Annotated in this window: 56 protein-coding genes and 1 pseudogene (2 of these 57 running past the window's edge); 16 read left to right on the forward strand and 41 right to left on the reverse strand. The window is 65.1% G+C overall.

Annotation, left to right across the window (positions count from 1 at the left end; translation table 11 throughout):
* Positions 1-73, forward strand: the 3' end of a protein-coding gene (locus tag ACQPXH_RS21045; protein ID WP_433598250.1) for a CaiB/BaiF CoA transferase family protein. 1,148 nt of this gene lie to the left of the window's left edge; 73 of the gene's 1,221 nt are visible here — the last part of the coding sequence; its start codon lies off the left edge, out of view; the stop codon is at positions 71-73.
* Positions 74-89: 16 nt separating this feature from the next.
* Here ACQPXH_RS21045 and ACQPXH_RS21050 read toward each other — a convergent pair whose 3' ends face one another.
* From ACQPXH_RS21050 to ACQPXH_RS21060, 3 genes are all read right to left on the reverse strand, one after another.
* Positions 90-1,586 carry an AMP-binding protein gene (locus ACQPXH_RS21050; RefSeq protein ID WP_433598251.1) on the reverse strand — a complete coding sequence of 499 codons (1,497 nt, stop codon included), beginning with the start codon at positions 1,584-1,586 and terminating at the stop codon, positions 90-92.
* Positions 1,587-1,699: 113 nt separating this feature from the next.
* Complete coding sequence (locus ACQPXH_RS21055; protein WP_433598252.1) at positions 1,700-2,824, reverse strand: nitronate monooxygenase; 1,125 nt, start codon at positions 2,822-2,824, stop codon at positions 1,700-1,702.
* Positions 2,825-2,914: 90 nt separating this feature from the next.
* A complete protein-coding gene (locus tag ACQPXH_RS21060; protein ID WP_433598253.1) occupies positions 2,915-5,041 on the reverse strand; it encodes an acyl-CoA dehydrogenase family protein in 2,127 nt (708 codons plus the stop codon).
* Between the two features lie 146 nt (positions 5,042-5,187).
* Between ACQPXH_RS21060 and ACQPXH_RS21065 the strand changes: the two genes are divergently transcribed.
* The 3 genes from ACQPXH_RS21065 to ACQPXH_RS21075 all read left to right on the forward strand — a co-directional run bounded on the left by ACQPXH_RS21065 (position 5,188) and on the right by ACQPXH_RS21075 (position 7,433).
* Entirely contained in the window at positions 5,188-5,826 is a 639-nt protein-coding gene (locus ACQPXH_RS21065; RefSeq protein WP_433598255.1) for a TetR/AcrR family transcriptional regulator, read from the forward strand.
* 408 nt (positions 5,827-6,234) lie between these two features.
* Positions 6,235-6,855, forward strand: coding sequence for a TetR/AcrR family transcriptional regulator (locus ACQPXH_RS21070; protein WP_433598256.1), 621 nt, complete (start codon positions 6,235-6,237; stop codon positions 6,853-6,855).
* Between the two features lie 131 nt (positions 6,856-6,986).
* A complete protein-coding gene (locus tag ACQPXH_RS21075) occupies positions 6,987-7,433 on the forward strand; it encodes a hypothetical protein (RefSeq protein ID WP_433598257.1) in 447 nt (148 codons plus the stop codon).
* On the opposite strand, the gene ACQPXH_RS21080 is transcribed toward ACQPXH_RS21075, so the two are convergent.
* Positions 7,428-7,595, reverse strand: coding sequence for a hypothetical protein (locus tag ACQPXH_RS21080; protein WP_433598258.1), 168 nt, complete (start codon positions 7,593-7,595; stop codon positions 7,428-7,430). The two genes, ACQPXH_RS21075 and ACQPXH_RS21080, sit on opposite strands and share 6 nt — an antisense overlap.
* A gap of 425 nt (positions 7,596-8,020) precedes the next feature.
* Between ACQPXH_RS21080 and ACQPXH_RS21085 the strand changes: the two genes are divergently transcribed.
* The 4 genes and pseudogenes from ACQPXH_RS21085 to ACQPXH_RS21100 all read left to right on the forward strand — a co-directional run bounded on the left by ACQPXH_RS21085 (position 8,021) and on the right by ACQPXH_RS21100 (position 11,721).
* Positions 8,021-8,800, forward strand: a complete 780-nt coding sequence (locus ACQPXH_RS21085; protein ID WP_433598259.1) for a FadR/GntR family transcriptional regulator — start codon at positions 8,021-8,023, stop codon at positions 8,798-8,800.
* 516 nt (positions 8,801-9,316) lie between these two features.
* The gene (locus ACQPXH_RS21090; RefSeq protein ID WP_433598260.1) at positions 9,317-10,102 is read left to right on the forward strand and encodes a FadR/GntR family transcriptional regulator; all 786 of its coding nucleotides are present in this window, start codon (positions 9,317-9,319) and stop codon (positions 10,100-10,102) included.
* Between the two features lie 516 nt (positions 10,103-10,618).
* Positions 10,619-10,765 (forward strand): annotated as a pseudogene (locus ACQPXH_RS21095) (pyruvate, phosphate dikinase); the annotation flags it as partial.
* Between the two features lie 104 nt (positions 10,766-10,869).
* The gene (locus ACQPXH_RS21100; RefSeq protein ID WP_433598261.1) at positions 10,870-11,721 is read left to right on the forward strand and encodes a mycofactocin-coupled SDR family oxidoreductase; all 852 of its coding nucleotides are present in this window, start codon (positions 10,870-10,872) and stop codon (positions 11,719-11,721) included.
* Positions 11,722-12,252: 531 nt separating this feature from the next.
* Here the strand turns inward: ACQPXH_RS21100 and ACQPXH_RS21105 are convergent.
* The 11 genes from ACQPXH_RS21105 to ACQPXH_RS21155 form a co-directional block, all read right to left on the reverse strand.
* The gene (locus ACQPXH_RS21105; protein ID WP_433598262.1) at positions 12,253-13,044 is read right to left on the reverse strand and encodes an SDR family NAD(P)-dependent oxidoreductase; all 792 of its coding nucleotides are present in this window, start codon (positions 13,042-13,044) and stop codon (positions 12,253-12,255) included.
* A gap of 23 nt (positions 13,045-13,067) precedes the next feature.
* On the reverse strand, positions 13,068-14,576 hold the full coding sequence (locus ACQPXH_RS21110) for an aldehyde dehydrogenase family protein (protein ID WP_433598263.1): 1,509 nt from the start codon (positions 14,574-14,576) through the stop codon (positions 13,068-13,070).
* 437 nt (positions 14,577-15,013) lie between these two features.
* Positions 15,014-15,739, reverse strand: a complete 726-nt coding sequence (locus ACQPXH_RS21115) for a hypothetical protein (RefSeq protein ID WP_433598264.1) — start codon at positions 15,737-15,739, stop codon at positions 15,014-15,016.
* 69 nt (positions 15,740-15,808) lie between these two features.
* A complete protein-coding gene (locus ACQPXH_RS21120; protein ID WP_433598265.1) occupies positions 15,809-16,768 on the reverse strand; it encodes an MlaD family protein in 960 nt (319 codons plus the stop codon).
* The gene (locus tag ACQPXH_RS21125) at positions 16,765-17,766 is read right to left on the reverse strand and encodes an MlaD family protein (RefSeq protein WP_433598266.1); all 1,002 of its coding nucleotides are present in this window, start codon (positions 17,764-17,766) and stop codon (positions 16,765-16,767) included. Before ACQPXH_RS21125 ends, ACQPXH_RS21120 begins: the two co-directional genes overlap by 4 nt.
* Positions 17,763-18,809 carry an MlaD family protein gene (locus ACQPXH_RS21130; protein ID WP_433598267.1) on the reverse strand — a complete coding sequence of 349 codons (1,047 nt, stop codon included), beginning with the start codon at positions 18,807-18,809 and terminating at the stop codon, positions 17,763-17,765. The genes ACQPXH_RS21125 and ACQPXH_RS21130 overlap by 4 nt, the downstream gene beginning before the upstream one ends.
* Position 18,810: 1 nt before the next feature.
* Entirely contained in the window at positions 18,811-19,842 is a 1,032-nt protein-coding gene (locus ACQPXH_RS21135) for an MCE family protein (RefSeq protein ID WP_433598268.1), read from the reverse strand.
* On the reverse strand, positions 19,827-20,843 hold the full coding sequence (locus ACQPXH_RS21140) for an MlaD family protein (protein WP_433598269.1): 1,017 nt from the start codon (positions 20,841-20,843) through the stop codon (positions 19,827-19,829). The genes ACQPXH_RS21135 and ACQPXH_RS21140 overlap by 16 nt, the downstream gene beginning before the upstream one ends.
* Positions 20,840-21,931, reverse strand: coding sequence for an Mce family protein (locus tag ACQPXH_RS21145; protein WP_433598270.1), 1,092 nt, complete (start codon positions 21,929-21,931; stop codon positions 20,840-20,842). The genes ACQPXH_RS21140 and ACQPXH_RS21145 overlap by 4 nt, the downstream gene beginning before the upstream one ends.
* A gap of 2 nt (positions 21,932-21,933) precedes the next feature.
* Positions 21,934-22,767: an MlaE family ABC transporter permease gene (locus ACQPXH_RS21150; protein WP_433603525.1), complete on the reverse strand. Its 834-nt coding sequence runs from the start codon at positions 22,765-22,767 to the stop codon at positions 21,934-21,936.
* 44 nt (positions 22,768-22,811) lie between these two features.
* Complete coding sequence (locus ACQPXH_RS21155; RefSeq protein WP_433598271.1) at positions 22,812-23,711, reverse strand: ABC transporter permease; 900 nt, start codon at positions 23,709-23,711, stop codon at positions 22,812-22,814.
* Positions 23,712-24,493: 782 nt separating this feature from the next.
* On the opposite strand from ACQPXH_RS21155, the gene ACQPXH_RS21160 reads away from it, so the two are divergent.
* The 3 genes from ACQPXH_RS21160 (at position 24,494) to ACQPXH_RS21170 (ending at position 26,493) form a co-directional block, all read left to right on the forward strand.
* Positions 24,494-25,243, forward strand: a complete 750-nt coding sequence (locus ACQPXH_RS21160; RefSeq protein WP_433598272.1) for a GntR family transcriptional regulator — start codon at positions 24,494-24,496, stop codon at positions 25,241-25,243.
* 16 nt (positions 25,244-25,259) lie between these two features.
* Complete coding sequence (gene meaB / locus ACQPXH_RS21165; RefSeq protein WP_433598273.1) at positions 25,260-26,207, forward strand: methylmalonyl Co-A mutase-associated GTPase MeaB; 948 nt, start codon at positions 25,260-25,262, stop codon at positions 26,205-26,207.
* A 97-nt stretch (positions 26,208-26,304) separates the two neighbouring features.
* Entirely contained in the window at positions 26,305-26,493 is a 189-nt protein-coding gene (locus tag ACQPXH_RS21170) for a limonene-1,2-epoxide hydrolase family protein (protein ID WP_433598274.1), read from the forward strand.
* 50 nt (positions 26,494-26,543) lie between these two features.
* Here the strand turns inward: ACQPXH_RS21170 and ACQPXH_RS21175 are convergent, their stop codons facing one another.
* From ACQPXH_RS21175 to ACQPXH_RS21185, 3 genes are read right to left on the reverse strand one after another with little or no spacing between them, the layout of a single operon-like run.
* Positions 26,544-26,969 carry a nuclear transport factor 2 family protein gene (locus ACQPXH_RS21175; RefSeq protein WP_433598275.1) on the reverse strand — a complete coding sequence of 142 codons (426 nt, stop codon included), beginning with the start codon at positions 26,967-26,969 and terminating at the stop codon, positions 26,544-26,546.
* Positions 26,969-27,268, reverse strand: a complete 300-nt coding sequence (locus ACQPXH_RS21180) for an AtuA-related protein (RefSeq protein WP_433598276.1) — start codon at positions 27,266-27,268, stop codon at positions 26,969-26,971. Before ACQPXH_RS21180 ends, ACQPXH_RS21175 begins: the two co-directional genes overlap by 1 nt.
* Positions 27,265-28,626, reverse strand: a complete 1,362-nt coding sequence (locus tag ACQPXH_RS21185) for an acyclic terpene utilization AtuA family protein (protein WP_433598277.1) — start codon at positions 28,624-28,626, stop codon at positions 27,265-27,267. The genes ACQPXH_RS21180 and ACQPXH_RS21185 overlap by 4 nt, the downstream gene beginning before the upstream one ends.
* Positions 28,627-28,906: 280 nt before the next feature.
* On the opposite strand from ACQPXH_RS21185, the gene ACQPXH_RS21190 reads away from it, so the two are divergent.
* Together ACQPXH_RS21190 and ACQPXH_RS21195 are read left to right on the forward strand one after the other, a co-directional pair.
* Positions 28,907-29,125, forward strand: a complete 219-nt coding sequence (locus ACQPXH_RS21190) for a ferredoxin (RefSeq protein WP_433598278.1) — start codon at positions 28,907-28,909, stop codon at positions 29,123-29,125.
* Positions 29,126-30,337, forward strand: a complete 1,212-nt coding sequence (locus ACQPXH_RS21195; RefSeq protein WP_433598279.1) for a cytochrome P450 — start codon at positions 29,126-29,128, stop codon at positions 30,335-30,337.
* A gap of 102 nt (positions 30,338-30,439) precedes the next feature.
* Here ACQPXH_RS21195 and ACQPXH_RS21200 read toward each other — a convergent pair whose 3' ends face one another.
* The 19 genes from ACQPXH_RS21200 to ACQPXH_RS21290 form a co-directional block, all read right to left on the reverse strand.
* The gene (locus tag ACQPXH_RS21200) at positions 30,440-30,643 is read right to left on the reverse strand and encodes a hypothetical protein (RefSeq protein ID WP_433598280.1); all 204 of its coding nucleotides are present in this window, start codon (positions 30,641-30,643) and stop codon (positions 30,440-30,442) included.
* Positions 30,644-30,754: 111 nt separating this feature from the next.
* A complete protein-coding gene (locus tag ACQPXH_RS21205) occupies positions 30,755-31,516 on the reverse strand; it encodes an SDR family NAD(P)-dependent oxidoreductase (protein WP_433598281.1) in 762 nt (253 codons plus the stop codon).
* Positions 31,517-31,685: 169 nt separating this feature from the next.
* Positions 31,686-32,417 (reverse strand): nitroreductase family protein, encoded by a 732-nt coding sequence (locus ACQPXH_RS21210; RefSeq protein ID WP_433598282.1) that lies wholly within the window; start codon positions 32,415-32,417, stop codon positions 31,686-31,688.
* Entirely contained in the window at positions 32,417-33,472 is a 1,056-nt protein-coding gene (locus ACQPXH_RS21215) for a phosphotransferase family protein (protein WP_433598283.1), read from the reverse strand. The genes ACQPXH_RS21210 and ACQPXH_RS21215 overlap by 1 nt, the downstream gene beginning before the upstream one ends.
* A gap of 139 nt (positions 33,473-33,611) precedes the next feature.
* Positions 33,612-34,430, reverse strand: coding sequence for an SDR family NAD(P)-dependent oxidoreductase (locus ACQPXH_RS21220; protein ID WP_433598284.1), 819 nt, complete (start codon positions 34,428-34,430; stop codon positions 33,612-33,614).
* Positions 34,427-35,701, reverse strand: a complete 1,275-nt coding sequence (locus ACQPXH_RS21225) for an acyl-CoA dehydrogenase family protein (RefSeq protein ID WP_433603526.1) — start codon at positions 35,699-35,701, stop codon at positions 34,427-34,429. Before ACQPXH_RS21225 ends, ACQPXH_RS21220 begins: the two co-directional genes overlap by 4 nt.
* A 216-nt stretch (positions 35,702-35,917) precedes the next feature.
* On the reverse strand, positions 35,918-36,691 hold the full coding sequence (locus ACQPXH_RS21230) for an SDR family oxidoreductase (RefSeq protein ID WP_433598285.1): 774 nt from the start codon (positions 36,689-36,691) through the stop codon (positions 35,918-35,920).
* 174 nt (positions 36,692-36,865) lie between these two features.
* Positions 36,866-38,683 (reverse strand): flavin-containing monooxygenase, encoded by a 1,818-nt coding sequence (locus ACQPXH_RS21235; protein WP_433598286.1) that lies wholly within the window; start codon positions 38,681-38,683, stop codon positions 36,866-36,868.
* Positions 38,684-39,032: 349 nt separating this feature from the next.
* Positions 39,033-39,575 (reverse strand): VOC family protein, encoded by a 543-nt coding sequence (locus ACQPXH_RS21240; protein WP_433598287.1) that lies wholly within the window; start codon positions 39,573-39,575, stop codon positions 39,033-39,035.
* A 94-nt stretch (positions 39,576-39,669) separates the two neighbouring features.
* Positions 39,670-40,926 carry an amidohydrolase family protein gene (locus ACQPXH_RS21245; protein ID WP_433598288.1) on the reverse strand — a complete coding sequence of 419 codons (1,257 nt, stop codon included), beginning with the start codon at positions 40,924-40,926 and terminating at the stop codon, positions 39,670-39,672.
* Between the two features lie 69 nt (positions 40,927-40,995).
* Positions 40,996-41,391, reverse strand: a complete 396-nt coding sequence (locus ACQPXH_RS21250) for a carboxymuconolactone decarboxylase family protein (protein WP_433598289.1) — start codon at positions 41,389-41,391, stop codon at positions 40,996-40,998.
* A 171-nt stretch (positions 41,392-41,562) separates the two neighbouring features.
* Positions 41,563-42,027 carry a limonene-1,2-epoxide hydrolase family protein gene (locus tag ACQPXH_RS21255; protein ID WP_433598290.1) on the reverse strand — a complete coding sequence of 155 codons (465 nt, stop codon included), beginning with the start codon at positions 42,025-42,027 and terminating at the stop codon, positions 41,563-41,565.
* 41 nt (positions 42,028-42,068) lie between these two features.
* Positions 42,069-42,659 (reverse strand): hypothetical protein, encoded by a 591-nt coding sequence (locus ACQPXH_RS21260; RefSeq protein ID WP_433598291.1) that lies wholly within the window; start codon positions 42,657-42,659, stop codon positions 42,069-42,071.
* 338 nt (positions 42,660-42,997) lie between these two features.
* A complete protein-coding gene (locus ACQPXH_RS21265) occupies positions 42,998-43,498 on the reverse strand; it encodes a DoxX family protein (protein ID WP_433598292.1) in 501 nt (166 codons plus the stop codon).
* A 93-nt stretch (positions 43,499-43,591) separates the two neighbouring features.
* The gene (locus tag ACQPXH_RS21270; protein ID WP_433598293.1) at positions 43,592-44,356 is read right to left on the reverse strand and encodes an enoyl-CoA hydratase/isomerase family protein; all 765 of its coding nucleotides are present in this window, start codon (positions 44,354-44,356) and stop codon (positions 43,592-43,594) included.
* Positions 44,357-44,434: 78 nt separating this feature from the next.
* On the reverse strand, positions 44,435-46,009 hold the full coding sequence (locus tag ACQPXH_RS21275; protein WP_433598294.1) for an acyl-CoA synthetase: 1,575 nt from the start codon (positions 46,007-46,009) through the stop codon (positions 44,435-44,437).
* Between the two features lie 90 nt (positions 46,010-46,099).
* Positions 46,100-47,083: an aldo/keto reductase gene (locus tag ACQPXH_RS21280; RefSeq protein ID WP_433598295.1), complete on the reverse strand. Its 984-nt coding sequence runs from the start codon at positions 47,081-47,083 to the stop codon at positions 46,100-46,102.
* A complete protein-coding gene (locus tag ACQPXH_RS21285; RefSeq protein ID WP_433598296.1) occupies positions 47,080-47,958 on the reverse strand; it encodes a sugar phosphate isomerase/epimerase family protein in 879 nt (292 codons plus the stop codon). Before ACQPXH_RS21285 ends, ACQPXH_RS21280 begins: the two co-directional genes overlap by 4 nt.
* Positions 47,955-48,935, reverse strand: coding sequence for a TIGR03621 family F420-dependent LLM class oxidoreductase (locus ACQPXH_RS21290; RefSeq protein ID WP_433598297.1), 981 nt, complete (start codon positions 48,933-48,935; stop codon positions 47,955-47,957). Before ACQPXH_RS21290 ends, ACQPXH_RS21285 begins: the two co-directional genes overlap by 4 nt.
* Positions 48,936-49,137: 202 nt before the next feature.
* Here ACQPXH_RS21290 and ACQPXH_RS21295 point away from each other — a divergent pair, with 202 nt between their 5' ends.
* Together ACQPXH_RS21295 and ACQPXH_RS21300 are read left to right on the forward strand one after the other, a co-directional pair.
* Entirely contained in the window at positions 49,138-50,643 is a 1,506-nt protein-coding gene (locus tag ACQPXH_RS21295) for an aldehyde dehydrogenase family protein (RefSeq protein ID WP_433598298.1), read from the forward strand.
* Positions 50,644-50,758: 115 nt separating this feature from the next.
* Positions 50,759-51,541: an SDR family oxidoreductase gene (locus ACQPXH_RS21300; RefSeq protein ID WP_433598299.1), complete on the forward strand. Its 783-nt coding sequence runs from the start codon at positions 50,759-50,761 to the stop codon at positions 51,539-51,541.
* Between the two features lie 63 nt (positions 51,542-51,604).
* Here ACQPXH_RS21300 and ACQPXH_RS21305 read toward each other — a convergent pair whose 3' ends face one another.
* The 4 genes from ACQPXH_RS21305 to ACQPXH_RS21320 all read right to left on the reverse strand — a co-directional run bounded on the left by ACQPXH_RS21305 (position 51,605) and on the right by ACQPXH_RS21320 (position 57,530).
* Positions 51,605-53,278 (reverse strand): GMC family oxidoreductase, encoded by a 1,674-nt coding sequence (locus ACQPXH_RS21305; protein ID WP_433598300.1) that lies wholly within the window; start codon positions 53,276-53,278, stop codon positions 51,605-51,607.
* A gap of 22 nt (positions 53,279-53,300) precedes the next feature.
* Complete coding sequence (locus ACQPXH_RS21310; RefSeq protein WP_433598301.1) at positions 53,301-54,509, reverse strand: cytochrome P450; 1,209 nt, start codon at positions 54,507-54,509, stop codon at positions 53,301-53,303.
* 134 nt (positions 54,510-54,643) lie between these two features.
* The gene (locus ACQPXH_RS21315; RefSeq protein WP_433598302.1) at positions 54,644-56,209 is read right to left on the reverse strand and encodes a class I adenylate-forming enzyme family protein; all 1,566 of its coding nucleotides are present in this window, start codon (positions 56,207-56,209) and stop codon (positions 54,644-54,646) included.
* Between the two features lie 100 nt (positions 56,210-56,309).
* Positions 56,310-57,530: an amidohydrolase family protein gene (locus tag ACQPXH_RS21320; RefSeq protein WP_433598303.1), complete on the reverse strand. Its 1,221-nt coding sequence runs from the start codon at positions 57,528-57,530 to the stop codon at positions 56,310-56,312.
* Between the two features lie 127 nt (positions 57,531-57,657).
* Between ACQPXH_RS21320 and ACQPXH_RS21325 the strand changes: the two genes are divergently transcribed.
* Positions 57,658-57,671, forward strand: partial view of a Zn-ribbon domain-containing OB-fold protein gene (locus ACQPXH_RS21325; RefSeq protein ID WP_433598304.1) — the 5' portion only. 367 nt of this gene lie beyond the right edge of the window; 14 of the gene's 381 nt are visible here — the first part of the coding sequence; its start codon is at positions 57,658-57,660; its stop codon lies beyond the right edge, outside the window.

Here is a 57,671-nt window from a genome sequence, read left to right on the forward strand (position 1 = left end):
CCGCCTCCTACAAGAGGTTGGATACGACTGGGATCGCCTCATCGAATTGAAGATCGCGGGCGCGATCAACTGATCCGTTGCAGGCGCGCTCACGCAGATCCGTAGCGCCGCACCACTTCACGCCGAAGCAGCTTTCCGCTGGGAAGCCGCGGGATCTCCTCGAATGACACGGTCTTCGGGCACTTGTAGTGCGCGAGGCGCGCGCGACAGTATTCGATCAACGCGGCTTCCAGCGATTGCCCGGATTCGGCGTCGCTCGCCGGCTGCACGACCGCGTGGACTCGCTGACCGAATTCACCGTCGGGCACACCGACCACCGCCGCATCGGTGACGGCCGGGTGCAGCACCAGGACGTCTTCGACCTCTTGCGGATAGATGTTCACCCCACCGGAGATGATGAGATCGCCGCGCCGTCCGGACAGGTAGAGATATCCCTCCTCATCGAGGCGACCGAGATCTCCCAACGTATTCCAGCCTGCGGCGTTATGCGCTGCCGCTGTCTTGTTCGAGTCACCGTGATAGCGGAACTGCGGCACATCGCTGAACCAGACGGTCCCTACCGCGCCGACGGGCAATTCTCGCCCGCTCTCGTCGCAGATGTGCGGAACCCCGATCAGCGCCTTTCCGACCGATCCAGGGTGCGCCAGCCACTCTGCCGAATCAATCATGCAGAAGCCGCTGCCTTCGCTACCCGCGTAGAACTCCACGAGTGTCGGCCCGAACCACTCGATCATCGCCCGTTTCACCGCGCTCGGACACGGCGCCGCCGCGTGAACCACCACCCGAAGGCTCGACACATCACGTCGAATGCGCTCGCTCTCAGGGAGTTTCAGCATGCGCACGAACATCGTCGGGACGAACTGCCCGTGCGTGACTCGATGCCGTTCGATGAGATCGAGTGCCCGCGCGGCATCGAAGCGCTCCATCATGACGACCGTGCCGCCATTGCGGATCACGCCCATCGACCACCCCAGCGGCGCGGCGTGATAGATCGGCCCCGGACTGAGATAGACTGTGTCGCAGTCGAATCCGAATCGTTCGGCCATGACGTGATCTATCGGCAGCCCCGATCCGAACGGCGCACCCGACAGTTCCGGCAGGATGCCCTTGGGCCGGCCGGTGGTCCCGGACGAGTAGAGCATGTAGTAGCCCTCGGCCTCATCCGGGATCGGATCGGACGACTGCGTCGCGCACAGTTCGTCCAGCCCGTGTGCCCCGGACCCGGTTGCAACGCGGTCCAAATCTGGCAACTGCTCCGCTATCTGCGATAGCGATGCCGCGTGAACCAGCAGCCGGGCACCGCAGTTCTCGACGATGTACGCCGCTTCGGCGACCGTCAGATGCCAGTTGACCGGCGTATAGAACAGCCCGGCCCGCTGCGCGGCCCACAACACCGGAAAAACCTCGAGCGTGTTGTCGAACAACACAGCCACATGGTCACCCGCTCGCAGGCCCAATTTCCGGAACAGTCCGGCGATCCGATTGGATCGCGCCTCCAGTTCGCGGTAGCTCAGCGCTACCCCGGACTCCCCCATGACGACCGCAGGTTTGTCGCCGAGCTCACCAGCCAGCCGCGTCAGATTCATCCGGAATTCCACGGCAAAAGTATAGCTAATCCAGCTAATCTAATCATCTACAACGGATATACCGGACAATGACCAAACGTTGGACGGCGGACCGGGTCCGCATTCAGCGCAGCTCAGGCGATCAGCGCGGCGGTCTCGCGCAGCCGCTGTTCGCAGTCGGCAACGAGTTCCCGGGCAATGGTTTCCGCCGGTCGAAGCTCGGCGAACGAGCCCACGACCTGGCCGATGAAGAACGACTCGAGCATCTCGGCACCTTCGTTCCCGGCGGCCGCCGCGGCATCGATGCGGTTCCACGCCTCGTTGACCAGCATCGGCTGCAACGGCATGGGCAGCGGTGCGGGCGCACCCGCCGCCTCCCACTCGTCGTGCCAGGCACTGCGGAGCTGGCGCGCGGGCTTGCCGGTACGAGTCTTGGAGCGCAACGTATCCGAACTCGTCGCGACCAGGAATTTCCGCTTCACCTCAGGCGGAGTGATGTCCTCGCGACTGGACAACCATACCGAGCCACACCACACACCGGCCGCACCAAGCGCCAGCGCAGCCGCCATCTGACGGCCGCTGCCGATACCACCCGCAGCCAGCACCGGGCGCCCCTCGGCCAGGTCGACGATCTCCGGAGTCAGCACCATGGTCGCGATCGTGCCCGTGTGTCCGCCGGCCTCGGTCCCCTGCGCGATGAGCACGTCCACACCGCAAGCCAATTGGCGCACAGCATGTTTAGGCTGCCCGACGAGAGAGGCGACCACGATCCCGGATGCCTTGGCTCGCTCCACCATCTGCGGTGGCGGCGTGCCCAGTGCGTTGGCGATCAATGCGATGGGGTGGTCGAACACGACGTCGAGCAGGGCCGCCGCGCCGTCGGGGTTGATGCTCGCGGCGACGTCATCGTTGTACGTGCCCGCGTTCGAGCCCAGCGGCGGGATGTCGTACTTGTCGAGCAGACGATGCACGAAATCGATGTGCTCGCGCGGGATCTGGGCCCGCAAACTCGCGACGAGGCTGTCGGGATCACCGGCGGCGAATTTCTCCGGTACCAACAGATCGACACCGTAGGGTTTGCCGCCGACCTGTTCGTCGATCCAGGTCAATTGCGCGTCGAGTTCCTCGGGGGTGTACGCCGTCGCGGCGAGCACCCCCAGTCCGCCGGCGTTGGTGACCGCGGCGACTACGCCGGGCGAGCGATTGAAGCCGACCAACGGGTGCGTTACGCCGACCAGGTCCGTGAAAGAAGTACGCATCAGCGAGGACTTCCTTTCTCGAAAATTGCAGTGACAAAGAGGGATTCGTTGATGGAAAGAGATCGGGCCGCGTGGGACCGGCCGAGACGCTCAGCGCGGCAGCCCCAGCGATCGGGCGACCAGATTGCGCTGGATGTCGATCGTTCCGCCGCCCACGACCTGCATGATCGAGAACCGCAGGTTGTACTCGAACGCCCCGCGCCCTGGAACGTCGGTGACCGTTTCACCCAGCGCGGCGGCGGGTCCGAAGATACGCAGCGCCGCCTCGCTGAAATCCTCGTGCAGCAGGCTGGCGATGATCTTGGCCATCGGAGCCTCGAGTCGTACCCCTGCCCCCGCCGAGGTCGCCCGGATGCTGACATCGACCAGTACGCGAGCGGCCTGCAGACGGGCGGCGAGCTCGGTGATCAGTGCCCGCTTCGCCGAGCCGCGACCGCCGACGATGCCGTCGGGATCCTTCGCGATCTCGTCCAGCATGTCGTCCAGCAGCCGACGAATGTCGGCGGCGACGTTGGCCATCAGCACCCGCTCTTGCGCCAGCGCGGTCGTGATCACCTTCCATCCGCCGTTGACCTCTCCGATCCGATCACTATCCGGGATCCGGAACCCGTCGAAGAATGTGGAACACGAGATCTCGCCCGACAGTGCCCGATGCTGCTGCACCTCGAAGCCCGGACGATCCACCCGAGTCAGGAATACGGTGATACCGGCGTGTGGCGGACTCGCCGCCGGATCGGTGCGCGCGGCGAGCCAGACCCACTCCGCGGTGTGTGCGCCGGTGCCCCACATCTTGCGGCCGTCGACGATCCACTCGTCGCCGTCGCGCACCGCACGGGTGCGCAGCGCGGCCAGATCCGAGCCGGTCTCCGGTTCGGAATAGCCCAAGTAGAACGGGAAGTCGCCGCGACCGATCAACGGCAGCAGGCGCTTCTTCTGCTCATCGGTGCCGTGCCGGATGACCGCCGTACCCAGAAGGTCGATCGCCGCCTTTCCGGTCAGCGGAGCACGAGCGTACGAGAACTCCTCACCCAGGACGGTCTGGCGTTCGACCGATGCTTCCGCGCCGCCGTATTCCTGGGGCCAGGCCAGCGTGAGATAACCATGGTCGCGAGCTCCCTCGATGATCACCGCACCTGCGGGATCGCCGATGTGTCGCACCGCGACGTCATTGCCGTACTCGCCCAGGAACTTCCGGACCTCGGCGCGGAACGCCTCGGCGTCCTCACCCAGTTCGAGGGCGGGCAGCCGAGCGCCGGTCTCGATCAGCACATCGGCGACCTCGCCGGCGGCGAGCGGAAAAGCATCCAAGCGGCAGATGTCGGCGTTCACGCGGCGGAACAACCATGGCGCTTCGTGCTCCTCGAAGTATCCCGATGCCGCGAGCGTGTGCTGGGCGCCGAACTGGGTGCGGATCGCGGCCGGTCCGGCGAAGGCCACCGCGAGCTCGCACGCCAGCCCGGAGTCCGAGCGGCCCGCCTGCAGCGCGGCGACGGCTTCCTCGATCAGGTGGCGCGCTGCGGTGATGTCGGTGGCGCCATCGGCCGCCCGGTGCGACACCGCCTGGAAGCTGCCGATCGGCTTGCCGAACGCGACGCGCTCCTTCGCATGCGCGAGGCTCAGCTCCCACGCCCGCTCGGCAGCACCGACGGCGCGGGCCGCCAGACCAAGCCGGACCAGCTGCTTCGCCCGTTCGACCGGGTCGACTCCCACCGTCGACTCCGCAGTCACCTCCGGGGCCAGTGTCACTTCCGACCAGGACGGCAGCGCCAGCCCCACAGTCGGAGTACGCGTCGCGATCGGGCGCAATACGGCCCGGTCGCCGTCAACCAGCAGGACGTGCGTAGCCGCCACCGCTGCGTCCACCGAGCGCACAACTGTCGCATCGACCGCGGCCGCCGCCACGACCGGCCGGATGACACCGTTCACGATCTGCTCACCCACCGGGTCGGTGCCGAACAACTCCAGCGCCACATTGGCATCCACAAGCGGCAACACACATGCCATCCGGCCCAGCCGGGTCACCGCGGCGATCGTGGCGTCGATCGCACCGTCGGCAGCGAGTCCGGTCCACCCCTGCGCCGCGGCCACCGACCACAGTTCGGTGAGGGCGGTATCGGGATCACCTCCCGCGGCCGTCGCTGATGGCCAGAGACGGCGCAGTTCGCCGTCGACCGATTCGACGAACGCGTCGCGTTCGTCGCGGGTGAGTGTCGGCATTGTCGAGACCTCCCATGGATTCGGGCTGCAGAAGTGTCGCCGGGCGGCGACTGTTAATTCGTACGCTACCCGTACGTAAGTGTCTTCGCCAGTGTCTTCCAGCTGGAAATCGCACGAAGGTCCAAGTCGTTTGTATGGTTGCCACCATGGAGGGAGCGCAGACCGGTACGACCGCGGCGGGCCGCCGAGGGCGGCCCCGCAACCCCGACGTGGAGGACAAGGTCTTCGACGCGGCCATGTCGGTGTACGCGCGGGACGGCTGGGCCGGATTCACCTTCGAAACGATCGCCCGGGAGACGGGCATCGGCAAACCCGCGCTCTACCGCCGCTGGCCCTCCCGCGGAGACCTACTCGCCCAAACCTTCCGGGCACGCTTGTTCGTCGTCGACCGCATCGATACCGGCAATCTGCACGACGATCTACTGGCACTCGCGCGAATAACGCTGGAGCACATGCTCAGTCCGCACGGCCAGGCCATCGCCCACATGCGCATCGACGTGCCGCGCTACCCGGAAGTGGCGGAGTCCACCGCCGAATATCGCGAATCCACCACGGCCGCGGCCCGCCAGATCGTCCGTCGCGGCATTCGCCGCGACGAGCTGCCACCCGGAACGCCCCCGACCTTGGTCCTCGACATGGTCGTAGGCGCAGCAATCAACCACGTGAGCACCATGACACCGACACTGAAACCCCAGATCCTCTCGGGCATAGACGATTTCGCTCAATCTCTGGTCGCGGCCATCGTGCGCGGACTCGGCACCGGACGAGCGGAAACCCCGGACTAGATCTACTGTCGGCAGCGCCGACCGAATTCGGCGCGGAAGGCCAGGCGCGCACCTGGGTGCATCGTCCACCGAGACCGCAACCCGCCCACCGCTGTCGTGGTCCGCAGTGAATTCCACAGCGCCGGTTGGGAAGACAACCCGATGCATCGGGCACCGGTGAGTTCGCCCGCGATGTCGGAGAGCTTGCCGATCACGGAACAGGGGCTCCCTCCGCTGAGCATCGAACAACGCGGGTAGCCGTATCGCGCATCCAGGCCCACACTCACCTGGGCCCATACTCTCGAGTGTCGGGCATCGCCGGATCGAGTAGCCTGTGGGTAACCAGGACCTGTTGGCAGCCAACACTGTCCAGATCCCTCCGATGACGTGTTATATGAACGGAGCAGGTCGAGCGAATTCGGGAGAGCCGTGTCCAGCGAAGATGACTCAAAAGCCCCAGGCCGGCCACGAGACCCCAGCCTGGACGGCCGCATCCTGCAGGCCGCCCGCGAGGTCTACACCAGGTACGGCTGGTCTGGATTCACGGTCAAGGCGGTCGCCGCCACCGCCGGGGCATCACGGGACGCCGTCGGCCGCCGTTTCGGCACCCGCGAAGAACTGCTCATGGAGGCTCTGACCGCCTCAGGTTTCCCGCTCCTGGAACAGCACGACGGGCAACCGCTGCGAGAATGGCTGCTCGAGCTGACCCTCGCCATCGTCGATGTGTTCACCCGCGGTCCCGGCCGGGCGTACTTGCGTATCCATCTGGACGCCGACCACGTTCCCGGACTGTTCGCCGCCTATCGCAGGCGAGTGCTGGAGCCCGGACAACAGATGCTGCGCGAGCATATCGCTGAGGCCGCACGCGAGCAGAACATCGACGATATCGACCCGAGCACAGTCACCGAGGACATCCTCGGCCCGACCGTCCTACTCGCACTTCTGAACCAGGACATCGGCGGCGACCGCAATCGGCTGGCGGATCTGCGGGCGCACCTGTCCGCGGTTGTCGATCGAGCACTCTCCCGGCACGGATCTATCATTATCTAGATTATCTAGATTCGAAGTTCTAGGCTGGGACTCGCGGACGGACGACAGCAGCTCTCGCAGCCGCCAGCGAGCCTCTGGAGGCCCGAGATGTCTGACACGACAACGCGACCGCGGTGACGAAGAGGCGGGTCATGGAATCGGCTGGGTATACCGAAGTGCTCGCTCTGTTCACCGGCTACAGACGCAGCCGCCGCATGGCGCTCCAGCAAGCCGCCGCGATCGCGGGCCCAAGAGGCATGGTGCATGTCGTGCGCAACGCGGACTACATCTCGCCGATCGTCGGCATGGCCGGACTCGCCGGATTGACTACGGATCTCGACTGGGTCGAGGAAGCCGAGTTCGCCGAGGCCGCAGCCATTCTCGCGCCGACCGGCTGCGGCTGGTTCTGGCACAGTGTGCAAGGCCGAGAATGGTCGCATGTCCTCGACCGCGCCCGACGGGCCGGTCTGCCCGCCGTGGTCCCGGCGTGGAGCCGGCCCTGGGGTGAACCGCGACTGGTCCTCCCCGACCGACGACACGAACCCCGGTCAGCGGATGCCCTCGGCCCGAAAAACGATGACGGCCCACGCGACTCATGACGTCCACAGCCGCGCACAAGGTAGCGGGCGCAGACCGTCGTAGAGCTTTGCGTCGATCCGAACCTCGACGCCCGCGCGCCGCACGGCCTCCGCGAAGCGTTCGGCGATGTGCAGCGGAGCCCGATACTGCAGGGCGGGATGGTCGAGGAAGCTGATTGTCACCCGACACTCGGCGGTATCGGCCACTGCCACCTGACCGCGGTCATCCGGTTGTGATCGATACTGGTTTCGAGCCATCGCCCTGCACTCCGTCGTACAGCCAGCCGTCCATCGGCTTCCGTTCGAATCGGACGCGATATGACAACGCGTCGTAACCTCAAGTTAAGCTAGTTTATATAGATTAACAAGCCTTTCGTAAGGTACGTGGCACGTGATGTCGGGTTACGGCAACCGAACGATGCGGACAGCACGCCGAAACTTCCGGCGCGGGTGTGCCACCGGGCAGAGGTGCCATGTCCGTCGCGAGCAGCCGGATCAAGATGAACTTGCTGAACCAGATTCGTCGTCGCGGCCTGTCGCACCGGCCGCGATGAGATAATCTCCACCAGGCTCGATGACAACCAGCACGTACGCACACGGAGGAACATGTGACCAGCGCCAAGCGCGCGTCGCCCGACAATGCCCCGATCCGGATGAAGAAGATGCCGGAAGTCATTGCCGATCGCATACGGCTCCAGATCGCGCGGGAACAGATCCGCGACGGCGAATGGCTGCCGACCGAGCCCGAGTTGATGGAGCAGTTCGGGGTGTCGCGGCCGACGCTACGTGAGGCGTTCCGGCTACTCGAGGCCGATTCTCTCGTCACGATCCGCCGTGGCCCACCGGGCGGGGCACGAGTCACCATTCCGGGGCCTGAGGCAGCAGCCGCTCAGTTCAGCTTGCTGCTCACCCTGTCCAAGACCACGCTGCAGGATGTCTACGAGGCCCGCATGGTGATCGAGCCGGCGTCCGCTCGCCGTCTGGCGGAACGCGGTCCGGCGGCCAATCGGCGGGCACTGTCCGCCGAGGTCGAGAACGTCCGCGCCGCACTCGACACCCCGGTCGAATTCGGAAAACGGACAGTGCAGTTCCATCGTCGCCTGGTCGAACTGTCCGGAAACCAAACCCTGGCGACCGTGATCGGGATGCTGACCGAGGTCGTGGAGCGGCAGACAGAACAGCGCTACGACGAGACGGCAGGCAAACCCGGCGATGTCGATGCGAACAACAAGCGAGCACTGCGTGCGTACGAGCGACTCGCCGAACTCGTCCAGGCTCGTGACGGAGACGGCGCAGAGGCGTTTTGGCTCAAGCACATGAAAGCGGCGCGCTCGCACCTGCTGTCCAACGGCGGCGACACGACACAGGTCGTGGACCTGCTCTACTAGCCGGAGGACCAAGATTTGGCCACCGACATCCGACGCCGAGCCCGGTTGCATTCGTCGTCGCCATGCCACGCATCCCGGCGCTTGGTGGCCATGCGTCGAGTACTTGGCGCATGAACTATCCGGGGTCGACCATCGAACGGTACCCACTGATATAGCGCCTGCATCCTCGGCCGAAATCTACGGACCAATGCAACCGCGAATCGGATGAGGCCGGTCTCGATGGAGCGCGCCAACCCTCAGTCCGCCACGCTCAGCGCCGATCCGGAAACCGCCTGGCCGGTGTCCATGGCCTCGTCGAATCCGCGCGCCGTCAACACGGCGGCAACCCACCCTGCAGTTCCGGTGCGTCCGGCCATATTCGAGCTCGAGCATCGTCCCACATCAAGGCGGCAGCTCAGCACCGCTGGGAAGAGCCCGACCAGGCATAGCGGCGACAGGAGAATCCTCCTGCAACTATCTGCCCACGGTATTAACATGGTTTACTGAGTTGACTAGGACTTCCCAAAGGAGAACTCGGTGTCACGACCGGAAACGCTTGCCGCGATGCTGAGTCCGGAGGCAGCCGGCAAGGGAGTGCGAACACCGAAAACCGCAGAGGTCCTCGCTGGGAGACTTCGTCGAATGATTGTCGACGGTCAGCTGAAGGAAGGCGACTTCCTGCCCCACGAAGCCGAGCTGATGACCCATTTCCAGGTCAGCCGCCCCACACTTCGTGAGGCCGTGCGAGTTCTGGAATCCGAGCGGCTGGTCGAAGTCCGCCGCGGATCGCGCACCGGCGCGCGCGTGCGTGTGCCCGGACCCGAGATCGTCGCCCGACCGGCCGGGCTGCTACTCGAACTGAGCGGTGCAACCCTGGCCGACGTCATGGCCGCCCGTGCGGCCATCGAACCGGCCGCAGTGGGGATTCTCGCCGCGACCGGATCCGAACACGCCCACGACGAATTGGAAAATATGGTCGAGGCCTTCCCTGATCGCTGGGAGTCCGGGGACCTGGCTCGCGCCACCGCGGTGTTCCATCTCCAGCTCGTCGAACTTTCCGGCAATTCCGCCCTCGCCATGATCGCCGGCATGCTGCACGAGATCAGCGAGCGCCACACCGCGGCCGTGCTCGCCGAGGACCAGAACATCGTCCCGAAAAAGGAGTACGCACGACTTCTTCGTTCCTATCGTCGATTGCTGGAGCTGGTCCGGGATCGCAATTCGGCCGAAGCGGAAGCGCATTGGCGACGGCATATGGCCTATGCAGGTGCGGCGATCCTGCGCGGCAACGAGAAGACCAAAGTTCGCGACATCATGGGTTGATGCCGCGAACTCGACTCCCCCTGCCGCAGTCAGCCCGAGTCTTCGGTCATAGATTTCCAGTTCGGCCGTCGCCGACGAACTGGCTCACACGCACTGTGCTTTCGCATGGTCACCGAGACCACGCCACCGAGACCCGAGCTCGGTCGAGCCGATTATGAGCAAACTCGCAGCACATGCAGACGTTCACCGCATTGGCATCCGGTGATGCGGCGCGCGGTGGACGACGCTTGCTGTAGCGGCAAACTGCTGCCGTCCTGCCGACCTGCTTGGATCACAATCACCGACCTTCGTGACGGCAGCCACACATGTATGACATAGTTATACATGTTGGCCCAAAGGAGGATCATGTCGAAGGTCATCTCGAGCGACCGAGCCCAGTCCGAATCGCCCGCGGCGCAGACCAACGGGATTCCCACGGTCGCGCTGCTGGACGGTCGCAGCGGACTCTCGCGAAAAGTCATCGGCAACAAGGGATTCGGCATCGACGGTATGCGCGGGCACAATCTGCCCGTGCCAATCGACGAAGCCGAGGCACCGCGCCGGGTGCGACCCGACCACGTCGGCACCCTGCTACTACCGGCACGTCAGCCGGAAACACGTTTGACCGCAACACTTCTCGCCAAGGGGTTGGCCGCCTGCCCCGGAGTCGCCACGGGCCGCGCGGAACTCTGAATCGTCGACTCGGACGTGGAGGCGCTGATCCTCAGCGCGACTGTTCGATCCCAAATCTTCTATACAGCAACACATTTGACGCAAGGAACATAATCATGGCCAGACTGGCAGACAAGGTCGTCCTGATCAGTGGTGTGGCACGCGGACAGGGCCGCAGTCACGCGATCCGCCTCGCCGAGGAAGGCGCCGACATTATCGGTTTCGACCTCTGCGAGGACATTGCGAACAACGAGTACCCGCTGGGTACCGCCGAGGACCTGGAGGAGACGGTCCGGCTGGTGGGCAAGACCGGCCGCAGGATCATCGCCGACAAAGCCGATGTGCGTGACCGCCGAGCGGTCGAAGACCTGGTGGGGCGAGCTGTCCAGGAATTCGGCCACATCGACGTAATCGTCGCCAATGCCGGGATTTGCCCGCTCGGGGCCGGGCGGCCCATTGGTGCGTTCGTCGACGCCGTCGATGTCGACCTGCTCGGAGTGATCAATACGGTGCACGCCGGATTGCCGCATCTCACCGACGGTGGTTCTGTCATCGTCACCGGCTCGGTCGCCGGATTGCTCACGGGGGTCTCGCCGAGCTCCGGGCCGCAGGGGCCGGGCGGAGCGGGGTACAACCTCTCCAAGCGGTTCCTCGTGGAGTACGTCAACACTCTGTCCCTGCAACTGGCTCCGAGCGGCTCACGCGCCAACGCGGTACATCCCACGAACTGCGATACCGGCATGTTGCAGAGCGAGCCGATGTACAAGACATTCCGGCCGGACCTCGAATCGCCCACGCCGGAAGAGGCAGTCGAGGGATTCCATGCCATGCAGGCCATGCCGATTCCGTGGGTCGAGCCGGTGGACATCTCCAATGCGGTGCTTTTCCTGGCGTCGGACGAGTCCCGGTACGTCACCGGGTTGCAGCTGAAGGTCGACGGCGGCGCGTTGGTCAAGCGCGGTCTGTGACCGTCTGCGGCGTCCTCCGGCATTCGGAGGACGCCGAGCTCGGACCAATCTGCGGAGGATCGCAACCGCGTAGAGCCACAGTCGTCCGGCACCGAGGTGTAAGCCTCGGCGCCGGACGCGTTCTCGATTCTGCTGCGCGCGTTGTTACATCGGTTCTATCCGCACGGGCGTACGGCCTTCGAGCATCGCTCGCACCCGCGCATTACCGGATTGGTCCGCCGTGACGCCGGTCGTGTTCGCGGTGGACACGACCCGGTAATGGTGGCCGGGACCAACCGTTCGATCTCCAGCGCGGCCCAGCTCGACGGGCTGGCCACGAGGGCCACTGGTTCAGCCAGATAGCGATTCCTCCGACGGCGACCACGGCGACTCCGGTCTCGACGAGGGCCAATGACGCGAGTCGACCACCCGGCCAGGCGAGCCTGAATCTGCGTGGCGCGGTGGGTGAGATGAGTTCATGCAACCGCTGTGAACAGCCGCGCAAGCAAGAAACAGCAAACCATGGTGTCGTCCGCGAATTCGATCGAGGCGTCAGACCAGGTCGAATCTATTGCTGGACTGCAGGGCCCGGGTGAGGCCCGGTACCAGACGCTGCACGCGCCACATTCCCTTCGACACCGCTCCGGGCAACACGAGGAAATGTCCTCGGGCCAAACCCTTTTCGGTTGCCGCGACAACCTGCTGCGGCGTGATCGCCATCTTCAACGCTCGGCCCCGCTTGTCCGGGTTCGTGAAGAAGTCGCCCGCCATCGGTGTCTTGACCGCCTCTGGACACACACAAGCCAGCCTTACCCCGGTGCCGTCGACTTCGTAGCGCAGCGACTCGAGGAAGCCGATCACCGCGGCCTTCGTCGCGCCGTACGCGGCCATCTTGTGTGGCGCAACGATTCCCGTCAGCGACGCGACCACAGCGAACTCACCGTGTCCCCGCTCGATCATCCTCGGCAGCACCGCATACACGAGATTGACGACGCCGCCGTAGTTCACCCGTGTCATCAGATCCACATCCGCTCGGGCAACCGAGAGAGTCGGCCCGACCCGTGCCACCCCAGCACACGCCAACACATGGTCGATCGGACCGAGGTCGTCCTCGATCTTGGCGACCACAGCCCCCAACGCCGCCGAATCCGAAACGTCCACAGCGAATGTGGTGACGTTGTCGCCGAACCGATCCGCTACCTCACTCAGCGCCTTGTCACTGAGATCCAGCACGGCGATCCGGAAGCCACGCTCGGCGAGGCGCTCGACCCCGGCCAGGCCGATTCCACTCGCGCCGCCGGTGACCAGAGCCACCGATGACGATTGTGTGGCAGGTGTTTTCACTATGTCTCCTGTTTCTTTCGTGCTCATGCCTTCGACGGCAACCGGCGCCGCGCTACCTTCGCCGATCTGGCGAGCATGCCGTCGATCAATGCGCCGGTCCGGCGCCCGAGAGGAGGTGTCACGAAGGCGCCCATGGATGCCGGAAGGCTGCTCGTCACGGTCGCCCGTGTGTGGGTGAAGGTCTCGAATCCTCGCTTGCCGTGGTAAGCGCCAGATCCGCTGTGCCCGACTCCCCCGAAGGGCAGCAACGGAATTCCGGCATGCAAGGCGATGTCGTTCACCGTCATCCCCCCATAGCGGACACGCTGAGTGAACGTCCGGAAGGCGGCATTCCTGGGTCCGAACCAATACGCGGCCAACGGTGAATGCCGTTGCGCCACATACTCGATAACCTCATCGATCGACCGATAGGGTCGGACCATCAGGATCGGCCCGAAAATCTCCTCGTCGGCGATCCGCATACTGTCGTCGAAATCGGTCACGATGACCGGCGCGATCCTGCGGACGGCGGCATCGGGCTGTTCCCCGGGCAGTGATTCGTGCACGGTGGCACCACCCGCGCGAGCGCCTTCGATGAGATCCACCAGCCGACCGAAATTGGCGTCGTTGACCACCGACACGTGACCGCCATCGGCAGTCGCGATCGCGCGAGCGCGCCCAAGAGCGACATCGATGAACTTCGCGGTTGAATCCGCAGGAACGAACACCAATTCCGGACACAAGCACACCTGCCCACCGTTCATCAGGCGTCCGGCCATGATGCGCTCGGCCGCACGAGTCACGTCCGCGCCGGGATCGACGACCACCGGGTTCTTACCCCCGAGCTCGAGGGTCACCGGGACAAGATTCCGCCCGGCGGACTCCGCGACCAAGGCACCGACTTTCGGGGAGCCGGTGAAGAAGAGGTGATCGAAAGGCAAGCTACTGAACGCCGCCCCGACGGCAGCCCCACCGCTCACAGCGACCATTTCCGTAGGGTCGAAATACTCGCCGACCTTCTCCACGAACAGCGCCGCCGTCCGGCTTGTGACCTCCGAGAACTTGATCATGACATTGTTCCCGCCGGCCAATGCCGCCGCGGCGGGCTCGACCACCAACCCCAGCGGGAAATTCCACGGCCCGATGATCCCGACAACACCCAGCGGAACCTGCTCGACCGTGCTGCCGACCCCGAACAACCGCGCACCACGCATCGGCTTGCGCGGACGCATCCACGCCGCGAGCCGCGACCGCGTCAGTTGAATGTCGCTGAGCATCCCGACAATGTCCGACAGTTTGCTGATCATGCCGGGCCGATACCCGAAGTCGTCGTTCAACGCTTCGCCGAACGCGTCGGCATTCTCGGTCAACAATAGGATCAGCCGATCGATGCGGTCGCGCCGTTCGCGCAGTGAGAGTCGATCGCGCGACAGGAATGCTTGTCGTTGAGCATCAAGCAGCTCACGCAGTCGTTCGGGGGTGGGCTCCAGAAGCTCATTGGAAATGGACGGCGCGGAGGCCTCCGGGCCGACGGGGTTACTGATGGCTGTCATATCCGCCTCGAGGTGGGAACGTGGGTGGAGCTGCGAACCTGCGACCGACACGATCCGCAGCAGTACAACTGGGGCACGATGTCGGTGACGAGCAGTCCACGTCGAACATCCCGCGTGCAGGGGTCCAGGAACCCAGCCGGAATGCACGACATCCACGGTCCCCGGCAAACGGTCGCAGCACACGCTGCAGCGCGCGAGACAGAGCATCTTTGCGACCCTCCCGCCTCGTTGCGGGGAGCCACATCGGTGCGACTCCGGCCACCACATGCTATTACCGACACAACGTGTCGGCAACCCCTTCTGCGAGCAGCGGCCTCGCATACCGCGCAGCAGCTCTGGACGGCCGGGAGTTCGCGTTCTCCGCAGACGCGACAAACAGTAGGTCTCGCACTGAGTGCATTCGCCTCGGTCTGTAACGCCGTGCGGACCTCCGCCTGTTACTTCGCCCCCAGGGCCGAATCTATTCCGGATATATCGGTGATGTCCCAATCGTGGTTGCTGTCGACGGTCAATCGATAGGTGGCCGTCGAATTGATCCCGTCGACCGCCTGGCTGTTCTTGGTGAGCACGTTGACGAAGCAATCGACGGAGTACGAACCGTTGTTCTCCGAGCGCACCTTCGCGGCGATCGGCTTCGCCGTCGAGGTCCATTGCAACGGCGAGATGATCTGCTCCATCGAGGTCGCCGCTCGAGTCAGCCGGTTGGACAGCTCCGGGCTGGTTCCCTTGGTCAATCGACCCCGCCACGCGCTGAGGTCGTGGAAATCCATTTCCGCTGCGCCCGTGGCATAGTCGAGCGCGATCTGCTCGGCATGCGCCCGGCCCGCGGCCTCCTGGTCGATCGTGGAAATATCGCTCGACTTGGCGTGGACCTGCCATCCGAGCACTGCCACCGCAACGGCCAGAACGATCACGACGGCAGAAATCACCAGGGTCTGGAGCTGGATCGAGGAGCCGGAGACGCTGCGTCCGCGCGCCACCACTGCGTCGATCCGCGCAGAACGCTTCTTCGCATCGGATCTACCTGCATCGGATTTGCTTGTGCCACCGACGGTTTCGACGGCCTCCTCGACTGCCGAATCCTTCTCGATGTCTTTGTCGTTGTCTTTTTCACTGTCGGCGTCTTTTTCACTGTCGGCGACCACCGACGACCGGGCTGTCATGTATCCAATTCCTCTTCCACGAATATCCGCCCCCGCCAACAGTTCTCGATCGAATCGTTCAGGTCGGCCTCACCTCCCGGGAGTCTTCACGCGAAGGGTGACGCTGTTACCCGAATCAACCGCCGCGAGCGCCTCGTCCAGCAATCGCCCGGTGTCGATCGTCTTCAGCGAGGCGGCCCCGGCCTGCGCGGCGGGCAGCAGGTCCACGCCCAGCGTGTGCAGATCGGTGGCGTTCTCATCGGTGAACTTCTGGATCTCCTGGACGAAGGGAACCACTCCGTCCCGGTTGGCTGGAACGATCGGCTCCGAGTACTTCGCGTCGACGAATCCGTCCCACAGGTCGCTCAAGCGTCTACCCAGCTGCGGCGCGTGGCGTCCGGCACCGACGAGATCGGGGGGGACCCAAGAGCTGTCCTGCAGCATCGGCTGGATGACGCTCAACAGCTTGGTGAAGGCGCCCGACTGCTTGGTGATCATCGAGGCCAGCAACTGACCTGCCCGATTCAGATTGCCCAGAACCTGCGCATCTTCCGGCAACGCGACATCCATCTCGTGGAGTATCTCCCCGACTCGATTCGGATCCACCTCCTCGAGAAGCCTGGTCAGCCGCGCGGAAAGCTCCTTGATCGTCGTCGGCACGATCACCTTGTCGGTATCGATCACCGAATGGTCAGCCAAATACGGGCCGGCCTCGCTCGACGGTATAACGGCGATGTAGGTCTCCCCCAACGCCGACAGATTGTCCACCCGATAGTTGCTATCCAGCGGCACGCGGTATTTCTTGTCGAAGTTCCACTCGATTTGAATCCTGCCGACAGACGAGACGACCTTCGACACATCACCGATGTGCACGCCGCGCAACAACACCGGAGATCCCACGACGACCCCGTTGGTGTCGGGCAACGACATGCTCACCGTATCCAGGTCCTGCAGAGCGCTCATCGGCATGCCGAGGTGGTGCATATACGCGAAGGATCCGCCGGAGATCAGGGCCATGCCCACAACCGATGCGACAGTGCGATTGATCATCTCACCGCTCCCAACATGCGCAGAACGTTCTCCATGTCCCCGACCAGCTCATCACCGTTGGCTGCCTGCACCGATTGAATATTCACCGACGGGTGCTGCGCGAACGGCAGAACCACGGTCCGCAGGAATGTCGCCATATTTCCGGCCGCGCTCGGGGCCGTATTCCACATGCCGCGACCGTCGTGTGTGGTCGCCGACAGCGAATTCAGCATCGGAACCATCCAGTTACCACCGACGAAGAGGCTGCCGATCGATGGAAGTCCCGATCCGATGTGGCCGTACAGGATATCGGCGGAATAGCGCCAGTAGCGCAGTGCCGAATCGTTCAGCAATATTCGATTCAGGGTCGGGGCGTTGCCCGCGACGGTGCTCGCGGTGCGATCGAGTCCTGCCAGCGTGCGGTCGATCTCGTCGGTGTTCTGCGACAGGTCGTGCAGGTCGCCGGTCATGACCGTGGACAGCTCGCGGATCTCGGTGACGGCCGGCATGACGGTATTCAGCCGGGACATCGTGTCCTCGATCTTCTGGATACTGCCTCCGTTGACGAAGTACGCGAGCACGGCCAGCGTGTCTTCCAACTGCGGAGGCGAAGTCGTATCGCTGACCGGGATCGTTCCGCCCGCTGGCAGGTACCGCGTATTGTCCGGGCCCGCAGAGCGATCCAATCCGATGTAGGTGTCTCCGAGAATGGTGTCCTGCCGGATCATGGCCTTCACGTTCGACGGAACACGCACCCCAGGCTGGAGGACAACCGTCACCGCGACATCCGACGTGCCGAGGTCCACCTTCTCGACCTTGCCGATCTGCAGGCCGTCCATCGTCACGTTCGCCCCGTCGGGCAGGTTCATCACACTCTCGAAGTGCAGCACGATGTCGGAGCCACCGGAACTGGACCGGAAGCTCGGAATGTCCTTGGGGCCCAAGGAACACGACGCAGTCACCGCACCACACAACAGGGCCGCGGCAACTCGCGGGACGAGTCGTTCGAAAGCTTTCATCGCTCTTCCTTCGCCGGCACGAGATCCAGCACGAGATCCAGCAAGGGCATCGTGGGCGCGGCGCCGGGGCCCGTCCGCACGGTCGGCTGCTGGTAGGTGACGGTCATGCCATTCGGATCGCGGGTCTGCTGCCCCATCGCCGCGGTGACCGACGGAATCGTCGACAGCAGTCCGGCGATGTCCTTGGAACGGGTAGCTGCCAGGTGGATGGCGTCGGTGACGTTGCCGTGCACGAACGGCCAGATCGAGTCGCCGTAACGACGTTGGACGTCGTAGAGGAGCTTGGAGACGTCGATCACCCCGTTGTCCATCGTGATGACGCCGGGTAGCAGGTCATAGGTCATCGCGTCCAACGTCGCGGGGGCCTGGTCGAGGATCGAGCGGATGGTGGACCAGCGCTGCAGCGCCTCTTCGCTCAGCGGCGCCATGTTCATGATCGTGGTGCCGATGTCTGCGACCAGCTGGTCCGGGCTGTCCATGGCTGATGCAGCATGCTGCATCAGCGCCTGCGCGTCCTGCCCGTTACCGTGCAATGCCGTGTCCAAACCGCCCAGCGCCCGCTCCAGGCCCTGGTTGCCGTTCTCCGGCGCTATGGCGTCGATGAAGTCCGCGGCCGACCCGGTGATCTGCGAAATGCTCTTCGGCGTGTAGCTGCTGCCGAGTGAAATACACTTGCCCGCAGTGAGTTCCGGCCCGGACTTGTAGTTGCCGACGAGTTCCACGCTGCGATCCGCGAGCAGCGATTTGGACCGGGTGACAGCCTTCACGTTCGCCGGATACTTGCGGCCCGCGTCGAGGGAGAATGTTACCTCGACGTGATCGCCCTTCGGGACGATGGCGGTCACCTGACCGACCTTGAAACCCATTTGCGTGACCGGGTTTCCGGTGTAGAGCCCGATCGAATCGGACATCTCCGCGCAGTACCCTGCACCGCCGCTCGGACGGCTGTCGTCGGAGGTGGATGCGTAGGCGACACCGTATGCCGCGACGACGACAACCGTGGATGCCGCGACGATTGCCGTCGTCTTGCGTTTCTTGATCATGTCAGCACGTCCGACCTGGAGTCGGAATACAGATGTTCGACGCGAGCACCGTACCGCCGCCGACTGCTTTGAACCCGTCCGGACCGAGCCACTGCTGCAACTGCGATTGCAGTGCTTTCATCTGGTCCAGCGCGGGCCCCAGCTGTTTCTGGAATGCGCCGATGGATTCCCGCGCCTTGGTGACCGCGGCATAGAGCTGGTCCTTGTGCTCGAGGTAGTAGTCCATGAACGGTTTGACGCGGTTGAGGATGTCACCGAGTTCGGTATAGGCCTCGTCGAATCCGGCCTTGGTGATGTTGTACCGGGAGATCACCAGCTCCGCCTGCCGCAGCAGCTCGAAGATGAAATCGCGGCTCTTGTTGAACGTCTCGGTGTATTCCGAGGCCATATCCATGATCGTGCGGACCTGGTCACGCTGGTGATCCATCACGGTCGCGATGCTGTCGAGCCCGTCGATCATGGACTTGATCGAGGGTGCATTGTGCTGCAGCGCATCGGCGACCTGATCGATGTTCGCCTTGATCGTGCCGCCGTCGACCTTTTCGGTCACGTGCGGCACCGATTGCAACAAGTCGGCGATCGAATAGGGAACGGTAACCCGCTCGGGCGGGATGACCGCGTCCTTGTCCAAGGGCGCGTTGCCGACCGGAACCACCGTGACGGCGTACCCGCCTACCGGCGTCAGCATCCGGACGTCGATCGTGGTATTCGAGCCGATGAAGACATCGCCTTTGATGTCCAGCTTCACGCGCACGGTGTCGGGCTCGATCGACAAACCGGAGACCTTGCCGACACTGATCCCGGCAACGCGGACCTCCTCTCCGGTGCTCAGCGAGGACGCGTCCGTGGTTTCGAAGGAAATCGTCTTGCGGCCCAACGGATGTAGATAGACCAGCGTTGCCCCGGCCAGCACCACGACCGCGACGACGACCACGCTCAGGCCCAGCAGCACCTCGTTGCCGCCGATCTTCCGAAGCGCGGAAACCACACCCGTGCGTGGCCGGGCCACCCGCTTACTCAGTGCGCGTTGCATACCGTGACCTCACTGCCGTTCAGAAGGATCTGCACGTCCGTTGGAAGCACCGCAATCCCATTGCTGCACTTCATCGCATTCGGATGCGCATTCACCGCGGGCAGTTGCAACCCGACGAAAGCGTTCGGCAACAAGCGAAGAGCGTCTGCGACCGCGGGGACCCCCGCGGGGAACGCAGCCTGGAGGAACTTGTCGACATCCAGCTCGGGATCGAGCCCCAGGTCGATCAGCATCCGGTCGATCGGCCGGGTGAACGCCGGCCCGAAGGCGTCCGTCTTGGTGAATTCGTCCAGGACCGACAGTGCCCGGCCCACCGGAATACTCATGGACCGCAGGAAATTCATGACGTCCGAAGACTTGCCGCCCATCGTCTGGGACATCCGGTTCAGGTTCGCGGTGAGGATCGAAATGACCTGCTCGCGGTTGTGCGCGTAGTCCCCCAGCTTCTGCACGCTGTCCATGATCGGCGCGAGGCCGTTGCCGTCGCCCTGCAGCATGGAGATGACGTTCTGGGTGAACGTGTTCACCTCGTCCGTGCTCATCGTATTCAGCACGGGCTGAAGGCCGTTGAACAACTGAGTGATGTCGAACGACGGCTTGGTCATCGCGGTCGTCAGATGATCGGTCGGTTTACCGGGGCCGTTCGGCTCGCTCATATCGAGATACCGGATGCCGGTGAGGTTTTGATATTTGACCGCGAGGACGGAGTGATCGGTGAGCAGATACGGCTTCTTCAAGGTCAAGCGGACCTTCGCGATACTCTGCCCGGACTGGTGGACCAGGTCGATGGATTCGACCTTGCCGATGAGCACGCCTTTGGTCCGCACGTCGCCGTCGACGTGCAGGCCCGAAACATCGGTGAAATCGGCTGTGTACATTGCGGTCGCGTCCGAGACCGGATTGCGGATGGCGTTGATCGTGATGGTGAACAGCAGCACTGTGATGACCGCGGCGATGGTCAGCTGAACCACTCTGATGAGGGTGCGGGTGGACTGTTTCATCGCGGCGCTCCGGGCTGCGGCGCGTACGGTACACCGATGAGCGTCATCGGCGTGGTGAACGACGGCAGATCGTCGAGCACCACCCGCATATTCAGCGTCTTCGATCCCTCGGGGCCGGAATACGCCTTGCCGTATCGGTCGACGAGCTGGGACAGTTTGGACGCCGCGGCGCCGCCGTCGAGCAGGTTCGGCACCGCACTGGTCAGCGCCGTCACCATCTGTGTCGCCGGGGTGAGCTCACCCATGTGGCTTTCCAGCAATTTACCAGCGGCCGAGAACAATCCGCCCAGGACCAGGTCCAGGCCCTCATTCATATCGGCCCACCAGACCTTCTCGTCGTCGAGCGAGCCCTGCTGCGACTTCTTCTGCGAATCGTTGTCGTACATGTTGTAGAGCGCGTCGATGGCCTGCTGACTGAACCCGGGCAGCACGGTCAGGGTCCGATTCAGGTCTGCGAGAAGGACACTCGGCATTGCCTGCTGCGTCTGCGACATGCGATCGGCGACCACGATGCCGGTCTGGATCATCGGTGTCAGACCGTCGGTGTAGCGAATGACCTTGTCGAGGGTTGCGATCATCGATTGGGTCAACGTTCCGTTGACCACGAGCGAGCCCTTCTCGATCATTGTCGACATCGTGAAATCACCCGAAGGCATCCGGTCCAGAACCTGTCCGGACTGCAGGGGGTCACCAGTCGGCTTGCCCACAAGATTCACTGCCGAGACACCGAAATAGTTCTCCGGGCGGAAGTCCAGATCGAATGCGTCGGTCAGACCCTGGATTTCACCCGGCTGCAACGACAGGCTCATTCGCACCGAGTCGTCCTGGTGCCGGGTCAGGCCCTTGACCTCACCGACTTCCGCACCGCGCAGGATGACTTTCGTACCGGTATGGATGCCCGGCGCGACGGCGGGGACGTCGACGGCCAGATCCAGTGTGTCCGCGGTCTCGAGCCGCGGATACACCCAGAGGTACGCGACGAGGACGAGGGCTACCACCACGATGACGCCGGCCGCGGTGAGATTCAGAACCAGCGTTTGGCGCTCGCCCGTGCCTCGAAGGAAGTCCTGATTTCTGAACTTGCTCATTCCTATCCTTTGAAGATCAGGGTCGGGCTCAAACCCCAAAGAGCCACTGTCATCACGAAATTGATCACAACGAGCACGACAAGACTTGCGCGAATAGCGCGCCCCGACGCGGCGCCGACGCCGGCTGGTCCGCCCGAGGCGAAGTACCCGTAGTAGCAATGAATGAGCGTTACCGCCGAACAGAACACCAGTACCTTGATGATCGACGCGATCAGGTCCGAGGGGCTCAGAAACATTCGGAAGTAGTGATCGTAGGTGCCGGCTGGCTGGGAGAAGAAGGTCTTCACCACGATGCTGCCGGTGACGAAACTGACCACCAGGGCCATCAGATATCCGGGCAGCACGACCAGCATGCCGCCGATCAGCCGCGTCCCGACCACGAACGGAATCGCTTGCAGGCCCATGGATTCGGTGGCGTCGATCTCCTCGGAGATACGCATCGCGCCGATCTCCGCGGTCATCCGGCAGCCCGCCTGCGCGGCGAATCCGACGCCGGTGATGATCGGCGCGATGACGCGCAGGTTGCCGAATGATCCGATGATGCCGCTCATCGCACCGAAGCCGAGCAGATTCAACGCGGTGAACGATTCGATCGCGACCACCGCGCCGACCGCGATGCCCAGGAAGAACATCAGGCTGACCACGCCTCCGTCGACGATCAGAGATCCACTGCCCCAAGCCATCTGGTTCATGGTCTTGACCGTCGCCTTGCGATAGCGCCGCACGGTCTTCGGGAGCAGGTACAACACCTTGCCGCTGAATACGAAAATCTGCCCGATCTCGGCGAGCACATCGGAAAGTCCGCGCCCGATCGACCGCGCAGGACGAACGAGCACCGATTTCGCGGAAGCTGAGAACACGCTCGACAATCCGTTCATGATCACGCCAGATGCGTCGGGAAGAACATCTGCTGAAGCTGGCTGACCAACAGGTTGGTCATGAAAATGCAGAAAACGCTGAGTACCACCGAAGCGTTGACCGCGTCGGCCACCCCTTTGGGTCCGCCCTTGGCTTCCAGACCGCGCAGGCTTGCGATCAGCACGACGATCGCGGCGAACAGCAATGCCTTCACCACCGCGAACACCACATCCGTCGGCGTCGCGAAGGCACCGAACGTCTGCCAGAAGCTGCCTGGGACAACGTGACTGACCCTCGTAGAGATGACCAGACCCGCGGACACACCGGCGGCGATGATGACCGCGCACAGCACGGGCGCGATTGCGATCATCGCCAGGAACCGCGGCATCACCAATCGCTCCACCGGGTCCACGCCCATGACGCGCATCGCGTCGATCTCCTCGCGAATCGAGCGCGCCCCCAGATCCGAGGCGATCGCCGAGGCGGCGGCACCACTCATCAGCATCCCCGCGGCCATCGGCGCACCCTGTCCGACAACGCCCAGCCCGCTCGCAGCCCCGGCCAGAGAATTCGCTCCGACCTGATTCATAATCCCGCCGACCTCGACCGCGACCTCGGCACCGATCGGAATGGCCATCAACAGGGCCGGCAGTGCGGTGACCTTGAGCAAATTCCATGTCTGGTCGAGGATTTCGTACAGCGGCAGCCGGAACCGCACGCCATCGACGACCACGTATCGGACTACATCGGCGGTGAGTTCGGCCGACCTACCGATGGTTGCCAGCGAACGAACCGGAGCCTCGCGTAGATACGTCAGATAACGCGAGCCGCCGCCCCGACGGGCTCCTTCTGGCTCGGCGGTCAGCGATGTGTCGAGCTCGGGCGGCGATTGGCCGGCGACCGACGGCAACGTTGCAGTCATCGAACGCTATCCCTTTCCACGCACTCATCAGGCGGTCGCGACCAACCAGCCAGCAGGACATCTGTGACCTAACACACATCACAAGACGTGGTGTGACTGTAACCACGCCAGTGCACTTAGTCAACTAGGTGAGTTATGCGGAGGCCGCCGTGAAATCGGCAGGCAGCAAAGCCTGGGCAAGTCGAGAAAACGCCGTGAACTGGCCTTACTCGCTAGGCGAGGAGAATGTTCGGCATCGATTGAATGATCAGGCACAGCCGATCACACGTGCTCGAACTGAAAAATGGAGGCTATATTAACTAGAAAAGTAAGATAAATTCTTCACTCTCGGGCATCCCGATACCCCGATGCGTACATAGCACCAGACAAGCCCGCCACCGCTACGGACAGTCACACCCCGTTTGCCGCAAGCAACTGGCATGCGCCGGCGTGATCAGCATCTGGATGGCGGTGCGAATCTGCGGGTTGGGTTGAACCAGAAGTTCCAGAGGCGGCGCATGCCACCGGAGGCCAGAACACGATCTGCCAGCAGGTCGGTACCGGGCAGCTTGCCCGCGACCAGCTCGGCCGACGAGGTGGTAGCGCGATCGGATGCTACGACCTGCAACGCTGGGGCCTCACCAGCTGATCGCGCAGCGGCCGGGCGCTCGCGACACGCCCGGCCGTCGCATCGAGACTCGAATCACAGAGTGGCGCAGCATACAGCACTGTCGGGTTCGCTGAAACTGCACGTGAACCAAGATCTGGTATCCTGTATACAGAAACCAGTTCAAGGAGGCGCAGTGCCGGACCCCGCAACCGACCTTCCGGCCGGCCTGGTGGCCAGGCCGCAGACCCGCCTTGCCGATGAGGTCGCGCACGTGCTGCGTGATCTCATCCTGCGTGGCCAGCTGGCGCCGGGGACTCCCCTGCTCCAGATCCAGCTGGCGGAGCGCCTGGGGGTGAGCCGAACTCCGCTGCGGGAGGCGTTCCGCATTCTCGAGCGGGACGGCCTACTGCGAATCTCCAACGGGAACAAGACCGTTGAGGTCATCGAGCTCGACGGCCAGCACCTGATCGACACCTACCAGATCCGTGAGGTCGTCGACGGGCTCGCCGCTCGACTCGCCGCGGCTCGCAAGCTCCCCGAAGACATCACGCAACGGCTCGAGCGCTGCATCAGTCGCATGGAGACAGCCAGCGGGCCGAAGCTGGACGCTGCGGAGTACGGAGAGGCTCATGCCGACTTCCACCTATCGATCCTCGACGCGTCCGGCAATTCGCGCATGTTCGAATTCGCACCGCTGGTGCGGCTTTCGTCGCACATGCTGCTCACCCGTTATCTGCAACAGCACCTGGGCTCCGAACTGGAGGACACGCTGCGGCACGTGATCTGCCTGGGCAACGACAACCATCGCGACATCTTCACCGCGATCCGCAACGGCGACACCAAGACCGCGGAAACCGCTGCGACACGGCACATTCGCAAGACCATGGAGTTCGTCGCACGAGTCTCCGGCGACGAAGTCTCCGGGCGCTTGCAGTCGGCCTGAAACGTTAGGGCGCTTCATGTCCGACCTCGTACAACGATTCGTCGCCGGTGACCCGCGCGCACTGGCACGCGCTATCAGTCTCATCGAACGGCAGAGCCCGGAGGCGAGCGAAGTACTCGCCGCGCTGCGTTCGGTCACCAGGCCGCAACCGCGGCGGGTCGGACTGACCGGGGCGCCGGGCGCCGGAAAGTCGACCCTGCTGGCGGCGATGATCAGCTCGATGCGCAAGCAGGACCGGACCGTCGGCGTATTGGCCGTGGATCCGAGTTCGCCGTTTTCCGGTGGCGCCCTGCTGGGCGACCGCCTGCGCATGCACCAGCACACGCTCGATCCCGGAGTCTTCATCCGCAGTATGGGCGCGCGGGGGCAGTTGGGCGGTCTGGCCCCCGGGGCGGCGGAGGTCGCGTGGGCCATGGGCGCGCACGGCTTCGACGAGATCATGATCGAGACCGTGGGCACGGGTCAGTCCGAATTGGACCTGTCGTCGCTGGCGGACACCACTGTTCTTGTGCTCAACCCGAATTCGGGTGACGACATCCAGCTCGAGAAGGCGGGCATCCACGAGGTCGCCGACATCTATGTCGTGAACAAGGCCGATCTGCCCGGCGCACAACGCCTGGTCCGCGACCTGCACAAGATGCTCCATCTGGGAACCCGCACCGTGTGGCAGCCCAAAGTGGTGCCGACAGTGGCCAACGCTGACGACGGCTCGGTGGACAAGCTGTGGGACGCGGTGGCCGAACACCGCGCATTCCTCGACCGAGACCCCGAGGGCCGCAAGGTGGACGCCCGCAAGCTCCGTCAGGCCGCGGCCGAACTCGTCGCGGCACGCGTACACGCCTGGGCGCTCACGGAATACGACCGCGACCCCGCCTATACCGAGCTGGCCGCCCGAGGCGCACCGCACGTCGCCGCCGAGCGCCTGCTGGCACAGTATGGATCGTCGGATGCGAGGACCCGCTGATCCGGAACGTTCGACAGTCCGCAGGGGTAGCCTCCGCGCTTGCCGTCGAGTACCCCGAACTCGTTTCAGAACTGGCCACCACGTCGCGCTCGACACGATGACCTCCGGGGACACGGTGACGCACGAGCGGGTGGACCACTTCACCATGCGGGGCACCGAGATCTCGGTGCCGTGCGCGGCGGTCTTCGTCGTGCGTGAGGACCGAATTGCCCTGTGGCGGGACTACTTCGACATGAACACGGTAATCAAGCAGATGACCGCCGTGGGGGTGGGCGCGCACGCTTGACCCGATCGGCAGTTTCCGCCGGAATCCCTGAGCGGGAACTGCCTTCGCGGTCAGCTCTTCAGAGCCGTACTCCCGATACGGCTTTCGAATCGCCATCCTTCGGGTGTGCGGCGGTAGGAGTCCGCGTACGAGCCGACGAAGCTCGGCGGTCCCAGCGGCGCCGGTCCCTCGCCGGTCCACACCACGCGGTAGAAGGTCAGGTAGACCAGTCCCGTCGCATGATCGGCGTCCTGGACCTCCACCGCGATGTTGGTCATCACGTGCCGGGAGACGACATCGGTTTGGCCCTGCCGCTTTTCGAAGAAGGCGCGGATCTGCTCGATGCCCTCGAAACGGCCCGCGGACAATTCGCAAACTCCGTCATCGGTGAACAGTTCCGCCACCTTCGCGGCCTGACCGAAGTCCACGAGGCGTCCGTAGTCGACGCTGAGCTGGGTGCAATCGCGTTCGATCAGCAAGCGCTCGATGCTGTCCATCAGATATCGATGTCCAGCATCAGCGAGGCATAGCTCTTCCCGGTGCCGTCGACGCGCAGCGACCGCGAGTTACCGCCCGCCAGCGCCGCGGTGAGCACGAAGTTCAGGCCGTGCAGATTCGGCAGTTCGTACCTGGTCACGGTGCCCTTGATGATCGGGCCGAACTTGGCGGCGACGACGTCGGCGGTGATCTTCTCCCGCAGCAGCGGCCAGTCGGCTTCGTCGTGTGGATACAGACAGACGTTGGCGAGATCGGTCTTGTCGCCCTCCCGGGCGTATGCGATATCGCGAAGTTTCATGATTGGAGAACCTCCACATGCAGTGGGACGTCGGAACGGTCGAGTAGCGCGGGAGTTACGCCGATGGCCCGCACGAGCGCCATCGCGCCGCGACCACCGCCGGCTGCGGGGCCGGAGATCGGGATGTAGTCGCCCTCGTCGAAGATCGTCTGGGCAGCCGCCTTGGAGGCCGTCCTGGCCGCGACGCGCATCCGGACCTCGGCCGGGTAGCCACGGCTGATCGCGTCGCCGAACAGGGAGGTCATCCCGACCAGGTCGGAGTGCCACTCCAGGATCTCCGAGCCGAGAGCCGTCCTGGCGCGCGCCTCGAGCAGCTCCGCCGCGAACTGCGCGCGTTCGACGCAGCTGGGGCCGCCGTAGGACATTTCGACGGTAACCTTCCAGCCCAGGTCGAGTCCGACGAGCACCTTCAGCGTGTCCGGGCGCGCCCGGCCGGACGCGCCGACGACCTCGACCCGGTCCGGGCCGACCTGACGCACCGCGACCTGGCTGAAGTCGGCCGTCACGTCAGGCGTCAAATACGAAGCCGGATCACTGATTTCGTAGCCGATCTGCAGGCGCACGGTCTTGGTGCTGACCAGACCTCCGGTGCCCGGGGTCTTGCTGACCACGATGCGGTCGCCGTCGACCTCGGCCCACGGGAACCCGATCTCCATCATGTCGGGCACCAGGTTGAACGGCGGGTCGGTGAAGTTCCCGCCGGACACGTGCGGCCCGCATTCGAGCAGGTGTCCGGCGAGCGTGGCCAGGCCCACCTTCTCCCAGTCGTCCAGTTGCCAGTTGTTGCGGAAGCAGATCGGGCCGACATACGGCGAGGGATCGGCCAGCCGGCCACCGAGAATGAACGTGGCGCCCTGCTCCAGCGCCTCGACGATCGGCTCCGCGCCGATGTAGGCGTTGGCGGAGACGATCCGCTCGCTCATCTCGGAGATCTTGCAGCCGTGCTCGGGCAGGTACACATCCTGCTTCAGCACCTGCTCCATGACGTCGTCGCCGGTGATCACGGCGACCTTCACGCCGGTCACGTCCGCCTCGCGCAAACCGTCGACGACCGCGGCGCCGGCGCCCTCGGGGTTGGCGGCGCCGAAGTTGCCCACCATCGTCCCGCCGGACGCGACGAACGGCGCGAATTCCCGGACGATCTTGGGCAGCCGGACGTCGAACCCGACCGCCGGGGTCTCCAGCCGCTGTATGTACCCGGCGTTCGGGTCCTCCAGCTTGCGCAGCTGGTTCAACGCCATCGACCGCTCGGCCAGGCAATCGAACGCCATATGGTCTACGACTCCGGAGTTGGCAAGCCGCACCGGCCAATCGAGACGATCACGTTCGAAGGCGCTACCACAACCGATCCGGATCACTGGCGGCCTCCGATCGGCTCGAACGATATCGGTGGCTTCGGTGGCTTCGACATACGGGATATCCTTTCGCGCGGAAGCGGCTCGCCCGATCTGCGGTCTTCAGGCCCACCGACGCCACTCGCGCGCTCCCCCGGAGGTATCTCGAAGCTCCGTTGACCGGTGCTGATGTTGACCTTACCATGTTCCTGGATGCAGGATACTGGTATTCGAACGGGTCGTCGATCCGGACAACCCCCGAACCCCTCGGACGGAGTTCGGCAGACAGGAAGGACAAGGCGTGGTGGCCGAACAGAATGGCGTCAAGGTCGTCGTCGACCGGGACAAGTGCATGGGCCATGCGATTTGCGCGCAGGTCGCGCCGGACCTGATGGATCTCGACGATCTGGGTTACAACATCACCGAGGACCTCGAGCTGCCCGCGGACCAGGCCGTACAGGCTCACCGCGCCGCGGATTCGTGTCCGGAGGGCGCGATCAGAATCCTCCAGGTGGGTGAGTAGATGAGCGCGCCTGCCGAGGGATCGGCCTGCCCGGCCTGGCTGCCCACGCTCGACATCTGGACCGACACCGGCCTGCACGCCGACCCGTACCCGATGTTCGAGGAGCTGCGGGCGTGCCCGATGGGGCGCAGCGAGGCGCTCGGCGGTTACTGGGTCGCCTCCCGTTACGCGGATGTGCTGGCGGTTCTGCAGGATTCGAAGAGCTTCTCCAACGAGGTGCTGTTCGTGCCGCCGACCAAGGATCCGTCCGGTCGCCGGATTCCGATCGAACTCGATCCGCCCGAGCACGGGCCGTTCAAAGCGATGCTCGCGCAGTGGTTCTCCCCGCCGGCGGTGCGCAAGTGGGAGTCGCGTGCGCGCGAGCATTTTCGGTCGCTGCTGGCCGCGGTCGAGGGTCGCGACGAGGTCGAGTTCGTCTCGGCCGTCGCGGTGAGTTTCCCGTTCCTGGTGATGGGCGAGGTCTTCGGCCTGGACACCGAGACCGTCGACATGCTGCGGGAGTGGGACGAAGCGGGAATGCGCAAGGGCACCAACGACCTCGAGGCCCGGCGCACAGCCACCCGCTCCACTCGCGTCCGGATGCTGGAGTTCTTCGGTGATCTCGCCGAGCAGCGGTCGAAGGACAGCTCCGGACCGGCGTCGGGGATGATCGACGAACTGGTTCGCGCCGAGCTGGACGGCGAGCGCCTGAGCCGCGACGTCATCGCCAACATCTGCGTGACGATGTGGAACGCGGGCCTGCACACCACCTCGAACGTGTTGTCCAACAGTATGGTTCACCTCTCGGCGCGACCGGAGCTGCGCGACCGGCTGCGGGCCGAACCGGACATCGTCCCGGGCGCGGTCGAGGAGCTCATGCGGTACGAGTCGATCGTGTCGCAGGCCAGGGTTGTCGTGCGCGATGTGACGATCGGTGACCAGCGGATCTCCGCGGGCGATCACATCGTCACCCTGACCGGATCCGCCGGCCGGGACAGCGACGTGTACGACCAGCCGGATGTGATCGACTTCGACCGTACGAACAAGCGGCACTTGATGTTCGGCGCCGGTCTGCACCGCTGCATCGGCGCCCACGTCGCCCGGATGGAGTTGCAGATCGCCCTGTCCGAAATCCATGCCGCCTGGCCGAACTACCGTGCCGACCCGGCACGCCCGGCCCGCCGGCATACCGGACTCGAGCGCGGCACGGACGAACTCTGGCTGCTGCTCTAGAACCGCGGGGGAGAGTGTTCCGGCGATACCGGACACCCTCCCCCGGCCCTGATCACCAATGGCTCCGCGCATCTCGCAGGCCTGGAAACCACGTTGACCGGCTTACGAATTCACCGCGAGCTGGGCCGCGAGCAGACGCCGTGGATTGTCGTTCGCCAATCGCCGCAGCACCTCATCCGGCACGCCCGCACCGGCCGGCCGCTTCAGCCCGAACGCCAGTAGTTCGGGAGGCGGTGGCGCGCCGAGGATGCCTCCGTCCGAATTCAGAATCGTCTGGTCGGAGCCCGCGGTCTCCAGCAGGCGCATCGCATCGCGCAGTGGCTGCTCGCCGCCGCCCGCCGGTTCCCGGGACGCCGTGGCGGTAGCAATCGACAGCCCCCTCGCGCAGTACGGTGACGCGATGCCCGCCCGGCGAACTCATCCCGCCACCTGTCCCCCGTCGATCGGCACGGTGACACCGGTGATGTACCCCGCCGGACCGGAACACAGCCAGACCACCGTGTCGGCGACCTCCTGCACCGCTCCGACCCGGCCCAGCGGCACCGACTGGCGCAGAAGTTCTTCCAGTTCGGGCCGCTCGGTGATGGCACGCTGCACCATCTCGGTAGCGATCGGGCCGGGCGCGACGGCATTGACCCGGATGCCCGATTCCGCGAGCTCCATCGACGCCGTCTTGGTCAGGCTGACCAGCGCGGCCTTGGTCGCGGCATACCCGCCGGTCAGCGGAAAGCCGATCAGCCCGGTCGCCGAGGCGGTCAGCACGATCGACCCGCCGCGTCCCTGCGCGATCATCGCCTGGGCGGCGTGCTTGAGGCACAGCCAGGTGCCGGTCAGGTTCACCGAGACCAGCCGATCCCACGCCTGCTTGTCGACGTCGATGAGCCGGTTCTGCCCGATGCCGATCCCAGCGTTGGCATGCAGGATGTCCACCCCGCCGTAGGTCTGCACGGCCAGTTCGACGACCGCGGCGACCTGCTGCTCGTCCGAGATGTCACAGCCTATGGAAATCGCCTTCGCGCCCGCGCCGACGATCTCCTCGGCCACGGACTTCGCGTCGTCCCGGTCGGCCAGGACGACGCTGGCGCCCGCACGGGCCAGCGCCAGCGCGCTGCCCCGGCCGATGCCGTTGGCCGCGCCCGTGACAATGGCGACGCGACCGTCGAGGATCGAATCCGACATGCTCGGTTCTCCTTCGGATTGATCCGGTACGGGTACCGGAGAATTCGACGCGGTATCAACGGCGCTCGGTAGCAACCTGAATTCCGCGATCCTGGATCCATGAATCGTAGTCCTCGGCCTTATGCCGGTGATTGGCGATCTCGTCGTCCTCGGTCAGGATTCATTGCATTCACTCCTTCGAAGGTGGGCCGGCCGCGGTGTACGCGGCGCCCGGTGGATCCACGGCCCAGTCCGGCGCGTGCTCCCACCGGTCGGCGAAGACCAACTCGCCCAACGGGCGTCGGCGGACCGGACCGTGCCCGCCCGCCGGTTTGCCGAGCGTGATGGTTCCGGCGATCAGTACGTTGTCGGGGATGTCGAGAACCTGCCGCAGTTCCGGCTCGGCCAGGCGCTGGAAGCCGGTCATGACGCCCCCGTACCCCAGCGCGCGGGCCGCGAGCAACAGATTTTGACAGGCGGGATAGATCGAACCGCCCTCGGTCGGACGCGGTGAGCGGTAGCGCACCAGACAAGGCAGCACGATCACCGGAACCGACTCGAGGTGATCGACATACGCCTGCATCACCTCGGCCATCCGGCTCTTCGGCGAGCCCGCGGTAGTTCCGCTGCCCCGGTGGTACCCGTCGTGCTCCACCTTCGCGGCCCACAGGGTCCGGGCGCTGTCTCCGATGAGCCGGCGGGCCCGCAGTGCGTGCTGCCCGTCGGTCAGCACCAGGAACCGGAACGGCTGCCGGTTCGATCCGCTGGGGGCCCGGGTCGCGGCGAACAGGATGTCCCGCAACACATCCTGGGGAACCGGCTCGTCCCGATACCGCCGGATTGCCCGCGTGGTAGTGAGCCCGGCCAGGAGACCGACCGTGTCCTCGGGCAAATCCCTTGCTTCGTCACCGGATTCGCCCATCAGCCGAGTCCGGCGATCCGTGCCGCGCGGGCCAGCAGAGCCGGGACGCGTCGTTCGAACGTGGCGTGCGCCGGATCGTCGCTCTTGCCCGACTGATACCGGTACCAACTGCCCTCGATGATGCAGCTGAGCTTGAACAGCGCGAGCACCTGGTAGTAGTCGATCCGTTCGACAGGCAGCGGCGACACCTCCCGATAGCGTGCCAGCAACTCCAAACGGGTCGGATTGCCCGGCAACCGGCAGAACAGGCTGCGCTGGTCCCGGCCGTGCGCCTCCTCGCCCTCTTCCAGCCACAGCCCCAGTAGCCAGCCGATATCGATTAACGGATCACCGATCGTAGCCAGCTCCCAGTCCACGATCGCCGCGACGCGTCCCGGCCGATCCGGTGCGAACATCACGTTGGACCACGTGTAATCACCGTGGATCAGCCCGACCGGAGAGTGCGCCGGCCGATTGGCTCGCAACCAGTCGGCCAGCTCGTCCAGCCACGGAAGATCTCGGGTCCGGTACTTCGCCAGCTGGCTCAGCCAGCGGTCCACCTGGCGATCCAGAAAGCAATCCGGGCGGCCGAATCCCTCGAGTCCCACCGCCCGCCAATCAACGGCCGCCACACGCGCGAGCGCCTCGACGAGCCCGAAGGCGAGCTCGCGTCTGACCTCGACATCGTCGGTGAAGGGTTGCGGCAACGGGAGCGTCGGCGGGAAACCGGTCACGAACGACTGGATCAGGAACGGCGCGCCGATCACATCTGGGTCCTCGCACAGCGCCAGCGGCTGAGCGTGCGGCACGTCGGTATGTTCCAACGCCGACAACAGGCGAAATTCCCGTGCCATATCGTGCGCGCCGGCTGCGGCCCGCACTCGCGGCGGACGCCGCAGCAGCCACGTGTGGGAGCCGGTGCGCAGCCGGAACATCTCGTTCGAGTGGCCGGTGCTGACCCGGCCCACGACCAGATCATCCGCAACGGGCAACCGGCCGGTCAGCCAGCGCCGCAACGCCGCTATCGGCACGAAATCCGCTTCGGGCCGGACACCTTGTCCCGCTTCAGTATTCACGATTCACCACCCGCAGTTCGCACCAACCGTTCACCCACACAAGGACGCCAACCACAGGGCCCCGGCCGGACACGACCAGCAGCCGCCGCTGTTGAATCCCAGCCACGCTCACCCTGACCACATCGACAGCAGTCACCGGTCACGCTTCACCACCCGCCATCCGCACCAACCGTTCAGCCCGCGCGAGGACGCGAGCCGCGGAGCCCGGAGTGGGCATGACCAGAAGCCGGTCCTGTTCGATCCCCGCCACGGTCGCCCGCGCCACATCGGTGAGGGTCAGTGTGCTGGGCGGCCGATTCTCCCGGGGCCAGGCCGTCGACGGCGTGGCCCCGTTGGATTCCAGTTGCTCCGGACGGTTGCGCTCGGATTCGTGGATGCGGGTCCGCACCTGCCCGGGACACACCACCGTGGCCCCGACGTGGGCACCGACCCGGTTCAGCTCTCCGGCCAGTCCGTCCATCACGGCCACGATCGCGTGCTTGCTTGCCGCGTACGGCGCGTTCCCGGGCAATTCGAGCAGACCGCCCATCGAGGCGATCGTGACGACATGTCCGCTGTCCTGAGCGACGAATCCGGGAACGAACGCCCGGATGCCGTTGAGCGCGCCATGTAGATTGACACCGAGCACCCACTGCCAATCCCGTTCGGACAGTTCCCAGCACGGCCCCCGGGGCCCTACCACGCCGGCGTTGTTGACCAGCACATCGACCCGGCCGAACGTGCGCAGCACCCACTCGCGCGTCTCGCGCAGCTGCTCGAGACTGCTGACATCGGTCACGGTGCCGGCGACGTCGTGCCCGGCCGCGCGCAGCTCACGCACTGCCTGCCCAAGTGCGGCGTCCTCGACGTCGGTCAGCGCGACCCGCAGCCCCGCCTCCGCGAATGCCGTGGCCACGACGAGCCCGATGCCGCTGGCCGCGCCCGTGACGACCGCGACCAGGCCGGGTGAAAGCCTCACGGCGCGACCGGCTTTCCGGCTTTGCCCGCAGCAGGCTCCCCAGCGATCGCGGCCGCCCGCCGGGTCGGGATGTGTTCGGTGGGCCAGGGCCCGTCCACCGGTTGATAGCTCTCGAGCACCCGCCGGGCGACGGTCTCGCGGTGCACCTCGTCGGGGCCGTCGTAGATCCGGGCCGCGCGCGCCCACCGGTACATGTACTCGAGCGGCATATCCGAGGACACCCCGAGCGCGCCGTGCGCTTGGACCGCGCGATCGATGACATCGTGCAAGATCTTCGCGCCGTGGTATTTAATCGCAGCAATCTCGTTGCGCGCCTCGGAAACACCCTTGGTATCGATGACCCACGCCGCGTGCAGCGTCATCAGGCGCAGTCCCTGCATCTCCGCGTAGGAGTCGGCAATCCAGTTCCGCACCGTCTGCTTGTCGGCCAGTGTGCCGTCGCGGGTCTGCCTGCTGACCGCGCGCTCGCACAGCATGTCGAACGCGCGTCGACACTGGCCGAGCCACCGCATGACGTGATGGATCCGCCCGGGGCCCAACCGCGCCTGCGATATCGCGAACGCTCGGCCCCGCCCACCGAGCAGCGCGTCACGGGGCACCCGGCAGTTGTCGAAGACAATTTCGGCGTGCACACCGTCCAAACCCATCAGCGAGGTCTCGGACACGATATTCATCCCCGGAGCGCCACCGGGTACGAGCAGCATCGAAAATCGCTGATGTACCTTGGCCGCGGCGGGCTCGGTCTGCACCACCACGAGCACGAAGTCCGCGAAGGCGGCGTTGGACGCAAACCACTTGTGTCCGTTGATAACCCACTCGTCCCCGTCGAGTGTGGCCGTAGAACTGATCAGCGTCGGATCAGAGCCCGCCGTGGGTTCGGTCAGCGAGAAGCTGGAGAACAGATCACCGGCCAGAAGTGGCCACAGGTATCGCTCCTTCTGCTCGTCGGTACCGAAACGGGCGAGGATTTCGGCATTGCCGGAATCCGGCGCCTGGTTGCCGAAGATGGGTGGAGCCAGCCTGCTGGCACCCAGAACCTCATGCAGCAGACCGAGTTCGACCTGCCCGTACCCCCGGCCGCCGAGCTCCGGATCGAGATGGCAGGCCCACAATCCCGCGTCCTTGACCTGCTTCTTCAGTGGCGCGGTCCGTTCGAGCAGTTCCTTCCGATCCAGGCGCAGCGTCTCGAGCGGATAGACCTCGTTGCTCACGAAATCCCGTGCCCAGCGCAGCTTTTCCTCGTACTCGGGCTCGGTGGAGAAATCCCACATGTGCTGTGTCCTTCGTTCGGTCACCTATTGAGCGGCGGAGCGTGGGACCGGACCTCGGGAATCTCGGTCCCCAAGGCCGCAGCGGGCGATTCACCGGCTCCGAGAAGTTGTTGACGCAAGGTTGCGGCGAGCCACCGTTCGTAGTCGTCCGGCGACCAGCCACGGTCATGGATGAGTTCGCGGTAGACCGCTTGCATTGGATACACCGATGCGCTCTTACAGTGTCGCGGGCTTGGCCCGGCGCCGATAGCGTTCGAAGTCGGTGATCCGCGCTCCCCCATCGATATCGAGCACCTGTCCGGTGACCCACCCGGCATCGTCACTGAGCAGGTACATCGCTGCGGCCGCCACATCCTCGGGCTGCCCCACCCGTCCCATCGGGGGGATGCGCACATTCGGCGAGTTCCATAGGGCTTCCGCCTTCTCGGTCTGCACCAGACCGGGCGCGATGGCATTGACCCGCACACCCGGCGCGAGCTCGACAGCCAGGTAGCGGGTCAGGTAATCCAGCCCCGCCTTGGTCATCGTGTACGGGCCGTTGTCGCTCGTGTACGCCTGGCCACCGATCGAGGAGATGTTCAGGATGCTGCCGCCATTGCGGCTCATCCAGGCACGCCAGGCCTCCTGGCACCACAGCAACGGGCCACGCAGATTGACGTTCAGCGTCTTGTCCAACCTCGGCAGGTCGACCTCGATCAGCGGACCGTGATAGGGACTCGTGGCCGCGTTGTTGATCAGATAATCCAGCGAGCTGAACTTGCTCAGCGTATCCGCGACACTCGCAGCGATATCGTCGGGATTACCCGCATTGCCCGCCCGGTACTCCACTGCCGCGGTGCCCAGCTTCCGCAATTCCGCGACTCTTTCCCGCAGCGGTTGTTCCTTGCGCGCGACGAGCATGACCGCAGTTCCCTGGAGAACCAGCTTCTCGGCTATCGCGGCGCCGATCCCTTTGGACCCTCCCGTGATCAGGGCAGCTTTTTCTGACACGAGTTCACTCCCGTTCGATGAAGTGCGACTGCACTCGATGAAGGCTAACTCTATTCAGCACGAAAACAAAGGCATGAAAAAAACTGAACAATATTCGCATGAAGACACGTTCAGGACGGTCACGGCGAATATATTCGTGACCGTCCTGAAACCAAATATCGGGCGGCGCTGGAGTCAGCGCTCGTAAGCTATATCCAGATCCTTTTCGAATCCCGATTCACGCCACTTGTCGCACAACTCGATGTATTCGAAAGGACCACCACCGTAACCGCCCGAGAAGATCGAGATTCCGTCCTTCTTCCCCTCGTTGTTGAAATATCCGGGGGTGCATTCCTCTTCGAACTTCGCACGGTCGAGCGACTTGGCCACCATCGTGGCCGCCCACCCGTCCTCGGCCTCCTGCCGGACCTCCATGGTCTCGATCTGCTCATCCAGGCAGCGCTTGATGATCGAGGCGACGTGCGCGCTCTGCTCGCTGAGGATGTGCGGAACATTCGTGGTCAGCCCGGCATGCATCTTATTGCCGACGATGAACATGTTCGGGAAACCACGGGTGTAGATGCCGTGCAACGACTTGCACCCGTCGGCCCATTTATCCGCCAGGTCCAGGCCGTCACGACCGAGCAACGAGAATTCGCCGGTCTGATAGGTCGGGACACCGACCCGGAATCCAGTGGCGAAGACGATGCAATCGACCTCGTAGGACTTGCCATCGAATTCGATGGCGTGCTCGGTGATGCGCTCCACACCACGACCGTCGGTATCGACGAGTGTGACATTGGGCCGATTGAAGGCTTGCAGGAACTCGTCGCTGAACAACGGCCGCTTGCACCACAGGTTGTACCACGGCTTCAAGGACTCGGCCAGATCCGGATCCGCGACGACGGAATCAACTCGTTCACGAATCTGATTCATCTTCTCGAAGTCGGCCAGCTGCATTATCTCCGCCGGATCCAGTTCCGCCTCGGCGCCGGCCTGCTCACGCCGCAAGCGGGCGACCTTGCTCCAGACATCGGTCCAGCGGTCATTGACCATATCGTCGTCCGGCGGGCGGCCGATGAGAATGGAGGTGAAATTCTCCATCCGCTTCTTCTGCCAGCCCGGCTCGAGGCTCTCGAACCATTCCGTATCGGTCGGCTTGTTCGCCCGCACGTCGACCGACGACGGTGTGCGCTGGAAGACGAAGAGCTGCTGGGCCGACGCCGCGAGCTGCGGAACACACTGAATGGCCGTGGCCCCGGTGCCGATCACCGCGACGCGCTTGTCCGCGAGCCCGGTCAGCTCACCGGTCTGGCTACCGCCGGTGTATTCGTAGTCCCACCGGCTGGTGTGGAACGCCTTGCCCTTGAAGTCCTCGATGCCGGGGATGCCGGGCAGCTTGGCCAGATGCAGGCCACCGCTACCCAGGACGATAAAGCGCGCACGCATCACGTCGTCCCGATCGGTCTCGACGATCCAGCGCGAGGAGCCCTCGTCCCAGTGGATCTTGGTGACCCGGGTCTGCAGACAGGCATTGTCGTACAGGTCGAAATGCTTGGCCAGCGCTTGGCAGTACCCGAAGATCTCCTGGCCGCGCGCGTACTTCTCGGTCGGCATGTAGCCGAGTTCCTCGAGCAGCGGCAGGTAGATGTAGGACTCGACGTCGCACCGGATTCCCGGGTAGCGGTTCCAGTACCAGGTGCCGCCGAAGTCACCGCCCTTCTCGACGATACGGATGTCACGCACCCCGGCTTGGCGCAGCCGCGCCGCGGTGATCAGACCGGAGAAGCCACCGCCGAGGATCATCACCTCCACCTCGTCGGTAAGCGGCTCGCGGGTGAATCCCGGCTCGACGCAGGGATCCTCGGCGTACGTCTCGAATTGCCCGGTCAGGTCGATGTATTGGGAAATCCCGTCGGAGCGCAGGCGCTTGTCCCGTTCCTCGAGGTACTTCTTGCGCAGCGTTTCCGGGTCGTACTCCGCCCCGGGGCGACGCGTCACAGTCTCAGTCAAGCTTCCTCCTACGAACCAAGCAGGGCGTCACCGGAACGAGCCGACGCCGCTCGCCATTGCCGAAGCCTGCATCCTGAATGCAGGTTTCAATTATTCTGTCCCGCCGTAGTCGGCGGGGGATGGTCGCGACGATCGCAATGCTCGGCAAGATCACTGCGCGTCGCGTCATCGCATGCGGTGCCACACCGACCGACATTGACGGGCAGAATGTGACACCCTTGATATCATTCTGGATCCTACATCCAGCATCTGTCAAACAGCACTTCGGAGACTATGTCCAGGAGGCCCGTTCCTGGCCTCCGATGCCGCCGGATACCCACGCGGGCCACATAGGCGTGCGCTTCCGGGCTCAGAGCGAGGGGGTGACCTTCCGAATCCCGTCGGTCCCGTCCCATTCCCGCGAGGCTTCGGCAATCTGGTCGAAAAACGTTCGCAGACCGCCGATTTCGATCAACTCGACCAGTAAGCCCTGCCGCACCGGATCGGCGTAGTAGCAGAAGTGCACCCGTGGCCCCGCATCTCCCCACTGCACCAGCTCGAGGCCATTGTCCCGGCGGGCGGCCGACTCGGCCTCGTAGTCCTCGACGAAGTACCCGACGTGGTGTAGCGCCCCGGGACCATACGGATTCATATCGCGATAGGCACTCGGAGTGTCGTTACGCAACTGGATCAGCTCGATCTGCACGCCACCGGCCTGCGCCAGCGCGGTAGAGCTGACGACCTGGGTCTTCTCGCCGCGATAGTAGAGATTCGAGGTTGCCGAGCGCTCGAGATAGAAGAACGGGCCGACACCCATCGTCTCGTTCCAGAAGGCCATCGTTTCCTCGATGTCCTCGACGACGAAGCCGAGCTGATCGACGCCACGCCATTGCCCGGAACCGGTTGTTGTCACGGTCGGGTCACCATACTTTCTTCGTTATATCCAATGCCGTCGATCAAGTGCCGGCCGAACTCTTTTGCCCCGGCCGGCACTTGTGGGTCGCGTCTCAAGAGGTGACAGTCGACCAGTCGATGGTGGTCCGGAAATCGCGCTCACCGGAGGCGATATCTTCCGGGACCTCATGGCTGAACAATTTCGCGGCGTTACGCCAGGTGATCTTCTCCGCCTCGTCCCTCGGGATGTCTTTGAGCAGTTCCTTCAGGAAGGGCTGGGTGTGGGGCCAGCTGCCGTCGGCGTGCGGGTAGTCCACCTCGATGGTGATCTTGTCCAGGCCGATGCGGTCGCGCAGCAGGAAGCCCGACGGGTCGTCGAAGGTGCAGAAGTAGAAGTTGCGCGCGAAGACCTCGGTCGGCGAGTACTGCTTGTCCCGCCACCCGTCGAACGTGGACGCCATGCCGGCGTGCGATTCGATGTACTTCAGCCGATCGAAGATCATCGGAACCCAACCGATACCGCCCTCTGCCAGGCTGATTCGCAGATTCGGGAACTTGGACGGGACACCCGAGTACAGCCAACTCATGCCGGACAGCAGGGCGTACGCGGGGAACAGCGCGACGAAGACATCGCGACCGAGGTCCTTGTCGACGTCGTTCAGCATGCCGGACGAGCCCGTGTGCAGCGAGATCACCGTGTTGGTTTCCTCGCAGGCCTTGAAGATCTCGTCGTAGTGGCCACTCGCGAGACTGGGCAGCCCGAGCTTGGAAGGCACCTCGGGGAAGCTCAGCGCGCGGACGCCGCGCGCCGCATTGCGGTAGATCTCCTCCGCGCCGATCTTGCCGTCCAGCAGCCACGGCACCTGCAGCCCGATGATCCGGTCCGGGTACGGGGACATCCATTCCTCGTAGTACCAGTCGTTCCAGGCCTTCGCGCAGGCCAGGCCCAGCTCGGGGTCCTCGAGGTCGGCGAATCGCGCACCACCGAATCCAGCGACCCGGGACGGGAAGCACAGCGACGCGTAGACGCCGTTGAGGTCCATGTCGTGGATGCGAGCCTCGATGTCGAAGCAGCCCTTCCGCAGTTCCTGGAAGTTGGTGGGCTCGTCGTCCCACTCTTCCGGCGGGCGACCGGCGACCGCGTTCAGGCCCATGTTGTGCAGGACCTGGTCCTCGATTTTCCAAGCCTCGACGCCGTTGACATCGATGATCCGCGGCCCGCGATCACCGAACTTGGCGGGAATCCGGCCGTTGAACATGTCGGCGGGCTCGATCAGGTGATCGTCGGTCGAGATCACGAAGTGATTGAGCTTCTTCTCCGGAATCGGTTCCGGCAGAAAGGTTACCGAGCGTTCAGTCGTAGTAGTCATTACACCAAACCTTCTCCCACAACGGGTCTGATAATTTCGAATTCGAACACCTGGAAAACCGGACCGTGGTCATCCGGCGTCGGCTTGTTCCTTTGCAAAGCTCTCGGCGACTTCGATGAGAGCCAGCATCGCCTCGGTCGCCAGCGGCATTCCCGCGTAGTTGGCCAACTGCATCACCACCTCCGCGATCTCCTCTGGCGTGTTGCCGTTGCGGAGCGCGCCGCGAATGTGGAACCGCAATTCACGCTCGGTCCCCATCGCCGCGAGCATCGCGACATTGACCAGGCATCGCGTTTTCAGGTCGAGTCCGGGCCGGGCCCAGACGTCCCAGGTGCGCTCACCGCTCCACGCGAGCAACGGCTGCGCCAATGGCGAATCCACCATGGCCTGGACTTCAGGCGTACGAGCCTGCAATCCGCCCAGGACCTTTTCCCGAACCGCTCGGCGTGCTTCTGCGTCGCTCACATATCCCTCCGGAATCCTGGATCCAGTATTTTCAAAGTATAGGTCGCCCCTGCCGCTCGACGCAACGGTGACCCGCTCGGCCTGCGATGTTCCGATCCCCGCCGCATCGCCACGACGGCCGATCCGATCGAATTCGCCTCAGCGCTCGATCATTCGGAGTCGTTTACCGACTCAGGACGGGCGGCTCTCGGCATACCGATGCCCGACGATCCGCCCGAACTCAGCCAGATCCACACCGAGTTCGATCTCGAAAACGCCGAGGTCGTAGTAGTCCCGCCAGCTGGCCACCCGGCCGTCCCGGACGGTGAACACGCTCGCGACCCGCATGGCGAACACGTCGCCCTTCGGAAACGTGCCGGGCGGGAAGCGAAACGAGTCGATCCGCTCGTGCATCACGACATCGCCGTCCTCGATCTGGTGCACGATGTCGAACCGCTCCGCGGTGCCGACCTCGTAGAGCGCGGCCAGCCTCGATCGCACGATCTCGCGCCCGGACACCACCTGCGCCGGCGGTTGCATCGGGACGTTCTCGAAGACGATGTCGTCGGTGGCGAGATCGTCCAGGGCGCGGTCCAGCTCCCCGTCTCGCATGGCCCGAGTGAACTCCCGGACCACTTCACCAGCTGAGTCAGACATACCTTCTCCTTCTATGGAAACGCCGAAAGTGATCGAGACACTTACGATGCGGCGCTGTGCACGGGCGCCGCGACGGGCCGCACGCTCAAGACCTGCGCACCGTCCGCCGGCAACGCGCGAATTGTGAAGCTGTGACCGGCGTCGACCTGAACCATGTGCCCGGCGGGAACTTCGTCCCCGTCCACCGCGACCGTCCCGTTCAGAACGAAAAGGAGCAGGCCGAATTCGATGTTCTTCCACTCGACCGGCTTCGCTGCGGGGACGTCGACCACCGCTACCGGCGGGCGGTCCGCGGCCTGGTCGGCCGGGATCAGGTGGCGCATCGTCAGCCCCGTAGCGGGGTCCTGCGCCCGCGTCACCGACTCGGGATCGAATACGTGCAAGCCGCGCTCGGACAGGCCGCCCGCCACGCGGTCCAGGGAGTTCACGATGCCGTCGGCCTCCGCCTTCGCGATGTCCTCGGCGGTGGCCACGACGGTGTTACGGGCCCAGGCACGACGGATCATCAGGAAGTCGCAGCCGTCCGGCCCCGCGGCCTCGGCGCCGTAGATGGTCCGGGCGTCGTTGTAGGCCATGCCGCCGCTGCCGACCTCCTGGTCCCCGACTGCGGCCGAACCGCGCAGGATGAGCATGAACTCACCTTCGGTGTGCCAGTGCCGGGTGAATACGTAGTTGGGCCGAAAGCGTATGGCGGAGACCGGAAACCGATCATCGTCGGGAGAGGGTTTGACGAACCACTTCTCCTGCACCCCCGAGTTCCGGGTCGCCTCGGGATCACGGCCCGCCCGCGGGGCAGGATACGACCATTCGATCGCCGCGGGGTCGATGATGTGCACCCCACGCCCGGATGTCGGTAGGACAGCTACTTCGCTCACGACCACGCTCACTTATTCACTCGACCGGCGACCGACGCCACCCGATGCGCCGGCTGGACAATCGTCCGAACCCCCGCTGTTACGTGCGGTAGCAATCAGGGTTCGTGGTAGAACGTGGCCAGTTGGGTGGCCGCACCGGCCACGCCGAGCACGGCCGCGACCACAGCGGCCCGCCCGCCACGATGCTCGATACCCAGGCCACGGTCGATACTCCATCGGCCGGGCCCCAAGCCCGCCAGCGCTACCGAGGCCGCAGCCAGGTTGGCGACGTACTCCCAGCCCTCACCAGTGATGAAGAAACCGTTCTTCCGGTGGACCGAATAGGCAGCTACGCCCATCGTGCCGACGACCGCCGCCGAGGCGAGCGTCGTGCCTGCCCCTGCCAGAAGTGCGACACCCGCGCCGATCTCGGCGACGGCACTGGCCTGGGCCTGCAGGCGCGGCTCCCGAAAACCGATGGACCCGAACCAGCCCGCGGTACCGTCCAGGCTCCGTCCGTGTTTGACACCGTGCGCAATCATGGTGCCCCCCACCGCAGTACGCAGTAACAGGCGGGCAATCGCCTTGCCGACCCCGCTCTCTTCACTGCCGTTCATTCGACTCCTCGTTGTTCACATACCGCAAGAACCACGGAGCGGCTGTGCTGCCCGTGGTCCTGCCTTGCTTAGCCTGATTTTGATCAAGCGGTCTCAGCGGCCCTTGTAGGCCGGGGGCTCTTCGCGGTTGGCTGCCGCGGCCCACGCCGCCTTCGTGTCATCGGTGCTGCGCAGCAGATAGGCGAACGCGCGCTCGAGCTCGTAGTCCTCGTCCACGTGCATCGCGCGGTGAACCAGGCGCTTGGTCAGCGCCATGGTCAGCGGCGGACGGGCGGCGATCTCCTCGGCCAGCGCCCGCGCCTCCTTCATCAAGGACTCGACGGGCACGACCTTGTTGACCAGGCCGTACTCCAGCGCTTCCTGAGCGTTGATCTTGCGCCCGTTCAGGATCATGTCCATCGCGCGGTGCTTGCCGACCATCTTCGGCAGATAGTTCGTCGACATCGCGAACGGATTGACACCCAGCTCGACCTCGATCGCGCCGAACACGGCCGTCTCACTCGCGATGATCAGATCGCACAGGTGCGCCACTTCCCAGCCGCCCCCGAGGGCGTACCCGTTCACCGCGGCGATGATCGGCTTCTTGAAGTGCAGCAACGTCTTCCACATCAGACCGTACGAGTAGTCGTACGCCAGGCGCTGCGGCATCGTCGCGTTCTTGTCGAACTCCGTCTTGGGCTCCGGCTTGTTACGCAGATCGGCGCCCACGCTGAAGGCGCGGCCACGGCCGGTGATGATGACCACACGCACCGCCGGATCGTGCTCGGCCTCGTGCAGTGCGGCCTGGATCTCGCTCTCGGTCGACAGCGGGTCGATCGGGTTCAGCCGGTCGGGCTGGTTCAGTTCCAGCAGCGTCACACCCTTCTCATCGGTGGTGACGACAATGCGCTCATATTCGGTCATTGCTCTCCTTTTACGTTTCCGGAATATCCGGGTTCAGATGCTGCGGGTGTGGTTTTCCCAGTACGGCGCCCGAACCTGTCGCCGCAGCAGCTTGCCGTTCGATTGGCGAGGCAACGCCTCGACGAAATCGACCGATCGCGGTGACTTGAACTTCGCGGTGCGCTCCCTGGCGTGATCGATGAGCTCCTGCGCCAGTTCCGGGGTGCCCACGACGCCGTCGCGAAGCTCCACAACGGCTTTGACCTCTTCGCCCCATTCCTCGTTCGGTACCCCGATCACCGCGGCGTCCTCGACGGACTGGTGGGCCAGCAGAGCGGCCTCGACCTCAGCCGGGTAGATGTTCACGCCACCGGAGATGATCGTCTCCGCGGCCCTGTCGCACAGGAACAGATAGCCCTCGTCATCGACGTATCCGATATCGCCGACAGTCACCCAATCGCCATGCCGGGCCGACGCCGTCTTCTCCGGATCGCCCTTGTACTCGAACGGCGTGACGAGCTTGAAATGCACGAGTCCGGCAGTGCCCGTGGGCTGTTCGACACCCTGGTCATCGAGGATGCGCAGATCCGCACCGGCGTAAGGGCGGCCCACCGTTCCCGGCCTGCGCAGCCATTCCTCCGGACTGACCTGTGTGCCACCGACTTCCGAGGACGAGTAGTACTCCCACACGATCGGACCGAACCACTCGAGCATCGCCCGTTTGACGTCCGGCGGGCAGGGCGCGGCCGCGTGGACGACCGCCCGCAGCGAGGACACGTCGTAGGAAGCGCGCACGTCCTCGGGCAGCCGGAGCATCCGGTGGAACATCGTGGGGACGAAGTGTGAACCGGTGATGCGGTGCTTCTGGATCAGTCGCAGCGTGTCCTCGGCGTCCCACTTGTCCATCAGCACGACCGTCTGCCCGAAGTGCAGCGCGGCCATGCCGTACCCCAGCGGAGACGGGTGATAGGTCGGCCCGGTCACGAGATGGGCTTCATCCTCGCCGATGCCCAGGCCCGAATGACCGAACAGCCTCGTGGAGAAGTTGACCGCGGCCGTGTCCGCGTCGCCCTTCGGGCGGGGCTTGAGGACCGCCTTCGGCTTACCCGTGGTGCCCGATGTGTAGTAGAGCCGGTGACCGGGACCACGGACGGCGGGTGCGGCGGGCGATTGCGCGGCCTTCCACGATTCGTAGCATGTGAACCCCTCCGCCGAGCCGCCCACCAGCAGCCGACGCTCCGGCGGTATGTCGGCCGCCTCGGCGGCCGCACGCACGACGTCGGCGAATTCTGCCTGCGCCACAACAACTTTGGCACCACTGTCCCGCAGGATGTAGCCGATCTCTTGCGCCGTGAGATGCCAATTGACCGGGGTGAAGTAGCCACCGATCTGCAGCACCGCGGAGAAGACCTCATAGACCGTGTGGCCGTTCTTCAACACCATCGCGACTACGTCGTCGTCACCCAGCGAGAACGCGGCAAGTCCGTTCGCCACGCGGTTTCCGGCCGCGTTCAGCTCGGCGAATGTCGTGACCGCGCCGTCCGGATCGATGACGGCGGGCTTATCTCCGAGCACTTCGGCGCGCTGCCAGAACGACTGCGTTGTACGTTCCTCGGTCCGGACGCCCATGCACACCTCCATAAGATCTTGGATCCAGGATTCCTGAATAGTAAGGCGATGTCAACGTTAGTGCGCCACATCACTGCCGGCCGGGGAACATCATTCGTCCCGGCCGATCGAATCGGCCTCGGCCAGCGTCTGTGCGGGCACGCCATCGGTCGCGACTGCGATCAGCTCGGCCAGTTGCCGCGCCGAACCCGCACCGACGATCGCCGCGGTCACGCTCGGACGCGAGAGCGCCCACCCCAGGCACACCTGAGCCGGGTGCAGACCGGCGGATTCGGAGATTGCCGCGAGCCGCTCCGCACGTCCGGTGAGTGCTCCTCCCCCGTAGCGCCCGGCCACGGCCGGGCGCGATGACCTGGCCGAGCCTCCGGTGAGGACACCACCGGCCAGCACCTGGAAGGCCAGCACTCCCACCCCGGCCGCGCTCGCGGCCGGGAGCAGTTCCGCCTCGGCCTTGCGGTCGACCAGGTTGTAGCGGACCTGCACGGACTCGAAGCGCGCCAGCCCTTCTCGCTCGCTCAGCCACAGTGCCCGGTACAACTGCCATGCCGCGTACGCCGAGCACCCGACGTATCGCACCTTGCCGCTGCGGACCAGATCCTCCAGAGCCCGCAGCGTTTCCTCCAGCGGAACGTCCGGATCGAATCGATGCACTTGGTAGAGATCGAGGTAGTCGGTCCGCAACCGGTTCAGGCTGTCCTCGACCGCGGCGATGACGTGCTTACGGGACAGGCCGGCATCGGTCGGCGCGATACCGTGCGACCACCGCTCGGCGTGATCCGCGCGACCCGCCACGACCGCAGCGTGGTCGGCATCCGAATCTCCCGGGCGCAGACCGACTTTGGAGCAGATCACGAGCTGATCGCGACGAGCGTGCGGTAGCGCCGCACCCAATATCTGCTCGGATTTCGAACCGGCGTAGACATCCGCTGTGTCGAACGTGGTGACCCCCGCGTCCAGCGCGGCGGCCACCAATTCGGTCGCCGCCGCCGTGTCCACGGTGTCACCGAAGTTGGCCGTGCCCAGGACAAGTGAGGAGATGGTCAGGCCCGAGGCGCCCAGGCGCGTATACCTCACTCGGTGCTCCGCGAGGATGACGCGGCGGCCAGCACGTTGCGGGCCGACCTCGCCGCTTCGGAGGCCGCCCGGCCGACCGGGAGCCCCTGGACGTGCGTGGCGACGACCTCGACGCCGACCGGCACGTTCACACCGCGCTCGTTCAGCACTCGCAGCAGACCTACGACATCGAGCGCGCCTTCACCCGGCCAGAGCCGAGCGCTGATCGACTCTTGCAGCAACGGCATTACGGGATCCGCGGCGCCGTCACCGAGCTGAACGGTGACAATCTTGTCCGCGGGCACAGTACGCAGCACCTCGGGCGCGTCGGGCCCGCGCAGGTGGTGCCACACATCGACGACCAGACCGCCGTTGGGCCGATCGGCTTCGCGCACGACCTCCCACGCCCGTCCGAGTGTGGACAGCGCGAAGAACGGCATGTACTCGAGGCCGACCAGCAATCCGTGCTCGGCGGCGCGGTCGCAGATCCCCGCGAAACGCTCGACCAGCAGCTCCGATGGCGGTTCCTGGCCGGGCGGCACACTGGCACCCACGTTGAGATGTCTCGAGCCGAAGGCTTCGGCGAAGGCGTAGATGCGTTCTTCGGCGGCGCGGTCCGCGGCCAGCCGCTCACCGGCGGCCCACCAGCCATTGAGAAACTCGACCTCGGGCACCCCGACCCCGTGCTGGTCGAGGATCTCGCGCAACTCCTGGTTACCGACCCCGGACTCACGCAGATGGTCGTGGTCGAGCACGGTCAGCCCGATGCCGGTGAACCCCGCGTCTGCCGCGGCTGCGACACGCTCGGCGAACGAGTTCCGGGCCGGCTCGTTGACCGGTGCACCCGAGATCGTGTGGTGCGACGCGATCAGACCCGCTTCGCCCAAGACGCTCACTTGCCCACCAGCCTCTCCACCACTGGCGCGAACGACTCCATATCGGCTTCGCGGACGGTGACGTAGTTGAATCCGTACCGCTCCCGGCGCTCGACGAGCGTGTCGCAGATACGAGAGACGTCACCGATCAGGACGTGCGGATGCTCGAGCAGTTCGGACAACGGGAGATCGAGCATGCCGCCGGTCTGGGCGGGCAATGCGGCGGCGGCACCTTCCACGTCGTCGGTGACGACGGTGAAATAACTGCCTATCTCCAGCTGAATGTCGTCGAATCGGTCCCCTGCGGCCGCGCGGACCAGGTCGACCTTCTCCTTCGTCAGTGCCGCAGTCGCGGAGCGGGGACCGTCCGGTCCGAGCTTGCCGGTCGCGTTGTTGATATTGAATGCGACGATGTCGGCGACTCGGGCGGCCAGACTCAGGACCTTCGGTCCGCCGCCGCCGATGGTGATCGGCGGATTGCCCACGGGCTTCGGAACTCCTTCGAATCCCGACGCGTGCACACCGTGTGTGCCCCGCACGTCCACTTGTCCCTCGCCGAAACAGGCGCGCAGCACCTCGACTGTCTCGCCCAGCCTGGCGATCCGCACACCCGGACGGTCGAACGCGATCCCCATCGCGGCGTATTCCGCGGCGATCCAGCCCGCGCCGAGGCCGATGTCGAGGCGACCCTCGCTCAGCAGGTCGAGCGTGGCCAGCTCCTTGGCCAGCACGACCGGGTTGTGGTAGTCGACGCAGAGCACGCGGAATCCGATCACCAGAGTGTCGGTCACCGCAGCGGCCAGCGTGGCGGCCGGTATCGGGGCCACCTCCTGTATCGGGTGGTGCGCTTCGGCCATGGCCGGCCCGGGGCCGAGGTAATGATCGTTGTAGAGCAGCGAGTGATAGCCGAGCGCCTCGGCGCGCTTCGCATGGTCGGTAATGGCCTTGGCGGAGTTGCCACTTCGGGACATGAGTCCGAACCGGAACGGATGAACCATCGACTCCTGCCTTTCGATCCCGCTCCGAGCTGCCGTGGCACTCGACCGGGCATTGACGATTTGAAATCCTGTATGCAGGATACACAGACTCCCGAACCCAGGTAAAGTAGTGTTCGTTCGAACGTATCCAGGATCCTAATTTCTACCGAGCGTATTCGCGTGGGCCGCCTTGCGGGCCAGGACGCGGGACGGGAGCAACACAATGGACGGACAAGCCCGAGCGCTGGACCGCGAGATCGGCCTGGAACCGCGTCTGCTGATCGACGGCAAGTTGGTACCGGCAGTGGACGGCGCCGTCTACGACAACATCGACCCCTACCAGGAGCAGGTGCTCGGTACCGCTCCCGACGCGGACGTCGCCGACGCCGACCTCGCGGTCGCCGCAGCGCGCACCGCCTTCGACGAGGGCACATGGCGCAGCGACCCGGCTTTTCGCGCGCGCTGTCTGCGGCAACTCCAGAGCGCCCTGCGCGCGCACGCCGAACGGCTGCGCCCCGTGCTGGTCGCCGAAGTCGGCTGCCCGGTCGTCATGACCCGTGAGCTGCAGCTCGACAAGACCATCGACGAGATCGACTACTGGGCCGGACTTGCCGAGGGCTACCGATACGAGTCGTGGCTCGAGCCCGTCCCGGGAGCGACAGGCGACAGCGACCGGCTCGTGTTGCGCGAAGCAGTCGGCGTGGTCACCGCGATCACCCCGTACAACTATCCGTTCCAGCAGATCATGCTGAAGCTCGGCCCCGCGCTCGCCGCCGGGAACGCGGTCGTGCTCAAGCCCTCGCCACTGACGCCGTGGACCGCGAATCTGTTCGCCGAGTTGGTCGCCGAACACACAGATATCCCTGCGGGCGTGGTCAACATCCTGACCTCCTCGCGCGACCGCATCGGGGTACAGCTGACGACCGACCCCCGCGTGGACATGGTGACGTTCACCGGCTCGACCACCGTCGGCGCGGCGATCGCCGCCGCCGCGGGGCAGACGACCAAGAATCTCGTCATGGAGCTCGGCGGCAAATCCGCCAACATCATGCTCGACGACGCCGACCTCGAGTCCGTGGTCCGGGCGAACGTCCTGCGGATGACCCGGCACGCCGGTCAGGGCTGCTCCAATCTGACGCGCCTACTGCTGCCTCGCTCCCGCTATGAGGAGGGCCTTGCCATCGCGGCCGACGCGGCAGCCGCGATCCGGTGGGGCGACCCGTCCGATCCGCAGACCCACATGGGTCCGCTGATCAGCGCAACCCAGCAGGCCAAGGTCCTGTCGTTCGTGCAACATGCCCTGCACGATGGTGCACGAGTGGTCGCCGGCGGCGGCAAGCCCGAGACTGCGCACGGCTACTTCGTCGAGCCCACGGTGCTCGCTGATGTCGAGCCGTCCTCCTTCGCTGCCCAGGAAGAGGCATTCGGCCCGGTACTGGCCGTTATTCCGCACGACGGAGACGATCACGCGGTGGCGATCGCCAACAACTCCGAGTTCGGCCTCGCGGGTGCAGTGGCCTCGGCGTCGGCGACGCGCGCGGTGGCGGTGGCACGGCGCATCCGCACCGCCATCGTCGACTGCAACGGAGCGAAGTACTACGGCGTCGATACTCCCCGAGGCGGCATGCGGCGCAGCGGAATCGGCGACGAATACGGGGTCGGTGGTTTCGAGGAGTACACCGAGGCGCGAGTGATCAGCATGCCCGCGGGCACGCTGGCGCACGACTGACCGCCCCGGACGAACTTCGGGCCAACCTCGGGGTCGCCCGCAAACCACTGACCCGCGATGTGTTGGCAGCAGTGCAGAAAGCCGTCGCAGCGCCAAGTCACTGAAAGGGAACCCTATGACCGATGTACCTACCGACCCGTTCCGGGACGACATGCTCAAAGGCCGAGTCGTATTCGTCTCCGGCGGCTCGAGCGGCGTCAACCTGGGCGTCGCCACCCGCTTCGCGGAGAAGGGCGCACACGTCACACTGGTCAGCCGCACCGAGGAGAAGCTGATCGCCGCGGCCGACACAATCACCTCGGCCGGCGGCAGCGCCGACTACGCAGTGGCCGACGTGCGTGACGCCGAGGCCGTGCGCGCCGCACTCGAGCTGTGCCACGAGCGCCACGGCCTGATCGACGTCGTGCTGTCCGGCGCGGCCGGGAACTTCCTCGCGCCGGTGAACAAGCTGTCCTCCAACGGATTCCGCACGGTCATCGACATCGATCTGATCGGGACCTACAACGTCCTCAAGCACAGCTACGATCTGTTGCGGCGGCCGGGCGCCGCACTCATCTCGATCAGCGCGCCACAGGCGGTCCGGCCGATGGCCGAGCAATCGCACGCGGGTGCGGCGAAGGCCGGAATCAACATGCTCACAAAGAATCTCGCGCTGGAATGGGGCGGCGAGGGCATCCGGGTCAACGCCATCTCCCCCGGCTACATCGCGAACACCGAGGGAACCAGCCGGCTCATCGATACCCCGGAGAAGTCCGAAGCACTGCTGCGCAAGATCCCGGTCGGGCGGCTGGGCGAAAAAACGGAAATCGCCGACCTGGCATTGTTCCTGGCATCGGACCGGGCCGCCTACATCACCGGAGCGATCTTCGACTGCGACGGCGGTCTGACGCTGAACTGATTCCCGAAAGGTAAATGGGGGCCGCCGAATTCGGCGGCCCCCATTACTGTGGATGCGTGACGGTCAGCTCACGGTCCCGGCGATACTCGCCGGTTGCCTGATCAGATCCGCGGCGCGTTCCGCCACCGCGACCACCGCCGCGTTGGTGTTGCCGCTGACCAGGGTCGGGAAGACCGACGCATCGGCAACGCGCAGACCAGCGATTCCCCGCACCCGCAACTCGGGATCCACCACTGCCTCATCGTCCGATCCCATCCGGGCCGTGCCGACACCATGTTCAGCCCGGAAGGTGTGCGTACGCAGATACGCCTCCCACTCGTCGTCGGACTGCACGTCCGGACCCGGCTTCAGTTCTGCCACAACATGTCCGGCGAGCGGCTCCGCAGCATAGATATCGCGCAACATCCGCGCCGCGGTAATCATCTCCCGCACATCCGAGCGCTCACCCAGCAACTGCATGTCGATGACCGGCCTGCCGGTGGGATCGCCGGCGCGGAGCCGGACCGTGCCACGAGAGCTCGGGTGCAGCACACACGGATAGGTCGTGACCGACGACTGCGGAAGCAGTTTCATCGCGTTGACGTCGTGGTTGATCGGCCCACCCAGCGGATCGTCGGTACCGGCGTCCTCCACCGAGGTCGCCGACGGCTTGCCGACGACACCGAACGGACTGAACATGATCTGGTATCGCGAGGCCCCCGAATCCGAGGTGCCGGCGTAGACCATCGCGTGGCACGACGGGCTCGTGACCGCACCGCGCCCACGAATCACGTAGTCCAGGCCGTGACGCAGCACCCGGCCCGGCGTCAGTTCCTGGTTCAGCGTGCGCATGTCGAGCTGGTGCAGGAATAGCGTGATCGGATGTTCCTGCAGGTTCGAGCCGACACCCGGCACGTCCGCGACGACATCGATGCCGCTTTCGCGCAAATTTGCGGCGGGACCGATGCCGGACAGCATCAGGAGTCTGGGTGTGGCGAACGTTCCCGCGCTGAGCACGACCTCGCTCTCCGCGCGCACCCGATGCACCTGGCCACCCGTGCGATACATGACACCGGTGGCCCGACCGTTGTCCATGAGGACCTTCAGCACTTCGGCACCGGTGCGGATGGTGAGATTACGCCGACGTCTCGCCGGCGCCAGGTACGCGCGGGCGGTGCTGTGCCGCCAGCCCCGCCGCTGGGAAACCTGGGAGTACCCGACGCCGGTCTGCACCGCGCCGTTGTAATCCTCCTGGAGCGGATGCCCGGCCTTCTGCGCCCCTTCGAGGAACAGGTCCGTCACCGGATGGTCCACTCGCACCGGAGTAACGTGCAGCGGTCCGGCATATCCGCGGAACTCGCTGCTGCCGACCTCATAGTGCTCCGCGCGCCGGAAATACGGCTCCATCGTCGCGAAATCCCAACCCGGACAACCATTCTTGGCCCACGCGTCGTAGTCCGCAGCGTGCCCGCGCACCCACATCATGCCATTGATGGAGCTGCCGCCGCCGAGCAGCCGACCTGCCGCCCAGCTCTCCACCACGCCGTCGCGGCTGGCGTCGGGCTCGGCCTCGTAGCGCCAGTTGAATCCGGCGTTGAGCTGTTTGACTCCGGCGGGCACCTGCACGAACAGATTGCGGTCCGTCGGACCTGCCTCCAACAGCAGGACGCGGCGGGACGGGTTCTCGCTGAGCCGGGCGGCGAGGATGCAGCCGGCCGTACCGCCTCCCACCACGACGACATCGAATCGGTCTTTCACGGGCGCCTCCGAAATGACGTGTTCACCGGGGAGGTTCCGGGGTGAACACTGCGGGCATGCTGATGTAACCGTCCACGTTGCCGCTCGCCGCGTACCGGCGGGACTCCTCGCGGACGATGCGATGGTCGGGAAGCCGAACCACGATCCGCTCGATCATGACTTCGAGCTCGAGCCTGGCGACATAGGAGCCCACGCAGCGGTGGATCCCCCAGCCGAACGTAACGTGACGGCTGGGCGGGCGGTCGATGTCCACCGTCGCCGGATCCGGGAACACATCGGGGTCGTGATTCGCGGACAGCACCGAAAGCATCACGCGCTCACCGGGTTCCAGGACGGCATCGCCCAGTACCGTCTGCTCGGTCACCCGGCGCGAGAGTTGCCAGACGGGCGGAAAGACCCGCAGGAGTTCTTCGACGATCTGGGGCACCACACCGGGCTCGTCGATGATTCGCTGCCGGAGATCGCGATCGCGGTCGAGATAGTCCAGGGCGTGCGCGAGCGCGTTGGTTGTGGTGTCCACGCCACCGCCGACGAGGGTCATCAGGATTCCGACGCAGTCATCCACCGGCAGTGGCGCACCGTCGATTTCGGCGGTGACGATGCGGCTGACCATGTCGTCGCCGGGCTCGGCCCGGCGCTGGTGAGTCAGCTTCTCGAGCAGATCGCGAACCCAGCCCATCTCCGCGACTACCCGGTCGAATTCCGCGCTGTTCTTGTCCACCGACTCGTAAGCGTGGAATGGCCAGGCGATCCGCTCGGCCAGCGACTCGTCGATCTCCAGCAGCACGGTCACGACCATCGCGGGCACCGGCGCGCCGATGTCGGTGACCACGTCGAATCGACCGTTCGGAGCAAGCCGATCCAGCAGACGATCGACGTAGCCGAGCACCATCGGGCGCAGCGACTCGACGGAATTGCGACGCAGCCAGGGTTGCACGAGCGAGCGATAGCGGACCCCGAGCGGCGGGTCCATTTCCAGCGGCAGCAATGGTGCCCGCTGAGTGGTCGGGATGGTGGATCCGCCGCTCCAGCTGCCGTCGGGTTCCTTGGTCTTGGCCGAGGAGAACCGGGCTGTGTCGGTCAATGCGGATTTGATGGCTTCATATCCGCTCATCACCCAGAAGCCGCCGTGCGCGTCGCTCCAGCCGACCGGGCATTCGCTGCGCAGTTCGTCGTGTAGATCCCGGGCGGTGGTGCCGTACTCGGGTGAGTGATGATCGACCGGGCACACGGGGCGCCCGTCCGATTTCGCCGGCGGCACTCGACCGCCCTCAGTGGCTGAATTCATGAGTTGCCTCCAGGCATTGCCTGTCGAAAATGTTGTGCTGTAGAGAAATTCGTGCGCTTCGAAATTTCGGTGCGGACCTAATCGGTCCGCTCCAGCTGTCCCCGGCGCTGGGTGGCGAGCTCACGCACCTCGCGCTTGAGGATCTTGCCGGTCGATCCCTTCGGCAGGTCGTCGACCAACAGCACCCGGCGTGGCTTCTTGTAACCTGCCAGCTTCTCCCTCACCCATGCCATTACGGTGTCCTCGTCGACTGCCTCCGGCGACCGCGGAACAATCACGGCGGTGACGAGTTCGCCCCACTTTTCGTCAGGGATGCCGACCACGGCGGTCTCGGCCACGCCCGGCAACTCGCGAAGCACCCGCTCGACCTCGGCCGGGTAGACGTTGAGGCCGCCGGTGATCACGATGTCCTTCACGCGGTCCACCAGCGTGTACAGTCCGTCGCCGTCGACCGAGACCACGTCTCCGGTGCGGTACCAGCCATCCACGAGGGACTCCGCGGTCGCTTCGGGCCGACGCCAGTAGCCGACCATCACATTGGGCCCACGCACCCAGAGTTCGCCTGTGCGCACACCGTTGTCAGCCGCGGCGTCGGCGCCGTTCTCGTCCACGAGACGCACGTCCACGCCGAGCGCCGGATATCCGGCCGGAACGACGTCACGACCAGGCAGCCGCGGATCGGCCTGCTCACGATGACGCAGCGCCAGCACCGGATGCGGCGCTTCACACGAGCCGTAGACCTGGGTCACCACACCGCCGAGGACCTCGGCCGCCGCATCGAGGGTCTGGCGGGACATCGACGCGCCGCCGTAGGTCAGGTTCCGCAGACCCCACGCGTTCGTCGTCGGGTCCGTATGCGCGTGCTCCACCAACATCTGGATCATCGTGGGCACGACGAACGACGAAGTCCCGCCCGACTCCCGGACCGCACGTAGGAAGATTTCCGGCTCGAATTTCGGGATCACGATGTTGCGCGCACCGCGGACGAAGAACGTCAGCAGCTTGGACGCCGACCCGTGCGAGAGCGGCCCGGCGTGGATCATGCCGTCCGAGGGCGTCACGGCGAACTCCTCGACCAGCGACATCGTCGTCGCCGACACCCGGCACCGATCGAGCAGCATGGCGCCCTTGGGCCGCCCGGTCGTACCCGAGGTGTACAGGAATTGGCTCAGCCGCTCCGAATTCGGTTCCAGCACAGGCTCGTTCATCGAGGCGCTCGCGAGAATCTCCTCGTACCCGTGCACACCGGCCGCAGGGCCGTCGACGCTGATGACCTGGACCTTGCGGTCGCCGATGGTGTTACGCACGCGGTCGAGTTCGCTCGATTCCGTCAGCACGATGTCGGCTTCGGAATCGTCGATCACGAAGGCGCGCTCGTCGTCGGAGAGCTTGGGGTTGATCGGCACCTTGACCCGGCCCGCACGCGCGATCGCGAGATCGGCCTCGACATATTCGAGCCGGTTGCGCATCAGGATGGCGACCCGGCCGTCTTCGATGTCGGACAGGCCGTTCAGCGCGTTGGCCAGGCGAATGGTGCGTTCCCCCACCGCACCGAATGTTGCGGTCCGATCGCCGTCGACTACGGCGACGGACTCGCGGTGCGCGGCCACCGCTGCCCTGATCAGTTCGGGAATCGTGGGCATGAGAGAAATCGCTCCTAGCGTGTGCCGGTCGAGGCGGAGCCCGGTACCGGGTATGGAGAAATACCGGGGCTCAGGTCACTCGTGTGTTCGGTGCCGCTGGTCAGGCACCGGTGGCGGGAAAGTGGAACAGCTCGCGAGCATTCGTCTCGCAGATCTTCTTCACATCCGCGTCCGGCACGTCCGCGAACTCCTCGGCGGCGAGCTTGCGCGCGTCCGGCCAGTTCGAGTCGTTGTGCGGATAGTCGCACTCCCACAGCATCCGGTCGATGCCGATCCGGTCGCGCAGCGCGATCGCGGTCGGGTCGCTGATGAAGCAGGTCCAGAAGTGCTTGCGGAACAGGTCCGAGGGACGCTCGGTCTTGTCGATCTCGAGCCGCGTGCGCTCCCAGGTGTAGTCCATCCGGTCCAGGATGTAGGGCACCCAGCCGCTGCCGCCCTCGGACAGCGCGATCTTCAGCTTCGGGTGCCGGTTCAGCGTCCCGGAGAAGATGATGTCGGCCGTCGCGCTCATCGAGTTCAGGCCGCACAACGCGATCGGCACGGCCGGTGAAGCCTCCGGACTCGGCACGAACATCTTCGAAGACGATCCGATGTGCATGCACAGTGGCAAATCGGTCTCTTCCACCGCGCTCAGGAACGGGTCCCAGTGCGTGGTCGAGTAGGACGGAAGCCCCAGCGGCACAGGGTTTTCCGTGAACGAGATGCACTTCACGCCACGCTCCGCGACGCGGTAGACCTCGGCGGCGGCGAGCTTGGGATCCCACAGCGGGATCAGGCCCATCGGGATGAACCGATCCGGTGCGGCAGCGCACCACTCGTCGATCATCCAGTCGTTGTAGGCCTTGATGCACTCCAGACCGAGCTCGTGGTCGTCGGCCTCGTAGAAGGTCTGGCCGCAGTATCGCGGGAAGGTGGCGAACACGATCGAGGCGTGGATGCCGTCGGCGTCCATATCGCGCACCCGGGCCTTCGGGTCGTAACAGCCCGGAATCATGTCGTCGTAGTGCCGGGCAACGATCTCGCTGCCCTGACTCGCCAACTGCTCGGCCAGCGTGCCACCGGAGATGCCTGCGGAGGCCTTCTTCTCACCACCGACCGCGGCTTTTCCCTCGTCGTCGTGGAAGATCCGGGTACGAACACTTCCCTGCATCGACAGCGGGTAGCGCCGACCGTTGTATTCCCAGTCGAGCTTGCCCTTCTCGACCTCGACAATCTTCGGACCACGATCGCGGAACTTGGCGGGCAGTCGATCCACCCAGATGTTCGGCGGCTCGATCACGTGGTCATCCACGGAGATCAACTGGACCGAGTCCTGGAGCATGTCGCGTACGCCTCCTTCTACGCCTGATGAGCAATCTCGCCAACGGTTGCGCGGCGACCGCTTCTCGATGGCTTGAAATCCTGCTTCCTGTAAACTACATCCTGGATTCAGAATTGTCACGCTGCCGATGAGCAGGGCCGG

This window comes from Nocardia sp. CA-135953, from assembly GCF_050955735.1.
Classification (GTDB): Bacteria; Actinomycetota; Actinomycetes; order Mycobacteriales; family Mycobacteriaceae; genus Nocardia.

Coding starts and splice junctions, on each gene's coding strand:
- ACQPXH_RS21050 (WP_433598251.1), bottom strand. CDS start 1,586: ATGAATCTGACGCGGCTGGCTGGTGAGCTCGGCGACAAACCTGCGGTC.
- ACQPXH_RS21055 (WP_433598252.1), bottom strand. CDS start 2,824: ATGCGTACTTCTTTCACGGACCTGGTCGGCGTAACGCACCCGTTGGTC.
- ACQPXH_RS21060 (WP_433598253.1), bottom strand. CDS start 5,041: ATGCCGACACTCACCCGCGACGAACGCGACGCGTTCGTCGAATCGGTC.
- ACQPXH_RS21065 (WP_433598255.1), top strand. CDS start 5,188: ATGGAGGGAGCGCAGACCGGTACGACCGCGGCGGGCCGCCGAGGGCGG.
- ACQPXH_RS21075 (WP_433598257.1), top strand. CDS start 6,987: ATGGAATCGGCTGGGTATACCGAAGTGCTCGCTCTGTTCACCGGCTAC.
- ACQPXH_RS21100 (WP_433598261.1), top strand. CDS start 10,870: ATGGCCAGACTGGCAGACAAGGTCGTCCTGATCAGTGGTGTGGCACGC.
- ACQPXH_RS21110 (WP_433598263.1), bottom strand. CDS start 14,576: ATGACAGCCATCAGTAACCCCGTCGGCCCGGAGGCCTCCGCGCCGTCC.
- ACQPXH_RS21115 (WP_433598264.1), bottom strand. CDS start 15,739: ATGACAGCCCGGTCGTCGGTGGTCGCCGACAGTGAAAAAGACGCCGAC.
- ACQPXH_RS21120 (WP_433598265.1), bottom strand. CDS start 16,768: ATGATCAATCGCACTGTCGCATCGGTTGTGGGCATGGCCCTGATCTCC.
- ACQPXH_RS21125 (WP_433598266.1), bottom strand. CDS start 17,766: ATGAAAGCTTTCGAACGACTCGTCCCGCGAGTTGCCGCGGCCCTGTTG.
- ACQPXH_RS21130 (WP_433598267.1), bottom strand. CDS start 18,809: ATGATCAAGAAACGCAAGACGACGGCAATCGTCGCGGCATCCACGGTT.
- ACQPXH_RS21135 (WP_433598268.1), bottom strand. CDS start 19,842: ATGCAACGCGCACTGAGTAAGCGGGTGGCCCGGCCACGCACGGGTGTG.
- ACQPXH_RS21140 (WP_433598269.1), bottom strand. CDS start 20,843: ATGAAACAGTCCACCCGCACCCTCATCAGAGTGGTTCAGCTGACCATC.
- ACQPXH_RS21145 (WP_433598270.1), bottom strand. CDS start 21,931: ATGAGCAAGTTCAGAAATCAGGACTTCCTTCGAGGCACGGGCGAGCGC.
- ACQPXH_RS21155 (WP_433598271.1), bottom strand. CDS start 23,711: ATGACTGCAACGTTGCCGTCGGTCGCCGGCCAATCGCCGCCCGAGCTC.
- meaB (WP_433598273.1), top strand. CDS start 25,260: ATGTCCGACCTCGTACAACGATTCGTCGCCGGTGACCCGCGCGCACTG.
- ACQPXH_RS21170 (WP_433598274.1), top strand. CDS start 26,305: ATGACCTCCGGGGACACGGTGACGCACGAGCGGGTGGACCACTTCACC.
- ACQPXH_RS21175 (WP_433598275.1), bottom strand. CDS start 26,969: ATGGACAGCATCGAGCGCTTGCTGATCGAACGCGATTGCACCCAGCTC.
- ACQPXH_RS21180 (WP_433598276.1), bottom strand. CDS start 27,268: ATGAAACTTCGCGATATCGCATACGCCCGGGAGGGCGACAAGACCGAT.
- ACQPXH_RS21195 (WP_433598279.1), top strand. CDS start 29,126: ATGAGCGCGCCTGCCGAGGGATCGGCCTGCCCGGCCTGGCTGCCCACG.
- ACQPXH_RS21200 (WP_433598280.1), bottom strand. CDS start 30,643: ATGCGCCTGCTGGAGACCGCGGGCTCCGACCAGACGATTCTGAATTCG.
- ACQPXH_RS21205 (WP_433598281.1), bottom strand. CDS start 31,516: ATGTCGGATTCGATCCTCGACGGTCGCGTCGCCATTGTCACGGGCGCG.
- ACQPXH_RS21210 (WP_433598282.1), bottom strand. CDS start 32,417: ATGGGCGAATCCGGTGACGAAGCAAGGGATTTGCCCGAGGACACGGTC.
- ACQPXH_RS21225 (WP_433603526.1), bottom strand. CDS start 35,701: ATGTGGGATTTCTCCACCGAGCCCGAGTACGAGGAAAAGCTGCGCTGG.
- ACQPXH_RS21245 (WP_433598288.1), bottom strand. CDS start 40,926: ATGACTACTACGACTGAACGCTCGGTAACCTTTCTGCCGGAACCGATT.
- ACQPXH_RS21255 (WP_433598290.1), bottom strand. CDS start 42,027: ATGTCTGACTCAGCTGGTGAAGTGGTCCGGGAGTTCACTCGGGCCATG.
- ACQPXH_RS21260 (WP_433598291.1), bottom strand. CDS start 42,659: ATGCTCATCCTGCGCGGTTCGGCCGCAGTCGGGGACCAGGAGGTCGGC.
- ACQPXH_RS21265 (WP_433598292.1), bottom strand. CDS start 43,498: ATGAACGGCAGTGAAGAGAGCGGGGTCGGCAAGGCGATTGCCCGCCTG.
- ACQPXH_RS21275 (WP_433598294.1), bottom strand. CDS start 46,009: ATGGGCGTCCGGACCGAGGAACGTACAACGCAGTCGTTCTGGCAGCGC.
- ACQPXH_RS21290 (WP_433598297.1), bottom strand. CDS start 48,935: ATGGTTCATCCGTTCCGGTTCGGACTCATGTCCCGAAGTGGCAACTCC.
- ACQPXH_RS21295 (WP_433598298.1), top strand. CDS start 49,138: ATGGACGGACAAGCCCGAGCGCTGGACCGCGAGATCGGCCTGGAACCG.
- ACQPXH_RS21300 (WP_433598299.1), top strand. CDS start 50,759: ATGACCGATGTACCTACCGACCCGTTCCGGGACGACATGCTCAAAGGC.
- ACQPXH_RS21315 (WP_433598302.1), bottom strand. CDS start 56,209: ATGCCCACGATTCCCGAACTGATCAGGGCAGCGGTGGCCGCGCACCGC.
- ACQPXH_RS21320 (WP_433598303.1), bottom strand. CDS start 57,530: ATGCTCCAGGACTCGGTCCAGTTGATCTCCGTGGATGACCACGTGATC.